The 57,671-nt window shown below is 45.1% G+C and carries 45 protein-coding genes and 1 other RNA gene (1 of these 46 running past the window's edge); 30 read left to right on the top strand and 16 right to left on the bottom strand.

The features are described 5' to 3' along the window. Together RT034_RS08825 and RT034_RS08830 are read left to right on the top strand one after the other, a co-directional pair. The coding region (locus tag RT034_RS08825) for a DUF2971 domain-containing protein (protein WP_313016026.1) at positions 1-1,069 on the top strand (1,069 nt) is incomplete at its 5' end. A 25-nt stretch (positions 1,070-1,094) separates the two neighbouring features. Further along, a complete protein-coding gene (locus RT034_RS08830; RefSeq protein ID WP_313016027.1) occupies positions 1,095-1,502 on the top strand; it encodes a carboxymuconolactone decarboxylase family protein in 408 nt (135 codons plus the stop codon). Between the two features lie 198 nt (positions 1,503-1,700). On the opposite strand, the gene RT034_RS08835 is transcribed toward RT034_RS08830, so the two are convergent. Continuing rightward, entirely contained in the window at positions 1,701-2,114 is a 414-nt protein-coding gene (locus RT034_RS08835) for a PPC domain-containing protein (protein WP_313016028.1), read from the bottom strand. Between the two features lie 232 nt (positions 2,115-2,346). Between RT034_RS08835 and queE the strand changes: the two genes are divergently transcribed. From queE to purB, 3 genes are all read left to right on the top strand, one after another. Further along, positions 2,347-3,060 carry a 7-carboxy-7-deazaguanine synthase QueE gene (gene queE, locus RT034_RS08840; RefSeq protein WP_313016029.1) on the top strand — a complete coding sequence of 238 codons (714 nt, stop codon included), beginning with the start codon at positions 2,347-2,349 and terminating at the stop codon, positions 3,058-3,060. A 59-nt stretch (positions 3,061-3,119) separates the two neighbouring features. Next, on the top strand, positions 3,120-4,163 hold the full coding sequence (locus RT034_RS08845) for a multidrug resistance efflux transporter family protein (RefSeq protein ID WP_313016030.1): 1,044 nt from the start codon (positions 3,120-3,122) through the stop codon (positions 4,161-4,163). An 80-nt stretch (positions 4,164-4,243) separates the two neighbouring features. Beyond that, complete coding sequence (purB, locus tag RT034_RS08850; RefSeq protein WP_313016031.1) at positions 4,244-5,626, top strand: adenylosuccinate lyase; 1,383 nt, start codon at positions 4,244-4,246, stop codon at positions 5,624-5,626. A gap of 99 nt (positions 5,627-5,725) precedes the next feature. On the opposite strand, the gene nfsA is transcribed toward purB, so the two are convergent. From nfsA to pepN, 6 genes are all read right to left on the bottom strand, one after another. Beyond that, positions 5,726-6,502, bottom strand: a complete 777-nt coding sequence (gene nfsA, locus RT034_RS08855) for an oxygen-insensitive NADPH nitroreductase (protein WP_313016032.1) — start codon at positions 6,500-6,502, stop codon at positions 5,726-5,728. A 55-nt stretch (positions 6,503-6,557) separates the two neighbouring features. After that, positions 6,558-7,421 (bottom strand): HpcH/HpaI aldolase/citrate lyase family protein, encoded by an 864-nt coding sequence (locus RT034_RS08860; RefSeq protein ID WP_313016033.1) that lies wholly within the window; start codon positions 7,419-7,421, stop codon positions 6,558-6,560. 123 nt (positions 7,422-7,544) lie between these two features. Then, entirely contained in the window at positions 7,545-8,900 is a 1,356-nt protein-coding gene (locus RT034_RS08865; RefSeq protein ID WP_313016034.1) for a solute carrier family 23 protein, read from the bottom strand. A 39-nt stretch (positions 8,901-8,939) separates the two neighbouring features. Further along, positions 8,940-9,710 (bottom strand): nitroreductase family protein, encoded by a 771-nt coding sequence (locus RT034_RS08870; RefSeq protein WP_313016035.1) that lies wholly within the window; start codon positions 9,708-9,710, stop codon positions 8,940-8,942. 21 nt (positions 9,711-9,731) lie between these two features. Further along, positions 9,732-11,006: a YbfB/YjiJ family MFS transporter gene (locus tag RT034_RS08875; protein ID WP_313016036.1), complete on the bottom strand. Its 1,275-nt coding sequence runs from the start codon at positions 11,004-11,006 to the stop codon at positions 9,732-9,734. Positions 11,007-11,060: 54 nt separating this feature from the next. Beyond that, entirely contained in the window at positions 11,061-13,760 is a 2,700-nt protein-coding gene (gene pepN / locus RT034_RS08880) for an aminopeptidase N (RefSeq protein ID WP_409566352.1), read from the bottom strand. A gap of 240 nt (positions 13,761-14,000) precedes the next feature. Here pepN and RT034_RS08885 point away from each other — a divergent pair, with 240 nt between their 5' ends. Beyond that, positions 14,001-14,411, top strand: coding sequence for an MgtC/SapB family protein (locus RT034_RS08885; protein WP_313016037.1), 411 nt, complete (start codon positions 14,001-14,003; stop codon positions 14,409-14,411). A gap of 93 nt (positions 14,412-14,504) precedes the next feature. On the opposite strand, the gene uvrB is transcribed toward RT034_RS08885, so the two are convergent. Then, complete coding sequence (gene uvrB / locus RT034_RS08890) at positions 14,505-16,622, bottom strand: excinuclease ABC subunit UvrB (protein ID WP_313016038.1); 2,118 nt, start codon at positions 16,620-16,622, stop codon at positions 14,505-14,507. A 442-nt stretch (positions 16,623-17,064) separates the two neighbouring features. Here uvrB and metK point away from each other — a divergent pair, with 442 nt between their 5' ends. Both metK and RT034_RS08900 read left to right on the top strand, forming a co-directional pair. Beyond that, positions 17,065-18,231, top strand: a complete 1,167-nt coding sequence (gene metK, locus RT034_RS08895; RefSeq protein ID WP_313016039.1) for a methionine adenosyltransferase — start codon at positions 17,065-17,067, stop codon at positions 18,229-18,231. Positions 18,232-18,319: 88 nt separating this feature from the next. Next, complete coding sequence (locus tag RT034_RS08900; RefSeq protein ID WP_065263831.1) at positions 18,320-18,631, top strand: DUF3144 domain-containing protein; 312 nt, start codon at positions 18,320-18,322, stop codon at positions 18,629-18,631. A 108-nt stretch (positions 18,632-18,739) separates the two neighbouring features. Here RT034_RS08900 and RT034_RS08905 read toward each other — a convergent pair whose 3' ends face one another. Continuing rightward, positions 18,740-19,099: a hypothetical protein gene (locus RT034_RS08905; RefSeq protein WP_313016040.1), complete on the bottom strand. Its 360-nt coding sequence runs from the start codon at positions 19,097-19,099 to the stop codon at positions 18,740-18,742. Between the two features lie 373 nt (positions 19,100-19,472). Here RT034_RS08905 and prpB point away from each other — a divergent pair, with 373 nt between their 5' ends. From prpB to RT034_RS08925, 4 genes are all read left to right on the top strand, one after another. After that, positions 19,473-20,366, top strand: a complete 894-nt coding sequence (gene prpB, locus RT034_RS08910; protein ID WP_036598327.1) for a methylisocitrate lyase — start codon at positions 19,473-19,475, stop codon at positions 20,364-20,366. 90 nt (positions 20,367-20,456) lie between these two features. Next, a complete protein-coding gene (gene prpC / locus RT034_RS08915) occupies positions 20,457-21,629 on the top strand; it encodes a bifunctional 2-methylcitrate synthase/citrate synthase (RefSeq protein WP_313016041.1) in 1,173 nt (390 codons plus the stop codon). 98 nt (positions 21,630-21,727) lie between these two features. Further along, positions 21,728-24,334 (top strand): Fe/S-dependent 2-methylisocitrate dehydratase AcnD, encoded by a 2,607-nt coding sequence (gene acnD / locus RT034_RS08920; RefSeq protein WP_313016042.1) that lies wholly within the window; start codon positions 21,728-21,730, stop codon positions 24,332-24,334. Between the two features lie 76 nt (positions 24,335-24,410). After that, positions 24,411-25,190, top strand: coding sequence for a hypothetical protein (locus RT034_RS08925; protein WP_313016043.1), 780 nt, complete (start codon positions 24,411-24,413; stop codon positions 25,188-25,190). Between the two features lie 333 nt (positions 25,191-25,523). Here the strand turns inward: RT034_RS08925 and serS are convergent, their stop codons facing one another. After that, the gene (gene serS / locus RT034_RS08930; RefSeq protein WP_313016044.1) at positions 25,524-26,789 is read right to left on the bottom strand and encodes a serine--tRNA ligase; all 1,266 of its coding nucleotides are present in this window, start codon (positions 26,787-26,789) and stop codon (positions 25,524-25,526) included. 293 nt (positions 26,790-27,082) lie between these two features. On the opposite strand from serS, the gene RT034_RS08935 reads away from it, so the two are divergent. The 6 genes from RT034_RS08935 (at position 27,083) to RT034_RS08960 (ending at position 33,120) form a co-directional block, all read left to right on the top strand. Then, positions 27,083-27,769: a YcxB family protein gene (locus RT034_RS08935; RefSeq protein ID WP_313016045.1), complete on the top strand. Its 687-nt coding sequence runs from the start codon at positions 27,083-27,085 to the stop codon at positions 27,767-27,769. A gap of 410 nt (positions 27,770-28,179) precedes the next feature. After that, complete coding sequence (locus RT034_RS08940) at positions 28,180-28,614, top strand: Dps family protein (RefSeq protein ID WP_060994298.1); 435 nt, start codon at positions 28,180-28,182, stop codon at positions 28,612-28,614. 332 nt (positions 28,615-28,946) lie between these two features. Then, positions 28,947-30,080, top strand: a complete 1,134-nt coding sequence (gene nrdB, locus RT034_RS08945) for a class Ia ribonucleoside-diphosphate reductase subunit beta (RefSeq protein ID WP_313016046.1) — start codon at positions 28,947-28,949, stop codon at positions 30,078-30,080. A 40-nt stretch (positions 30,081-30,120) separates the two neighbouring features. After that, complete coding sequence (locus tag RT034_RS08950; protein WP_313016047.1) at positions 30,121-30,381, top strand: 2Fe-2S iron-sulfur cluster-binding protein; 261 nt, start codon at positions 30,121-30,123, stop codon at positions 30,379-30,381. A 270-nt stretch (positions 30,382-30,651) separates the two neighbouring features. Further along, positions 30,652-32,556 carry an RNA polymerase sigma factor RpoD gene (rpoD, locus tag RT034_RS08955; RefSeq protein ID WP_219331407.1) on the top strand — a complete coding sequence of 635 codons (1,905 nt, stop codon included), beginning with the start codon at positions 30,652-30,654 and terminating at the stop codon, positions 32,554-32,556. 219 nt (positions 32,557-32,775) lie between these two features. Further along, positions 32,776-33,120, top strand: a complete 345-nt coding sequence (locus RT034_RS08960) for a YbeD family protein (RefSeq protein WP_313016048.1) — start codon at positions 32,776-32,778, stop codon at positions 33,118-33,120. A gap of 121 nt (positions 33,121-33,241) precedes the next feature. Here the strand turns inward: RT034_RS08960 and RT034_RS08965 are convergent, their stop codons facing one another. Further along, positions 33,242-35,638, bottom strand: a complete 2,397-nt coding sequence (locus RT034_RS08965) for a hypothetical protein (protein ID WP_313016049.1) — start codon at positions 35,636-35,638, stop codon at positions 33,242-33,244. A 214-nt stretch (positions 35,639-35,852) separates the two neighbouring features. On the opposite strand from RT034_RS08965, the gene RT034_RS08970 reads away from it, so the two are divergent. From RT034_RS08970 to RT034_RS08995, 6 genes are all read left to right on the top strand, one after another. Further along, entirely contained in the window at positions 35,853-36,758 is a 906-nt protein-coding gene (locus tag RT034_RS08970) for an ATP-binding protein (protein WP_313016050.1), read from the top strand. 1 nt (position 36,759) lies between these two features. Next, on the top strand, positions 36,760-38,109 hold the full coding sequence (locus RT034_RS08975; RefSeq protein ID WP_313016051.1) for a DUF2868 domain-containing protein: 1,350 nt from the start codon (positions 36,760-36,762) through the stop codon (positions 38,107-38,109). A 2-nt stretch (positions 38,110-38,111) separates the two neighbouring features. Then, positions 38,112-38,669 carry a hypothetical protein gene (locus RT034_RS08980; protein WP_313016052.1) on the top strand — a complete coding sequence of 186 codons (558 nt, stop codon included), beginning with the start codon at positions 38,112-38,114 and terminating at the stop codon, positions 38,667-38,669. 31 nt (positions 38,670-38,700) lie between these two features. Next, entirely contained in the window at positions 38,701-40,245 is a 1,545-nt protein-coding gene (locus RT034_RS08985; RefSeq protein WP_313016053.1) for a DUF3482 domain-containing protein, read from the top strand. Between the two features lie 172 nt (positions 40,246-40,417). Continuing rightward, positions 40,418-41,116: a VIT1/CCC1 transporter family protein gene (locus tag RT034_RS08990; protein WP_313016054.1), complete on the top strand. Its 699-nt coding sequence runs from the start codon at positions 40,418-40,420 to the stop codon at positions 41,114-41,116. 215 nt (positions 41,117-41,331) lie between these two features. Beyond that, positions 41,332-42,825, top strand: coding sequence for an alanine/glycine:cation symporter family protein (locus tag RT034_RS08995; RefSeq protein WP_313016055.1), 1,494 nt, complete (start codon positions 41,332-41,334; stop codon positions 42,823-42,825). A gap of 90 nt (positions 42,826-42,915) precedes the next feature. On the opposite strand, the gene RT034_RS09000 is transcribed toward RT034_RS08995, so the two are convergent. After that, the gene (locus RT034_RS09000) at positions 42,916-44,055 is read right to left on the bottom strand and encodes an MFS transporter (protein ID WP_313016078.1); all 1,140 of its coding nucleotides are present in this window, start codon (positions 44,053-44,055) and stop codon (positions 42,916-42,918) included. A 482-nt stretch (positions 44,056-44,537) separates the two neighbouring features. Here RT034_RS09000 and RT034_RS09005 point away from each other — a divergent pair, with 482 nt between their 5' ends. Next, positions 44,538-45,554, top strand: a complete 1,017-nt coding sequence (locus RT034_RS09005) for an alpha/beta hydrolase (protein ID WP_313016056.1) — start codon at positions 44,538-44,540, stop codon at positions 45,552-45,554. A gap of 115 nt (positions 45,555-45,669) precedes the next feature. On the opposite strand, the gene RT034_RS10840 is transcribed toward RT034_RS09005, so the two are convergent. Both RT034_RS10840 and ffs read right to left on the bottom strand, forming a co-directional pair. After that, complete coding sequence (locus RT034_RS10840) at positions 45,670-48,009, bottom strand: DEAD/DEAH box helicase (RefSeq protein ID WP_409566355.1); 2,340 nt, start codon at positions 48,007-48,009, stop codon at positions 45,670-45,672. A gap of 527 nt (positions 48,010-48,536) precedes the next feature. Beyond that, positions 48,537-48,633, bottom strand: an RNA gene (gene ffs / locus RT034_RS09015) — signal recognition particle sRNA small type. Positions 48,634-48,945: 312 nt separating this feature from the next. Here ffs and RT034_RS09020 point away from each other — a divergent pair. Further along, entirely contained in the window at positions 48,946-49,755 is an 810-nt protein-coding gene (locus RT034_RS09020) for an SIMPL domain-containing protein (RefSeq protein ID WP_313016057.1), read from the top strand. 73 nt (positions 49,756-49,828) lie between these two features. Here RT034_RS09020 and pal read toward each other — a convergent pair whose 3' ends face one another. Beyond that, positions 49,829-50,347: a peptidoglycan-associated lipoprotein Pal gene (gene pal, locus RT034_RS09025; RefSeq protein ID WP_282849737.1), complete on the bottom strand. Its 519-nt coding sequence runs from the start codon at positions 50,345-50,347 to the stop codon at positions 49,829-49,831. Between the two features lie 258 nt (positions 50,348-50,605). Then, positions 50,606-51,289, bottom strand: coding sequence for a DUF6231 family protein (locus tag RT034_RS09030; protein ID WP_409566357.1), 684 nt, complete (start codon positions 51,287-51,289; stop codon positions 50,606-50,608). Positions 51,290-51,394: 105 nt separating this feature from the next. Here RT034_RS09030 and ilvD point away from each other — a divergent pair, with 105 nt between their 5' ends. From ilvD to RT034_RS09050, 4 genes are all read left to right on the top strand, one after another. Further along, entirely contained in the window at positions 51,395-53,296 is a 1,902-nt protein-coding gene (gene ilvD / locus RT034_RS09035; protein WP_313016059.1) for a dihydroxy-acid dehydratase, read from the top strand. 274 nt (positions 53,297-53,570) lie between these two features. Further along, positions 53,571-56,243 (top strand): alanine--tRNA ligase, encoded by a 2,673-nt coding sequence (gene alaS, locus RT034_RS09040; RefSeq protein ID WP_313016060.1) that lies wholly within the window; start codon positions 53,571-53,573, stop codon positions 56,241-56,243. A 272-nt stretch (positions 56,244-56,515) separates the two neighbouring features. Next, positions 56,516-57,307, top strand: a complete 792-nt coding sequence (gene yghU / locus RT034_RS09045; RefSeq protein ID WP_313016061.1) for a glutathione-dependent disulfide-bond oxidoreductase — start codon at positions 56,516-56,518, stop codon at positions 57,305-57,307. A gap of 228 nt (positions 57,308-57,535) precedes the next feature. Continuing rightward, a protein-coding gene (locus RT034_RS09050; RefSeq protein ID WP_007115684.1) for an aspartate kinase crosses the window boundary here: on the top strand, positions 57,536-57,671 show its 5' portion. Its footprint extends 1,148 nt past the window's final position; only the first 136 of its 1,284 coding nucleotides appear in the window; the start codon lies at positions 57,536-57,538; its stop codon lies off the right edge, out of view.

The raw sequence follows: 57,671 nt of genomic DNA on the forward strand, positions 1-57,671 counted from the left end.
TCGCTCTAGCCTTTGCTTATCATTGGCTGAAGCTTTGAATGTTCAACAGAACCTACTAATTGAGTCATTCGACCCTGAAGGATTGAACTATGAATTAGAAAGACAATTAAAAGAGATGGGTTATCAATACTATCTTGAAAAAAAAGCCAAATATAGAGAAAAAATTGAAAAAATTAAAAACGTTATCCAGGAGTATTTTTTCCCATCAATTCAAGAATATGAACACGAGACTTCCGATGATCTTTCAATAAATAAATTTGAATTTCGGTTTTTTGACGTACTTTTACCTAATCTAAAGCCTAGAACAAAATTTTATCGCTATGGTAGTTTACAATTATGTTTTTATCTAGCCAAAGATAAAACAATGACTTTAAGTGGACTATCGGGCATGAACGACACTTCAGAAATAAATTATGTTGAATCTTACCTAGGACTAACTCCTACGCCCAATCAGTTACATAGTATTAGCTATTTAGATAACTTAAACAGTAAATTTATCATGTCAGCATCACCTCTTGAAGATGATTTAAATCAATGGCGGTTATATGGAAATGATTCAACTGGGGTTTCTTTAGAGCTTGAAATGAAAAATTGTAATATAGATAACTTCTATGTTAAAGCTATCTCCTACGGTAAAAGATGGTCTAACAAAAGCTCAAATGGTGAAGTTATACACGAAAATAGACATTTTGAATTAGATATTTTAAGAGCTTTTCAAAATGCTATTTACAAATTATATAATTTCAACTTTGTATTTAAGTCTTTTGATATTTGGAAGCATTTTTTTAAATCATATGAATACGAAGTTGAACAGGAAATTAGAGTCTTATATATAAAAACTGATGAAGATAATAATGCGAAATTAGATTGGGTATTAACACACTCACATAATATCTTGAATCCAGTATTATTTTTTCAATACCAAAATCTACCATTTAAAATTAACAAGGTATTATTTGGCTCTAAAGCTCCAGAAGTTAATGTTAATATTCAGCAATTTGAATATTTAACTCAATCAAAAGGTATTAATATTACTTTCAGCAAATCACAAATTAAAAATTATAGATAAACTCACAACGTTAAAGGACAGAAAAATGGCACAGCAAGATTACGATAATGGTATGGCAGTCCGCAAACAAGTGATGGGCGATGCGCACGTTGAGCGCGCCATGTCACAAGTCACCGAATTTACCGCTCCGCTACAAGACTGGATCAATGAACATGCGTGGGGCTCGACGTGGCAACGTGACGGCAGTGATGGAAAAGGAATAGACCGTAAAACCCGCTCACTAATCACCCTCGCCTTTTTAATCGCGCAAAAATCCCCAACAGAACTAAAAGGGCATATTCGCGGGGCGATTAATAACGGCGCAAGCGTGGCAGAAATTCAAGAAGTGCTACTACATAGCCTACCTTACTGCGGCGCACCAGCGGCACAAGAAGCGTTTCGGGCAGCACTAGAAATACTCACCGAGCTTAACTTAATCACCCCTGCGTCGTGACTGACTGTTACCAGTTTTTAGCAAAAAAGCCCGTATAAAACCCGTATAAAAAAAGCCCCCATTTTAGCTCTGAGCGACATTTAAGCTCTGAGCAATGGAGGCTGATTGGAAATTACCTTAATCATAGGCGCAGACAGGTCTAGTCACCTATCGCACAGGCGCCCTTATTAGGCTTGCTTAATAAGGGTATTAATTAGGCTATTGGCGAATTGTCAGCTGCAGCGTATAGTTGGGTGTTTTACCTTTGCGCGCATCGTTACGAGTTTGCATCACTCTGACTTGGTAAGTGCCTGTATAAGGCAAGATATAATCACCATGACTATCTAAGTCACTTGAATATTCCCCCAAATTCGCCGAATCAGCTAAGCGATTATTAAACAAATAACTGTCAACATTGCCTGTGGTGACCGCTTTTAATCTTTGACCTTTTTTGGCATAAAAACTGTATTGGTCATAGCCATAGCCTTTGATTTTACCATGGTAAGTGGCACCTGACGCGCCTGCTTTAAATTTTACTGCCACAGCTCTAGCAGGTTTATCCGCCGCTGCCATGCTTGCAGTACTGGTGATAGTCAAACCTGCTATCAATGCAGCGGTCATCAATTGTTTCATAATGGTTTCCTATTATTTGTCGTGTCATTTATATGTTTATATGTTGCGCCCCTTACTTTTTCATAAGACGCAAATTAACAGCAATTTTACAAGGTGAACAAAGGGCTAGCACCCAGTTTTTAATTATGATATAACATTTTATTTTCCCCAAACGGTCAGCTTTGTATAAAATATGCATTTGTATAAAATATGCAATAGTGCGATATTTTTACGGTTGATTTAGGTAATAATTGTGAACCATTCTTTAAGACGTATCGACATTCCCACCACTGACCCCGAAGCAGGACTTAAAGTCACTGAGATTTTTTATTCGCTGCAAGGTGAAGCCTTGACCGCAGGATTGCCGACGATTTTTATTCGCTTGACGGGCTGCCCGCTGCGATGTGTGTATTGTGATACCGAATATGCCTTTGTCGGCGGCGAGCGCATGAGTTTGGCAGGGATTTTGGCAGTGTGTCAGAGTTTTCCGTGCCAGCGTATTTGTTTGACAGGTGGCGAACCTTTAGCCCAGCCCAATGCAATCGCTTTGATGAACTTGCTACTTTCGCATGGCTACGAGATTTCGCTTGAAACTTCGGGCGCGCTGTCCGTGGCAGAGGTGCCAACGGCAGTCTCTAAGGTCATGGATATCAAAACCCCAAGCTCTCAAGAAGCCGATAAAAATCTGTGGCAAAACCTCCCCTACTTAACTGCCCATGACCAAATCAAATTTGTCATTATGAATCGCGACGACTATGACTGGTCAAAACAAATCCTCGCAGACTACCAACTGGATAAAAAAGTCGCAACGGTGTGGTTTTCTCCGATGTTTAATGTGGAAGAACGTCAAGCCAATGTACCTACCCTTGCCACTGACTTGGCAGAATGGATACTTGCCGATGCGCTGCCGGTGCGTTTTCAACTACAACTGCATAAAATCATTTGGGCAGATGCCAAAGGCAAATAGCCGCTGCCAAATAGCCACTGTCAAATCGTTAGAACACAACTTAGGGAAATATCAAGCCAATGGGAAAAATGATTGTTTGGGGGCTGATTGCGTCGGCTTTTTTTAGCACGTCGTTTGTACTGTATCAATTGATGAGTGTACAAGGTGGACATTGGTTTTGGTCAGCAAGTTTTCGCTGTTTTTTTATGTGGCTGTTGTTATCGATTTTTATTTTGCTGCAAAACAAACTCAATCCGTCCAAGCTACTAGCGCTATGTAAACTATTTGCCAGTCATTGGCAGTTTTGGTGTGTAACGGGCGGCATTGGACTTGGCACATATGGACTGCTGGCCTTTGCGGCAGATTATGCACAAGGGTGGGTGATTGCCGCGACCTATTTATTCACTGTGGTGGCAAGCTTAGTGGTGTTGAGTTTTTTTGGGCAATCATTTCAAAAAAAAGTTATTGTCTATTCGGTGATTGTATTTATCGGTGTGGTACTTGCCAATGTGGGTGAAGGATTAAGGCATAGCACGAGCCAAGGCACTGATTGGCATGCTTTGTTGCTATTTGGTGCGCTACCTGCCTTTATTGCCAGTTTTTGTTTCCCCTTAGGTAATCAATTAATTTGGCAAGCGGGACAACCCAAAGGGGCCTCCACCCATCATACCCATGCAATAAGCAAGGCAGCGAGCAATGAAACGCGCAAAGTAACGAGCGAATTGGCAACGAGCAAATTGCTACAAAAAGTGCCGCAAGTAACTTCCCCACTGCTATCAAATCCCCTGCATAAAGTCTGGCTAATGTCGCTAGGGTCATTGCCGATGTGGTTGGTATTAGGCGTCATAGTACAACCGCCCGCGCCCAGTGTCTCACAAATGACCATTAGTTTTTTGGTTGCGTTGATGGCAGGTGTGCTCGGTACCACCACTTTTTTACATGCCCGTAGTCTTGCCAAACAGCCACAACAACTGGCCGCCGTCGATGCCACACAAGGCAGTGAAATTATTTTTGCGTTGTTAGGCGGTATGTTGCTGCTGCACACGCCCATGCCATCAGGCTTAAGTTTTGTGGGGATTGCGTTGGTGATTATTGGGCTTGTGCTGTTTGCCAAGCAACGCTAGCGGTAGTCCACGTTGTCATAGTTTGCTATAATGCAGGCACTTTTACATTAACCCTTTATTTAACCAATTAGGATTATTTGATGAATACTTTGACCGCTCTTTCACCTATTGATGGTCGCTATGCCAGTAAAGTGGATAGTTTACGTCCTTACCTGTCAGAATTTGGCTTGATTCATGCCCGTGTGACGGTGGAAGTGCGCTGGTTGCAGACCCTTGCCAATCATGCCGATATTCATGAAATTCAGCCTTTTTCGGCAGCGACCAATGAGCGCTTGGATGCGATTGTAGCCAATTTTAGCGAAGCAGACGCGATGCGTATCAAAGACATCGAACGCACCACCAACCATGATGTCAAAGCCGTTGAATACTTTTTAAAAGAAAAAATTGCCGATATCGATGCGCTAAAAGATGCAGGTGAATTTATCCATTTTGCCTGTACCTCTGAAGACATCAATAACTTATCACATGCGTTGATGTTAAAATCAGGTCGCGACGTACTGGCGCAATCGATGCAAAAAATCATTGATGAGATTGCCGCACTCGCGGAAACCCATGCCGACCAACCCATGCTGTCACGCACGCATGGGCAAACCGCGAGCCCAACGACTTTGGGTAAAGAAATGGCAAACGTGGCATACCGCCTGCATCGCCAACTCAAGCAATTTAATAACGTAGAGTTGCTAGGTAAAATCAATGGTGCAGTGGGCAACTACAACGCGCACCTATCAGCCTACCCACAAATTGACTGGGCAAAAAATGCCGAGCACTTTGTCACCAGTCTTGGGTTGACCTTTAATCCGTATACCACCCAAATTGAGCCACATGACTATATCGCCGAATTGTTTGACGCGCTGCGCCGTTACAATACCATTTTGATTGATTTTAACCGCGATATATGGACGTATATCTCTTTGGGTTATTTCAAACAAAAACTCAAAGATGGCGAAGTGGGCTCATCCACCATGCCACACAAAGTCAACCCAATTGACTTTGAAAACTCGGAAGGTAATCTAGGTATTGCCAATGCCGTGTTGGCGCATTTGGGTGAAAAACTGCCGATTTCTCGTATGCAGCGCGACTTGACTGACTCAACGGTCCTTCGCAATATGGGGGTAGGTTTTGCCCAAAGTTTGATTGCCTTTGACGCTTGCTTAAAAGGTATTGGCAAATTAGAGCTTAACGCCAATCGTCTCAATGAAGACCTAGAGCTTGCACAAGAAGTATTGGCAGAGCCGATCCAAACCGTGATGCGTCGCTACAATGTTGAAAAACCTTATGAGAAACTAAAAGCCTTGACCCGCGGTCAAGCCATGACTCGTGAGATGATGGTCAACTTTGTCAATGGTGATGAGCTGACAGCCGTACCAGAAACTGAGCGTCAACGTTTGGCTGATTTGACCCCTGCCACTTACACAGGTAATGCAGCACAGCAAGCCAAAAACTTGAAAAATTTATTAAAATAAGACTTTTTCATTTATCAAAAAGGACGCTTAGGCGTCCTTTTTTACACGATTTTTTTACATAAACTTTTTTTTAGATGAATTTATTGATTGAGCTTTGGGTTATTTTTTGGCATAGCCTTGTTGGTTAAGATAAGGCAGCACGTCGGGACGAACGGGTTTATCCAAATAATTTTCAATGGTTTGCACCCAATCTGCCCCTGCTTGACCACGCGCCGCATAATAATTTGCAACGGTTTGGTTATACTGGTCTAATGCGGATTTGTCGGCTGGCTCATATTGGTTGGTTGACACCACCAATGCCTTTGGCAAACGTGGACGCATGGCAGGGTTTTGGTCAGGATAACCCAATGCCATGCCAAATAGCGGCACCACGCCTTGTGGCAGTTTGAGTATGTCGCCCATCCGTTTGATATCATTGCGGATACTGCCCAAATACACACCACCCAATCCTATACTCTCAGCCGCTAGTAGCAGATTTTGCGCCATAATGGCTGCATCAACCGACCCAACAATGGTGACTTCAGTCCAATCAATTTGCGCATTGGGTACAAGCGTTTGGTGGCGGTGGTTGTCCATACAAAAAATTAGTAGCTCGGCACACTGCTCCACATAGGGATGACCGTATTTTTCCCCGTCTTTGGCTTGCTGGGCATCGGCACAAATACGGCGGATGTCATAGCGCTGCGTTGCATCTGTCACCCGAATGATGCTTGCCGACTGCAAAAATCCCGATGATGAGCCTGCCATCCCCGCTTCGATGAGCTGCTCAAACGTTGCTGCATCTATCGGCTGATTGGTGAATTTGCGAATCGAGCGATGATTGAGTATCGTCTCTAGGGTGGGTTTACTGTTACTATGCTCACTATGTGTTGTCATGATTTTCCTTGTTATGGTTTGTGTTGTTATAAGTTGGGTTATGGTTTGATTAGCCTTAGGGTTGGTATGTTTGAATCAGTTTTTGCGCTTGCACAATCACCGGGGTATCAACCATCTGTCCATCCATGGCAAATGCCCCGAGCCCTGTCTGTGAATAATGGTCAACCACTTTTTTGGCAAAGGCAAGCTGTGATTGGCTGGGTCTAGCCAGTGCATTGACAATGGCAACTTGGTTTGGATGAATACATAGCATCCCTGAAAAACCCAAATCGCGCCACCCGTTGACCCGCTGGGTCAGACCGTCATCGTCATTAAAAGGCGGGTATACGCATTCAATCGGTGGGGTGAGCGCATTGATGGCACTATGCAAGCTTAGCTGATAACGGATTTGGTTGGCAACCATCTGACCTGCCTCGCTGTCTGCGCGCACGCCCAATTTTTCACAGATATCCAAAAAGCCAAAACTGAGCGCTGTCAAGCCTGCTGCAGCGGCGATGTCGGGTATATTTGCCATGCCTTTGGGTGTCTCAATCAAGGCAATCATGGGTTTGGCGAGCGCATGACGGACGCGGTCTATCTCTATGGCGTGCTCGACTTTGGGTAGCACTACCCCAATCACGTTGTTCATTGCGGACGCTGGCAAAGATTTGAGCAAATCAATATCACCCGCTTGGTGGTTGCTACTTGCGGCATTGATACGCACCCAAACAGGCTGGGCATCAGCGCCGCTTAGATAATTGACCACATTGTCACGTGATTGCATTTTGACACTATCACTGACCGCATCTTCCAAGTCAATTATCACCGTATCTGCGCCACGGGCAAAGGCTTTTTCCACCCGCTCAATATTGATGGCGGGTACAAACAAATAACTGGTTGCGCTCAATCCCTTGGGTTTTGCTACATTGTTTTCGCTCATGCGACATCCTTTTTCGTCCATTTTTGGTGACATATTGCCCTTTTTGGCAAACAACTTATCAAACAGTTTATCAAACAGTTTATCCAGCAACAACGCCCTACCCAAAGTAAGGCGTTTTTTAGTTTATTTTAAAACCGTCAATTTGGCTTTTTCACTGCGGCTAAACAGTAAATTTAACACAATGGCGACTACTGTCGCAGTACCGATACCGCCCAAATTAAATTGTCCAATATGCAAGCTAAAATCTCCAGCCCCCATAATGATGGTCACCGCAGCAATGATTAAATTAGCATTTTTGCTAAAATCAATGTGATTATCCAGCCAAATTTTGACCCCTGCTACCGTGATAAGCCCAAACACCACGATAGAGGCACCGCCCAGTAACGGCGCTGGGATGGTATGGATAATCGCGCCAAATTTTGGTGACAGCCCCAGTAGCACAGCAATCAAGCCTGCCATCACAAAAACCGTGGTCGAGTATACTTTGGTCACTGCCATCACGCCGATATTTTCTGCATAGGTTGTCACCCCTGTACCGCCCATGCTCGATGACATCGCCGTACATAAACCATCGGCGAAAAACGCCCGTCCCATATAAGGCGATACCGCTTGTCCTGTCATGGCTTCCACCGCTTTGATATGTCCTAAATTTTCGGCGATTAAAATAAATGCAACCGGGGCAATCAAAATCATTGCATTGATATCAAACGTCGGATGATAAAAATTGGGTAATCCAACCCAAGCTGCTTGAGCAACTGGGGTAAAATCAATCGGCTTGCCATACCCAAGCACATTGGTGAGCACAAAATATGCTATATAAGCCAATACCAATCCAATCAGTAGCAACAAACGACGTAGCATACCGCGGCTAAACACAGCGACCGCACTGATACACAGCACCGTCATCAACGCAACCCAACTATCAAACTGGTTCCCCGACACGCCTTTGATAGTCACTGGCGCCAAATTTAGCCCGATAATCATCACAATCGCACCGGTTACCACAGGCGGCATGAGTTTCTCAATCCAGCCAACCCCTGTTTTCATCACCAGTAATCCGACCATGGCATAAAAAACCCCACAGACAAAAATACCACCCAGCGCCACGGATAAATTACCGTTAAAGCCTGAGCCTGTATAAGCCGTCGCGGTAATCACGGGCGCGATAAACGCAAAACTTGACCCTAAATAACTGGGTACTCGCCCACCCGTTAAAAAGAAAAACAGCACTGTACTGAGCCCCGCCATCAAAATCGCAAGGTTGGCATCAAATCCCATCAATAACGGCGCAAGCACCGTTGCCCCAAACATGGCAAACGCATGTTGCAGCCCAAGTAGCAGACTTTTATCGGCAGGTAAATACTCGTGGATACGCACAGGATGATGATCTAAATGCCCATCGTAAGGCTGCCATTTTGGGAACCAGCCGCTATCATTGCCGGTATTTTGATGGGTTGGTTGTCTTTGCGAATTTGCCATAATTTTGCTCTCATCTGTCAACTGCGCGAATTTTACACGTTATTTTTGTTTTGTCAAAAAACCCTGCGCTTTGAGCCAATCTTCTGCAGCAGCGACATACGGTTGACTGTAGTAATCGGCAAATTTTTGACGGTATGGCTTACGCTCACGCGCTTCATTAAACGCCAAAATGGTTTGTTCATAATCGGCGAGCATTTGTGGTAGCGCGTCAACTTGATACTGATTGTCAAAGTACACCGCAGATTTTGGTAAACGCGGTTTTAGGCGCATTTCCACACTAGGTTTGCCGATACATAAGCCAAAAATTGGATAGGTATATTTTGGTAGCTTAAGCAGTTCGATTAAGTCATTGGCAATCATACGTAAACCGCCAATCGGACAGGTGGCATAACCCAAACTCTCTGCCGCCACCGTGGCATTTTGCGCCGCCAATGCGGTATCGGTAGCCAGCGTAATCAATGTATCACTATCCTTAAACCCCTCAAAGCTGCCGTCATACGCTTCACTGCTCAAATAGGAGCGATAACCATCCATCACAAATACCAAAAATACACTACATTGGGCAATCTGTGGGTTGCGCGGTTGCAAATCGACGATTTTTTGACGTAACGCTTTATCACTGATGTTGATAATGCTGTAGTGCTGTCCGTTTTGCCAACTGGGCGCTTGCTGGGCGCATTTGATGATGTCGTTTAATTGCGAATCTGGCACGGTGGCACTACTGTCAAATTCTCGATACACCCGATGATTTTGTAAAAGTTCAATGGTTTGATTACTCACAGTTTGATTACTCGTAGCTTGGTTATTCATGGTTGCCCCGTTAAAAGTGATTTAAACATGACTTGATGATTGTTGATGTTGATACGGTTGATACGGTCGCCAAAGTAGCGCCACCCCAATAAGCAAAACAATAGCTGAGACGGGTAACAACGCAAGCCAAATATTTTTGCCTGTTGCAACTAGCGCAGTTAAGGGTCCGATAAGCTGCCCAAATGCAAAACTTGCGGTCATCAGCGCACTTAAATTGTATTTAGGGTAGTGCGTGACTTGGCTTGCTGCCACTTGCAGCCCTGCCATCGTCACCACCATAAAGGTGCCGCCCACCATCAGCGCTGACAACATCAAACCTGTCAATGACTGCCAAAGCGCAGGCAATAACGTACCAACCGCCATGATAATTTGCGACACTCGCCAAACGCTGAGCAAAGAAAAGTTGTTATAACGGCGCTGTAATCCCTGAGACAATACTACCGACAAAGCCGCCGCCAACCCAAAAAATGGCCAAATCAGCAAATAACTTTGCCCCGATAACCATTGCTTGGCGATTTGTGGCAAAAAAGTCGCAGGTAGAATATAGCCAAAGCCGAATAAACCATAGGCGGTTAACACATTCGCTAATTTTAGCTTGGCAGGTGTTATGCTAGCGGTAGGATTGGTATGGCTGGCTTTGGTATGAGCAGCTTTGCTAGTGTGGGCTTTGGCAGCGGCTATTGAGGCAGCAGCTGTTGAGGCAAACTGTGAGTTGATTTTCGCCAGCAAAAAGGTGACAAGCAGGGTGGCGAGCAGCGCAATCACGCCTAGATACTGCCATAATCGACTCGATAATGACTGAGCCGCGATAGTCGCCGTCGCTGATTGAAAAATAAAATAGCTACAAATCAATCCTGTGAGGGTGATGCCTATACCGACACCCGTATAAATCAAGCCACTGCTGGCTACCTGTCTTGATTTTAACCAATTGATTGCAAACGCACTGATAGATACCAGCACCCAAGCGCTTGCCACACCCGCCAAAAAGCGTAACACCAGTAACCAGCCAAAGCTGCTTAGCGAAGCCAGCCCAGTGGTAATCGTCACCAAGGTGAGACCCAACATGATAAAAAGCGGATGTCGCTTACTTTTAAGCAGTGACAATGCACCGACCAAATAGCCAATATAGTTGCTACTTGATAACCACGCCGTTTGCGCAAGATGCACCGTGCCTTCTTGTATCATCAAAGGCAAAATCGGTGTAAAGGCAAATCGCCCGATTCCCATTGCCACCGCAAGCGCAGTAATCGCTAGGATAAAGCAAAATATAATCTGCTGTCGGTCAGATTGTGACATTTTGCATTACCCCTTGATTTTATTGACACGGCTTTCAGCGTTTAAGCTTGCATTTTAAAGATTATTGAGCATACTTTGCAAGGTTTCCTTCACATTTTTGGACGACATATTAGCTTGGCTTAATATCAAAGCCTGATTAACCATTGACTTTTTGTCTGCTACCAAGGCATTCCAATTTGATAAACCTTGAATCAAACGCGACGCCAACAGTGGGTTACGTTTATCCAAATCTTGCATCATGCTCAAATACTGCTCAACGCCCTGCTGTGTCCAAATTTTGGTAGGCTGCGCGAGCAATCCGCCGAGCACCGCACGCACCCGATTTGGGGTATTGATGTCAAAGTCTTGGTGTGAGGTTAACGCAAAAATATCGGCAACGCTCGCCTGGCTGTCATTGGCTTGGACACCAAACCATAAATCCATCACCAATGCATCATGATGAAAGCGTTGGTAAAAATCGGCAAGCCATTCAGCTTTTTGCGGTAAACCATGCGCCACCGCCGCATTTAACGCGCCTAAACGCTCAGTCATACAAGACGCTTGTTGGTACTGGGTAATCGCCCAGTGTTTGGCATCACTCAGGCCTGCCAATAACGCCATATCCAGTACCACATTTCGCCACGCCCGCACGCCCATGGCTTCGGCTGTATCTTCATATGCGGTAATCGGCAGTTTGGCATACGCACTTTGCCAAATGTCTTTAAGCTGTGTTGCTACTGCTTTTTTGACCGCTTGATGACGGGCACGAACTTGGCTTGGGTCATAGTCGGTCTGAATCGCACTGCCCAGCTCTCGCTCGCTTGGCATATCTAATAACCGCGCCGCTAGCATAGGGTCGGTTTCTGATAGCGCTGGCAGACTGGCTTTTAATGCGGTGATATAGGCATCGGTATCGGCATTTTGCAATAAAATACGATTGACCAACAACTGTGCCGCTTGCCAACGGTTAAAGCCATTGGTCTCATACTGCATCAAAAACGCCAAATCATCATTGCTATACTCAAAATTGAGCTGAACAGGCGCGGAAAAATCACGAAGCAATGACACCACAGGGTCAAAATCCGCCTTAGCAAATAACCCATCAAATTCAAAGCTCTGGCTATCATCTTTTAACAATACCAAGTCTTCTTTCGCCAACTTACCCGTGGCACGGTTAAAAATCGCCATCTTAACAGGAATCGGCAAGGCTTTTGGTGCAGGATAGCCTGCCACTGGGCGCGTGTTTTGGCTTAGCGTCAAGATAAGCTTGTCAGCTGTTTTTTCAAAATACCCTGATAACGTCGGCGTGCCTGGCTGGGTATACCAATCGATAAATGTTTCAATACTTGGGTCTGCAACGCTCAGTGCAGATAACAAGTCTTCTACCGTGACCGCTTGCCCGTCATAACGGCGAAAATATTCGTCCGTGCCTTGGCGGAATTTTTCTTTGCCAAGCGTATTGGCAATCATGCGCACGATTTCTGCGCCTTTTTCATACACTGTGGCGGTGTAGAAATTGTTAATCTCAACAAAATGGTCAGGGCGTGGCGGGTGCGCCAATGGGCTAGCATCTTCAGGAAACTGCGCCGCTCGCAATGTTGCCACATCATCAATCCGCTGTACTGCAGGGGAATGCAGACTTTCGGAAAAAGACTGGTCACGAAATACGGTAAAGCCTTCTTTTAAGCACAGCTGAAACCAGTCACGGCAGGTGATACGGTTGCCCGTCCAGTTATGGAAGTATTCATGGGCAATCACCGCTTTGACATTAAAGTTACGGCGATCGGTGGTGGTCTCTGGGCTAGATAGTACGCAAGCGGTGTTAAAGATATTTAATCCCTTGTTTTCCATCGCGCCCATATTAAACTGGCTAACCGCCACAATCATATAGCGGTCAAGGTCATACGCCCGTCCGTAGTTGTCTTCATCCCATTTCATTGAGTCTTTTAATGCTTGCATGCCGACATGGCACTGCTCGATGTTCTCATGCTTGGCGTATAATTCAAGCAGCACCTCACGCCCTTCACTGGTGACATACTGATCAGTCAATACGTCCAAATCTGCCATCACGCAAGCGAATAGATAACTCGGTTTTTTGGTAGGGTCTTGCCACACCGCAAAATGACGGTCGCCCGCAAGCTCGCCTTGGTCAATTAAATTACCATTGGCAAGCAGCGTTGGGTAAGTTTTATCGGCTTCAATGCGTGTGGTAAAGGTAGCAAGCACATCGGGACGGTCTGGATAAAAGGTAATTTTACGAAACCCTTCTGGCTCACACTGGGTACAGAACATTTTGTCCGCCCCTTCCCCTGCTTGGTATAAGCCTTCAAGACTGGTATTGGTTTGCGGCACGATAGTGACGACGGTGGTAATCTGACAAGTGTCTGGCGCGTTAACAATCGTTAGGCTTTCTTGGTCCAGTTGGTAGTCGCTTTCGCTTAAAGTTTTGCCGTTTAAGGTAATTGATTCAAGTTGTAATTCTCGTCCAAAGAGTACCAAATCGCCTGCCGTGTTTCTTGTCATGTCAAGATTGGCGGTGACGGTTGCATGCTTTTTGTCAGTGCCGTCAAACAACTCAATGTTAAGGTCAATGTGATTGACGCTAAAGACTGGCGGCGTGTAGTCTTTTAGATAGATTTTTTGCGGTTGGTTACTATTTAATTGGTGACTATTTAAACTGGGGTCTGGTGTGGGTATATTAGTGGGTACATCGGGCATTTCAGTGTTTAATAGCTGTGGGTTTTCGGTTTGGTTGGTTTCGGTGACGTTGGTCATATATTTCTTTAGCTCGCAATGTGTTGTTAAAAATTATTCTCATTCAATGTAGCTATTATGCCATAATTAATGACGTTTTTTGGTCACAAACCATAATGACTTTGTTATTACATTTGCATGCTATTTTTTTTATTTGTATCGGATAAAATTTCAACTCTTTTTGACTCGTTTGTGGGTGACATGATGGATAATTTCGTAGGTAATTTATTTGATTTAGATTGGAAATTGATGGTAGTTCACATGTTTCAAATGGTGATAGCATTTGTATTGGTATTACCTGTCGGCTACAATCGTGAGAACAGTCGACAAAACATTGGGCTGCGCACTTTTCCACTTGTAAGCTTAGCAAGCTGTAGTTTTGCGCTGCTTGGGTTTGAAGTGCAAGGCGATGACCCGAGTGCGATGGGGCGCATCGTAAGCGGCGTGATAACGGGGATTGGCTTTATCGGCGGCGGGGCAATTCTCAAAAAAGATGGCATGATTGAAGGGACGTCGACAGCGGCTGCGATTTGGTCAGCGGGCTGTGTTGGCGTGGCAGTAGCGATGGGGCGGCTAGAGATTGCGGTATTGATTAGTGTGTTTATGGTAGGGATTTTTTATTTTGTTAGTCCGTTAAAACAAAAACTTAGCAAGGATAATGATGATGTTTAATGTAAAAGGTTGGATGATAGCTTAAACTTGCCCCAAGAAAAGCTGTTACTTTTCTTGGGGTAAAACCGCTAATTTAATACCCATCGTCCACAATTATTGCAACACAAACTCTCTTAGGCTTACCACTTTATCGCGCACTTTTGCCGCTTCCTCAAACTTCAAATCACGTGACAAGGCTTTCATTTCTTTTTCTAATCGTGCAATCTCTTTGGCAAGCAAATCAGGCGAACGCAAAATCGAAATATCCACATCGGGGAACGCATGGGTGACTGCAATCGCTTGGTTATCATTCGGGGCTTCTGCCTCGCCGGTGTCGATTTTATCGGTAATCTGACGACGAGCGGATGTCGGCGTGATACCATGTTCCTGGTTATATGCCATCTGTTTGGCACGGCGACGCTCGGTTTCTTCAATCGCCTTTTGCATACTTGGGGTAATGCTGTCAGCGTACAAAATCGCCTTACCATTCACATGGCGCGCGGCACGACCGATGGTCTGAATGAGCGAACGCTCCGAGCGTAAAAAGCCTTCTTTATCCGCATCAAAAATCGCCACCAAGCTCACCTCAGGCATATCCAAACCTTCACGCAACAGATTAATACCAACCAGCACATCATGCACGCCTGTGCGCAGTTCATGGATGATTTTCATGCGCTCCACCGTGTCGATATCCGAGTGCAAATAAGCAACTTTGATATTGTACTCTTTTAGATAACTGGTCAAATCTTCTGCCATGCGTTTGGTGAGCGTGGTAATCAGCACTCGCTCATCTTTGGCTTTACGAATGTTGATTTCTGATAGCACATCATCAACTTGGGTTAAGACAGGGCGAATCTCCAGCTGAGGATCAACTAGACCTGTCGGACGTACCACTTGCTCAACGACCTGCTCGCTATGCTCAAGCTCGTATTGGGCAGGGGTCGCCGAAACAAAAATGGTCGCAGGAGTAATACGCTCCCATTCTTCAAACATCAGCGGGCGGTTATCCATCGCAGATGGCAAGCGAAAGCCATAATTGACCAAGGTTTCTTTACGACTTCTATCGCCTTTGTACATCGCGCCGACTTGTGGCACGGTTACATGGCTTTCATCAATAAATAACAAGGCATCGGGCGGAATATAATCAAACAACGTCGGCGGTGCTTCACCCGCAGGACGTCCCGATAAATGGCGCGAATAGTTCTCAATGCCGTTACAGTAGCCAAGCTGTTGAATCATTTCCAAATCATAAGTGGTGCGTTCTTTGATACGCTGGGCTTCAATCAGTTTGTCATGCGCTCGAAAATACTCAAGGCGTTGTTCAAGCTCGGCTTTGATAGTGCCACTGGCTCTTTCTAGCTTGTCTCGTGGGGTAACGTAGTGAGATTTTGGATAGATGGTAATGCGTGGCACACTGCGCACGTTCTTACCTGTCAACGGGTCAAACCAAGTGATTTTTTCCACTTCATCATCAAACATACTGATACGCACCGCAAGCTGTTCAGACTCAGCCGGGTAAATATCCAGCACTTCGCCACGCAAGCGGTAAGTACCTCGCCCAAAGTCAAGCTCGTTACGCGTATATTGCAGCTCCACCAAGCGTTTGAGCATGGCAGTGCGGTCGATTTTGTCACCCACTACGATGTGAAGGAGCATTTTTAGGTAGCTTTCTGGGTCACCGAGACCATAGATACAAGATACCGATGCAATGATAATGGCGTCACGACGTTCGAGTAGCGCACGCGTGGCGGACAGTCGCATTTGGTCGATATGGTCGTTAATGGCGCTGTCTTTTTCGATAAAGGTATCGCTAGCAGGCACATATGCTTCAGGCTGATAATAGTCGTAATAACTGACAAAATACTCCACAGCATTGTGGGGAAAGAATGCCTTAAACTCGCCATATAGCTGAGCGGCAAGGGTCTTGTTGTGTGCCATGATAATGGTGGGACGCTGGCATTGGGCAATCACTTTTGCCATGGTGTAGGTTTTACCTGAGCCTGTCACCCCTAAGAGCAGCTGACCGTGCATGCCTTTGTCGACACCGTCAACCAATTTGGCAATCGCTTGCGGTTGGTCGCCTGAGGGTTCAAATTCGGTCACCATTTCAAAGGGTTTACTTGAGATTTGGGTGCCACTGGCATTGACACCGGTGATTTGGGCATCATCTTGGATTTGGCGGGCAAGTTGGCTAAGTTCACGTTCGGAGCGGGAAGATTGAGGTGGTCGCATTTTATTGTCTTTATAGTAGTCACAGATGGGTAAATAATGGGGTTGATGGGTGAGAAGTTAAAGCAGAATAACGCGAAATATTGTATCAGTGACTAGTTGTATAGAAAAAGACCACCCATTAACAAACCAGCCATCATTAAATTTGTTAAAATTACCCCATTAGCCTATTCCAGTTAGGCATTTAAAAGCATTAGGTTAATTTGGCAAAATCCCTTATAATATCCCCTGACTTTTTCCACTGTAGCGGCAATGACTTGTATGAGTCATTTTGCTATTAGTCATATTAATCATTTTTTCGTTAATCATTTTGCAAACTTGCTCGTGCTGTATCGCAGTCCGTGACTTTCTATTTTTGCTTTGTTCTCGTTTTAAAAATGTAAAATAGAGATAGGTTTGCAAAGCGATTAATTTTCTATCACCCTTGATGTAATGAGAAAATTAAATGCGTGAATATCAACTATTTACCTCTGAATCCGTCAGTGAAGGTCACCCAGACAAACTCGCTGACCAAATCTCTGATGCTATCCTTGACGCCATCCTTGAGCAAGACATCCATGCGCGTGTGGCGTGCGAAACCTTGACCAAAACAGGCGGCGTGGTGCTGGCGGGTGAAATCTCTACCACCGCCAATGTTGATTTTGAAAAAATCGTGCGTGATACCGTCCTGCGCGTTGGCTACAACAGCTCAGAATTGGGCTTTGATGGCGCCACCTGCGCGGTTATCAATATGCTTGGCAAACAATCTCCCGAAATCGCCCAAGGCGTTGACCGCTCGCGCCCTGAAGAGCAAGGTGCCGGTGACCAAGGTTTGATGTTTGGTTATGCCACCCATGAGACGGATGTGTTGATGCCTGCCCCCATTCAGTTTTCCCATCGTTTGATGGAAAAGCAAGCTCAATTGCGTAAAGACGGCACATTAGCGTGGCTGCGTCCCGATGCCAAAGCGCAAGTCACCGTACGCTATGATGGCGACAAACCTGCGTTTATTGATGCGCTAGTACTATCCACCCAACACGATCCCAGTATCTCGCAAAAAGACTTGCATGAAGCGGTGGTGGAAGAAATCATCAAGCCTGTCATTCCAGCTGCGATGCTGCACAAGGACACGAAGTATCATATCAACCCAACGGGGTTATTTGTGATTGGTGGTCCTGTGGGGGATGCAGGTTTGACGGGTCGTAAAATCATCGTAGACACGTATGGCGGTATGGCGCGTCACGGCGGCGGTGCGTTCTCAGGCAAAGACCCATCAAAAGTTGACCGCAGTGCAGCCTACGCAGGGCGTTATGTTGCCAAAAATATCGTAGCGGCAGGACTGGCGGAGCGCTGTGAAATTCAAGTAAGTTATGCCATTGGGGTGGCAGAGCCAACCTCTATTTCTGTCAACACTTTTGGCACGGGCAAAATCAGCGATGACAAGATTGTCGACTTTATTCGTCAGCATTTTGATTTACGTCCGTATGGCATCACGCGTATGCTTAACCTACTTCAGCCCATGTATGAGCAAACGGCGAGCTATGGTCACTTTGGTCGCCAAGGTACTGAAACCGCTTTTACTTGGGAGCGTACTGACCGCGCAGCACTACTTAGAGCAGACGCGGGTTTATAATTTTATTGACGAAATACAAGATTTGTAGGGTGCGTTTTACGCACCTTTTTAACGTTTTATTGATGGTAGAAAATTGTAGAGAAAAGTTATGAGCGAAAACACCAACCAAATCACCGAAGAAATGAATGCGTTTTATGAGCGCGCTGATGAGTTTATCCAGCTTGCCAATACCCTTCGCACCGATGATATACACGCAGGTAAAATCAATGCCTCCATGCTGTATGCGGTCGCGCGTTTTAGCGCATGGACAGCCGCCACTGGCTTTGTCAAAGGCGCTGATTATGCCAAAGAAAAGCAAGATATTATCGAACATTTCACCAAGAATTTTGAGCGTATGCTGTCGGATAATATTGATGATTATGCCGAAAACTTCCAAAAATATATGCAAATTGGCAATTGATTGCAGTCCAACAACATGAGCATTTCATTAAAAAAGCGTATTGAATTGTCATACGCTTTTTTTATTGCAGCGCTTATCATCTACACCCGCAATTATTTGAACAATTAATTATTTAAACAATCGATAAAACAACCAACCTATTATCAGGATGACCAAGATAATCACACTCACGCGTTTCACCCATCTTGGCAATAACGGTAGGGTGATATTTTCCTGTTTAAGATGATTATCTAATCCTTGTGTCAATGTGCTAAAGCCTTGCTCTTTAGTCTCTGCTGATGGCGCAGTATGGGCTGTAGACGGCGTTTGGGTTTTTGCTGCTAACGCTTGATTTTCATACGCATCAATTTGTTGTTTTGCCTCATCTAAGCTAATCCCCTGCTCTTGTGCGTGGGTTTTGATGGCGATGACGTAGTTTTTTTTATCGACCAGTTGTTTGATATGACTCGGTAACGTTGATTGTGCCATAAGTAATTCCTCAAATCTTAACCTGTATATGATGCCTAGTTTGTTAAACTTATTTTAGAAGAATGTAGCAACGGACACCTGTTTATTGTAAATAAATGTAAATAAACGATCGACATTTTGAGCAAAATATTCACGTTTTAAAAGTTATAGCGACTAATTATGTAAAAATAGAAGTTTACTATTCATTTTTCACATACTGTTATTTTTACTTAACTTATTTTTTAAAAATAACGTACTGACAGCTAGTTTTTTTGTGCGTATACTTGTGGGTATACTAAGGCAAAGCAGCAAATAACCTGCCCTAAACCTAAAGCAGGGCTGATTAACCCTAACTTTGCTATTTTCCCCTTCAATCATGTAAAAAGGAAGCAACATGGCACCTATCTCTGCAGGTCGCAAATTCCGTGACGCCATTGAGTCTGAAAAAGCCGAAGGTCGTCCCCTTCAAATCGTTGGCACTATCAATGCCTACACTGCCATGATGGCAAGTCAGGTCGGTCATAAAGCAATTTATCTCTCAGGTGGCGGTGTTGCCAATGCCTCATTTGGTTTGCCTGACCTTGGTATGACGAGCCTTAACGATGTATTAACCGATGCCACCCGTATCACCAATGCGGTTGACACGCCATTATTGGTTGACATCGACACAGGTTGGGGCGGCGCATTTAACATCGCCCAAACCATTAAACAAATGGAAAAAGCAGGCGTTGCCGCGGTCCATATCGAAGACCAAGTGGCGCAAAAACGCTGTGGTCATCGCCCCAACAAAGAAATCGTCTCAACCAGCGAGATGGTTGACCGCCTAAAAGCTGCGCTGGATGCCAAAGTTGACCCAGATTTTGTGGTGATGGCACGAACCGATGCACTATCAGTGGAAGGTTTGGATGCTGCGGTTGAACGTGCGGTGGCGTTTCAAGAAGCAGGCGCAGACATGATTTTTGCTGAAGCATTGACCGATATCGCCATGTACCGCAAATTTACCGACGTGTTAGACATTCCCGTGCTTGCCAATATGACTGAGTTTGGGCAAACCGACCTTTACAGCACCAAAGAACTGTTTGACGTGGGTGTTGATATGGTACTGTATCCGTTATCTGCGTTTCGTGCGATGAACAAAGCCGCCCTCAATGTCTACCAAGCCTTAAAAGATGAAGGCGTACAAACCTCCGTGGTCGACACCATGCAAACCCGTATGGAACTATATGATTTCTTAAACTACCATTCATACGAGCAAAAATTGGACGCCTTATTTAAATCAAAAAAATAATTGGCGAACTATGCTCAACACTTAATGCCAAACACTTAAGGCTAAACACTGAATGCCAAACACTTAATAAAGCTAAAAAGGAGTTTTACCATGTCAAAAGACACCCCAGTGACAGATGCGACTGACAACAAGCCAAAACCTAAAAAAAGCGTTGCCCTATCAGGGGTACCCGCCGGTAACACTGCTCTATGTACCGTAGGTCGTACAGGCAATGACTTAAGCTATCGTGGTTATGACATTTTGGATTTGGCAAAAGACAGCGAGTTTGAAGAAGTGGCGCACCTACTGATTCATGGTCATTTGCCAAACCGTCATGAGCTAGCGGCGTACAAGAAAAAACTCAAAACCCTGCGTAACTTACCCGTCAATGTATTGGCTGTGCTTGAAGCCTTGCCTGCCCACGCCCACCCGATGGATGTGATGCGTACCGGCGTATCGGCACTGGGCTGCACCTTGCCCGAGCGTGAAAGCCAACCTACCTCAGAAGCCCGTGATATCGCCGACAAGCTTATCGCCTCATTAGGCTCAATGCTACTGTACTGGTACCACTACAGCCACAATGGCAAAGTAATCAACCTTGAGAGCGACCAAGACAGCATTGGCGGTCACTTCCTTGAGCTACTACAGGGTGAAGCCCCCAGTGAATCGCATATCAAAGCCATGCACATCTCACTCATCTTATACGCTGAGCATGAGTTCAATGCATCAACCTTCACCAGCCGTGTGATCACGGGGACTGGCTCGGATATGTACTCAGCCATTAGCGGCGCAATCGGTGCGTTAAAAGGTCCAAAACATGGCGGCGCCAATGAAGTGGCGTATGACATCCAAAAACGCTATCGCAATGCCGATGATGCAGAAAAAGACATCCTTGAGCGTCTTGAGAAAAAAGAAGTTATCATTGGCTTTGGTCACCCTGTGTATACCGTGAGCGACCCACGCAACGTGGTCATCAAAGAAGTGGCTCGCAACTTATCCAAGGAAACGGGTGACATGACCTTATTTGATGTGGCAGAACGCCTAGAAACCGTGATGTGGGACAACAAAAAAATGTTCCCAAATCTCGACTGGTTCTCAGCGGTCAGCTACCACAAAATGGGCGTGCCGACGGCGATGTTTACCCCACTGTTTGTGATTGCGCGTACCGCAGGTTGGTCAGCGCATGTGCTTGAACAACGTGCTGATGGCAAAATCATCCGTCCATCTGCCAACTACACAGGCCCTGATGACCAAAAATTTGTACCGCTGGATGAGCGTCAATAATTAGCGTTTTAATCGTATAAAAAGCCTTTCAGGTCAGCCTACCCATTGATTTGAAGGGCTTTTTTTCTAATGGATTATTAATTTTAAGGTTAAGCCAAATGACAAGCCAATACCGCAAACCCTTACCCAATTCTGATTTGGAATACTTTGACACCCGCCAAGCGGTAAACGACATTACCCCAGACGCGTATGACAAACTCCCCTACACCTCGCGTATTTTAGCCGAACAATTAGTGCGTAAAGTCAGCGACCCAAACGAACTGACCGCTGCGCTCAAACAGCTCATCAACCGTGAGCGTACGTTAGACTTTCCTTGGTACCCTGCGCGTGTGGTGTGTCATGACATCTTGGGTCAAACTGCCCTTGTGGACTTGGCAGGCTTGCGTGATGCTATCGCCGAGCAAGGCGGCGACCCAAGCAAGGTCAACCCTGTGGTACAAACTCAGCTGATTGTTGACCACTCGCTCGCTGTGGAATGTGGTGGTTATGACCCAGATGCGTTTGAAAAAAACCGCGCCATCGAAGACCGCCGCAACGAAGACCGTTTTCACTTTATCAACTGGACAAAGACTGCCTTTGAAAACGTCGATGTGATTCCCGCAGGCAACGGCATCATGCACCAAATCAACCTGGAGAAAATGTCACCTGTTATTCAAGTACAAAACGGCATCGCTTACCCAGATACTTGCGTGGGCACAGACAGCCACACCCCACACGTGGATGCGCTGGGGGTGATTTCGGTGGGTGTCGGCGGACTGGAAGCAGAAACCGTGATGCTCGGTCACCCATCGATGATGCGCCTGCCTGATATCGTGGGCGTACACCTCAAAGGCAAACGCCAAGCAGGCATCACCGCCACCGATATCGTGTTGGCATTGACGGAATTTTTGCGTAAAGAGCGCGTGGTCGGTGCCTATGTGGAATTCTTCGGTGAAGGCGCAGACAGCCTATCCATCGGTGACCGTGCCACCATCGCCAACATGACCCCAGAATATGGCGCAACTGCCGGGTTATTTTATATTGATGGGCAAACCATCGACTATTTACGCCTCACAGGTCGTGAAGACAAACAAGTCGAACTGGTAGAAAACTATGCCAAAACTGCAGGGCTTTGGTCATCTGACCTCGTCAATGCCGACTATGAGCGTGTGCTTGAGTTTGATTTGTCACTCGTCACCCGTAACATGGCAGGTCCTTCAAATCCCCATGCGCGCGTATCGACTTCTGAGCTTTCTGCCAAAGGCATCGCCCATGCCGAAGGGGAAGCCGTGCCTGAGTCAGAGAATGGCTTAATGCCTGATGGTGCGGTGATTATCGCGGCTATTACCTCGTGTACCAACACCTCAAACCCTCGTAACGTGGTGGCAGCGGCATTACTTGCCAAAAAAGCCAACGAACTTGGCTTGACCCGTAAACCTTGGGTCAAATCATCATTCGCCCCGGGCTCAAAAGTGGCTGAACTGTATTTGCAAGACGCTAACCTATTGCCAGAACTGGAAAAACTGGGCTTTGGTATCGTGGCATTTGCCTGTACCACTTGTAACGGCATGTCGGGCGCGTTAGATCCAGCGATTCAGCAAGAAATCATCGACCGTGACCTGTATGCCACTGCGGTATTGTCAGGCAACCGCAACTTTGATGGACGTATCCACCCGTATGCCAAACAAGCCTTCTTAGCAAGCCCGCCATTAGTCGTCGCGTATGCGATTGCAGGGACGATTCGTTTTGACATCGAAAAAGACGTGCTTGGCGTGGTTAATGGTAAAGAGATTCGCCTGATTGACATTTGGCCATCGGATGAAGAGATTGACGCGATTGTGGCAAAACACGTCAAACCTGAACAATTCCGTCAAATCTATATCCCGATGTTCAACCTTGACCGCAGCGAAAAAGCCGACAGCCCACTGTACAACTGGCGACCTATGTCAACCTATATCCGCCGTCCACCCTACTGGGAAGGCGCGCTAGCGGGTGAACGCACCCTCAAAGGCATGCGTCCGCTTGCCATCTTGCCTGACAATATCACCACCGACCACTTGTCACCGTCCAATGCGATTTTGGCAAGCTCGGCAGCAGGAGAATACTTGGCAAAAATGGGCTTACCCGAAGAAGATTTTAACAGCTATGCCACTCACCGCGGCGACCATTTAACTGCGCAACGTGCGACCTTTGCCAATCCAAAACTGTTTAATGAAATGGTGAAAAATGACGATGGCAGTACCAAGCAAGGCTCACTGGCTCGCGTTGAGCCTGAAGGTCAAGTGATGCGGATGTGGGAAGCGATTGAGACTTATATGAATCGCAAGCAACCGCTAATTATCATCGCAGGCGCGGATTATGGTCAAGGCTCTAGCCGTGACTGGGCTGCCAAAGGTGTGCGTCTGGCTGGGGTGGAAGCGATTGTGGCGGAAGGTTTTGAGCGGATTCACCGTACCAACCTTATCGGTATGGGTGTGCTGCCGCTTGAATTCAAAGCTGGGACGACGCGTATCACGCTAGGGCTAGATGGGACTGAGACGTATGATGTGATTGGTGACATCTCGCCACGTTGTGATTTGACGCTGGTGATTAATAAAGAAGGCTCTCAGCCGCTTGAAGTGCCTGTGACCTGCCGTCTTGACACCCAAGCGGAAGTGGATACTTACAACGCTGGGGGCGTGTTACAAAAATTCGCTCAAGACTTCTTAAAAGGTGAAGTGGCGTAATTTCTACCAAATAATTGTTTAATATTCAAAAGCCGAGTATGATAAATGCTCGGTTTTCTAGATATAAATTTATGATATGAAATTCTCAGAACTAATAGAAAAAATGAACTTATACACCTTATCTGCAGTCAGATGTTCTGATTTAGCTATATCCGCAGGTAAGTTAATGCTTTGGAATTGTGAAGAATGGGATAAAGAGCCTTGTTTAGCATCTGCACGCAATATGCCAGATATTAAAATGTGCTTACCGTTAGTGCAAGGTGTTTCAACAGAACTTAGCAAAACTCTTTATTTAATTTTAGGAAATCCTGAATCTTGTACTTTTTCGGAAAATGGTGGCGTTTACTTTGGACATGTAGATACTTTCATTTCACCTAATGAAATTATTGCTACACAGGTTATGCTTTATAACTATTGTTTACTTGAAGCTTACGAATTCGATTTAATGAAACAAAAGATGTATGAAAATCAAGAATTATTTTTTGATGAAAAATACAGTTTAAAAGATTTTAATGAGAGAGGTTTTGAAAAGCTTATTAATGGGGTAGTTGAGAGAGAACTAGTAAGATATGAACGACAATCAGTTGAAAAAAGATTAAATTTATGGAAAAAATTTGGTTTAAATGAGATTGGCGAAAAATGGATTGAAATTTATAAAGTTTTATCAGAACGTAGAAATGAGTTAACTCACGAGCATTCACCAACCAAACCAACTTTAGAAGAATCTATTATTTACTTTCATCACTGCAGGGTACTAGCTAAAGAGATTGCTACAAAATTTGGAGATAAATCAATTTCCGAATGTAAAGTTCCTTGGCATGACTTTAAAGAAGTAGAGATGCCTCAAGAAATTTAAAGTTATATTTAATAAAATGAAAATAAAATTTAATCAATTTTTTTACTCAGATTATTGAACATTTGTTAAAATTATAGTACTTTGATAAAAAAGCTCTCACTTTTTGCGAATACCGAAATAGCCAAATTTTTAAATAGTGGTTGAAACTGATAACAATTTAATTCTCATAGATTTTAGTTTAACAAAATCCTTCCTTGCATTCGCTGTTTCGATGCAGACCATAATTTCAAAACCGCTTGGCTCAAACTGGTCAAGCGTTTTACTTTTCTCAGCAATTTTGAAAGCAAAAAAATAGCCAGTTTCTACAAACTGGCTATTTTCATTGTTGGCAAACTAACCAATCACATCAACGCCCATATACGGACGCAACACTTCAGGCACCGTAATCGTACCATCCGCATTTTGATAATTTTCCATAATCGCAAGCAACGTGCGACCCACCGCAAGACCTGAGCCATTTAACGTATGCACCAGCTCGGTTTTTTTGCCATCTTTGACACGCGCTTGCATACGGCGTGCTTGGAAGTCACCACAATTTGAGCAGCTAGAGATTTCACGGTAGGTAGTCTGAGACGGTAGCCACACCTCGATATCATAGGTTTTCACCGCGCCAAAGCCCATATCACCGCCACACAGTACAATCACCCGATACGGCAATCCAAGCTGCTGTAAGATATATTCCGCTTGCCCTGTCATGTTTTCTAAGGCTTGCATTGAAGTCTCAGGATGGACGATTTGCACCATTTCCACTTTTTCAAACTGGTGCTGACGAATCAAGCCGCGGGTATCACGCCCTGCACTACCCGCTTCACTACGAAAACAGGGGGTATGGGCAGTCATTTTGATGGGCAGAGCTTCGGGGTCTAGGATTTTGTCACGCACGCTGTTGGTAAGCGGCACCTCTGACGTAGGAATTAAGTAATACTCTTTTTCACCGCGCAGCTTAAATAGGTCTTCTTCAAACTTTGGTAGCTGCCCTGTACCAAGTAGGCTGTCGGCATTGACCATATACGGCACATACATTTCCGTATAGCCGTATTTGTCGGTATGGGTAGTAAGCATAAAGGCAATCAAGGCGCGGTTGAGTTTGGCGAGTTGACCTTTTAGCACGCTAAACCGTGAGCCAGTCAGTTTGGCCGCCATTTCAAAGTCAAGTAGCCCCAAATCTTCGCCCAAGTCGCTATGGTCTTTGACCTCAAAATCAAATTGGCGCGGCTCACCCCATCGACGCATTTCGACATTGTCGTTTTCATCCTTACCTGCCGGCACGCTGTCATCCGGTAAATTTGGGATGGTTAAAGCTGCCGCTTGAATTTTATCTTGCAAGGCTTTGAGCGCGTCTTCTGCTTGTTTCATGTCGCTACTGATGGTTGCCATTTCTGCCATCAATGCGTCAGTATTTTCGCCATTACGTTTCATCAAGCCGACTTGTTTGGCGCCCGCATTTTTTTTGGCTTGTAATTCTTCGGTTTTGACTTGAATGGATTTGCGCTGTTCTTCGACTTGCTGCCAAAATGCTTTATCAAGCTCATAGCCGCGTTTGGCAAGTTTTTCGGCGACCGTGTCTAGTTCTGTACGCAGTAATTTTGGGTCGATCATGGCGATAAGTTCCTTAAATTGTTCAAACTTGAGTTAAAGCAGCAAAATGGCTGTTGATATCAGCGTGTATGATACCAAGATTGCAGCGATTTTTCACGGTAGCGACTAGAAATACACGGCAAATTGACAATTTATCGATATGCGCTTATCGGCGTTCGCCACTGGCTGCATTGGCGGTAAAACAAAAATTTATCAAAAAGTGCGTTGTTAGGTTTATTTTTGGGTCAAGGTTGGGTAAGATAAGCCTTCTTTTATCGTTTTGTAACTATCGTTTGATAGCGAGTGAATTGTTTATGGCTCTGTACCCTTACACCCTACAACCTGTGGATTTGAATCTGACCGAGGACGAGTTTCGTCAAGCACAGCTGCAGCTGTTTGATGCCAACAACCAAACTTTGACCAAAATCACCCCAAAAACTTGGGCAATTTTGGCAGTCATTGTGGTGCTAGCGATTTTAGGTCTGATTTTTGTGCACGGTTATTCCACCATTGTTTTTTGGTTGATGCTCGTGGGTGTGGTGATTTATTTGCTGGCGCGTACTTACGGTCTAAAATGGTACGTGAAAAACGAATTTGAAAAACAAATGGCAAGCCAAAGCATGCCCCCAGAGATGCAACAAATCAAGCTTGGCGTACAGCAGCACGGGGTAGTGATGTCCATGCCTGCACCCAACATGCCCGCCATGCCACGCGGCTACAATCAGCCCTTGATACGTAGCAGCGGTATGCAGCAAGCGGTCATCAAATGGGACAATGTCACCAACTGGCAAGAAACGCCTGATTATATCTTTATGATGTTTGATGTTAAAAATCCAAAAACGGGTGAAAGCCAACAAGGCAGCCAAATCGTCCCCAAACGACTTGCCAACCAAAAATTCCCAATAGATACCCTACGTCATCATTTACAACAAAACATCGGACAACCAGGTTTTGATTTAACCGACAAACCGACTGATAAATATTTTCCAGAAAACAATTAAGACAACATTTAAGAAAAAACTAATTGTCGATGATTACAAAAACTGCAGCCAAAAAACTGCAGTTTTTTTATGCCACCAAGCAAAATTATTTACCAAATTTGCACACAGCTGCACCAAATGTTTGATATTATTTTTAGGGTAATACCGTATATTTTAATTGATAAAATTAAACGTACTGATAAAAACGATTAATTTTAATAACAGATTGTTTAGGCTTACAATTAAATCCTAAACAAATAAAAATCATCATTTTAGGAGATAACAACATGGCAAAACAAGCCACTACAAAGCAATCAGCAACCAAACAAGACTCAGAACAATTAGACAATACCAGTAAATCAGGTGAAAAAGTGACTGCCCCCAAATCTACCTCAAGTAAAACACGTGATATCAGCTTAGCCGCTGCCGACATGAGCGCCATTGTTGAGCAATTAAATACCTTATTAGCCAATTATCATGTGTTCTATACCAATGTGCGTGGCTATCACTGGAACGTGCGTGGCTCAGATTTCTTTACCCTTCATGTGAAGTTTGAAGAGTTATATACTGCGCTGCAAATTCAGATTGATGAAATTGCTGAACGCATTTTGACCTTACAAGGTACACCACTACATGCTTATAGCGATTTCTTAAAAATCTCAAGCATCAAAGAAGACAAAAACGTCTCTGACGGTGTGGCATGTGTGAAAGGTATTTTAACGGGTCTAACTATGACCATCGCTAAAGAACGCGAAATCATTGATTTAGCGGATGAAGATGATGATCAAGGTACTGCCGACCAATTGACTGCCTATGTGCAAGAACAAGAAAAATTGGTGTGGATGTACAACGCTTATCTTGGCTAATCGTCCCATCTGACCAAAAAGACGGCTTTGACAGTCGTCTTTTTTATTGCGTGGTAAAATAAAAACACAATATATAGATTTTCAAATGTCAATAAATTTAATTAGTTATTTTTTGATGTAAGAATGTTTATATATTTCAATATGTTATAAATTTTATCCTTAGAAATCAAGTCCTTGGGTGGATTGCAATTTCTATATGTTGTTATCTATAATAGCCAAGCACACTAGCCAGTTGCTCATTTTCAACTGATTTATTTGTTAGCTGATAGCATTTGTTAACTGATACTGCTATGCCACTTGTCTTGAACTTTGATTGAAGAAGATTCACCGCTATGTCATATTCCATCTTTTGCCAAACCAAAAATGACCCATTGCTTGAGCCGATGTTTTTTGGTCAGCCTGTCAATGTGGCACGTTACGACCAACAAAAATTCCCTGTTTTTGAGCAGTTGATTGAAAAGCAATTGTCGTTTTTTTGGCGTCCAGAAGAAATTGACGTCTCCAAAGACCGTTTGGATTTTAGCAACTTGTCAGTGCATGAACAGCATATCTTCTTAAGCAACTTAAAATACCAAACCTTGCTTGATTCGATTCAAGGTCGTAGCCCCAATGCCGTGCTACTGCCGCTGGTGTCGATTCCTGAATTAGAAACTTGGATTGAAACATGGTCATTTTCTGAGACCATCCATTCTCGCAGCTATACCCATATTATTCGTAACGTGGTCAATGACCCAAGCAAAGTATTCGACGATATCGTTGACAATCCTTTTATCCTAGAGCGCGCGACAGGGATTGCCAAGTTCTATGACGAGCTGTATCAACTATCTCAGCTATATAACCTATACGGTGAAGGTCGTCATGTCATCGATGGCAAGCCCGTTGAGGTTAATTTACGCCTGCTTAAAACCAAATTGTATCTATGTTTGGTGGCTATCAATGTGCTAGAAGCGATTCGTTTTTATGTGTCGTTTGCTTGTTCATTTGCCTTTGCTGAGCGCAAACTAATGGAAGGTAATGCCAAGATCATCAAAATGATTGCCCGTGACGAAGCGCTTCATCTAAACGGCACCCAGCATATGATTAATTTGATGCAATCGGGTAAAGATGACCCTGACATGGTAGAAATCGCCCAAGATTGCCAACAGCAAGCCATTGAAATTTTCAAAGACGCGGCTGAACAAGAAAAAACATGGGCAAAATATTTGTTTAAAGATGGCTCAATGATTGGCTTGAATGAAAATATCTTGGTGCAATACGTCGAGTACATTACCAATCTACGTATGGATGCGATTGGCTTACCCCCTATTTTTGCAGCAATTAAAAACAACCCAATTCCATGGATCAATGCTTGGCTGTCCTCAGACAACGTGCAAGTCGCGCCCCAAGAGTCAGAAATCACCTCTTACTTAGTCGGTCAAATTGACGCAGAGCTGAGTGATGATGCGTTTGATGATTTTGAATTGTAATTCGTCATACGCTTATTTTATTTAGGCAATATCATCGATTATGGCATGGATTTTTACCAACAACACGCAGTTTTATCTGCATGACGCCGAGACGTTGCTACAAGGCATGCTTCGCTCAAAAATCCCTGCCAATCACCAATGCCTTGAAGGTTATTGCGGTACTTGTAAGCTCAAATACCGCCGTCGCCACCATGACACCCGTATCGACTATATTCGCCCCCCGCTTGTGATGTTAGACGATGACGAAATCCTACCCTGCTGTTGTCAAGTCAGAGGGGCAATTGAGCTTGATATCGATTGATTGGGAAAATAACCCACCAAAAACTGCACGAAATGCCGCATAAAGCGAAAACTTACCCGCTTTGCCTTTAATTTTCTCCCCGCGAACCTCATATAATCCGTTATAATAATAGGTTGACTACCGCTTTTTAATCATACTAAATCTTTATTTAGTCCTCGACTGTCATTTGCAGGGTGTATCCCTTGATAAAAATGAAGAAATACAGTCATTAGCTTATTTGTCGTGCTATTACATTATTTATTTTTTTAACCAATATCAAAGCGAGCCCTCATGAGCGAACATTCAACTTCTCAATTAGCCACGCTGATTCAATTAGGTAAAGAGCAAGGTTATCTCACCTATGCTGAAATCAATGACCAACTTCCCGAATCGGTAACTGAAAGTGACCAAATTGATGATATTATTCAAATGCTCACAGACGTTGGCATCAAGATTTTTGAGACCGCGCCTGATGAAGACGACATTATGCTTAGCGATGATGCGGATGATGACGAAATTGCTGTCGATGAAGCCGCTGCGGTACTTGCCTCAGTAGAATCTGAGCCAGGTCGTACCACCGACCCTGTGCGTATGTACATGCGTGAGATGGGTACGGTTGACCTACTCACCCGTGAAGGTGAGATTGCGATTGCTAAGCGTATCGAAGATGGTATTCGAGATGTACAACATGCCATGACCTTTTGGCCAGGTACCGTGGCTATGCTCATTAATGAATACCACCAAACCTTTGAAGGTGAAAAGAAAGTCTCGGATATTATTACCGGTTTTCTTGACCCTGAAGCCGCTGATGTCATTCCCCTTGCCGATGACGAAGAAGTAGAAATCGCGTTACCGATTATCAAACCCAAAGTCAAAGACGAAAAAGCCGAGGATGAACTCGATGATGAAGCCGAAAACGCCGATGAAATCGAAGAAGCCGATGGCGAAGTCAGCGAAGATGCGGATACCGAAGAAGCCAGCGGTCTTGACCCTGAAGAAGTGCGTCTGCGCTTTGAAGAATTAGAGCAATTGTTCACCAAGGTCAAAGATTTATTAGCCACCCATGACCGTGATAGCGACGTGGTGAAAGCGGCGATGAATGAGCTTGCCAACTGCTTTATGCTGTTTAAGCTCAATAGCCGCGTCTCTGACAATATCATGGATATGATGCGTGAAGTATATGAAGACGTGCGTAAAAACGAACGTCACATTATGAAACTGGTGATTCGCCGCGGTAAAATGCCAAAAGATGAGTTTCGCAAAACCTTTCCGCATAATGAAACCAACCTTGACTGGCTCCCTAACCGTATCGCAGGCAAACCTGCCTTTGCAGATACGTTAGAGCGGGTACTTGATGAAGTATTACAGTATCAAGGGCGTATCCAGCAGCATGAGCAAAATCTTGGTATGAACATCGACCAAATGAAAGTGGTCGCACGTAACATGTCTGTGGGTGAAGCCAAAGCCCGCCGCGCCAAAAAAGAAATGGTCGAGGCGAACTTACGTCTGGTCATCTCGATTGCTAAAAAATATACCAACCGCGGTTTGCAGTTCCTTGATTTGATTCAAGAAGGTAACATTGGCTTGATGAAAGCGGTAGATAAATTTGAGTATCGCCGTGGTTATAAATTCTCCACCTATGCCACTTGGTGGATTCGCCAAGCCATCACCCGCTCGATTGCTGACCAAGCGCGTACCATCCGTATCCCTGTGCACATGATTGAAACCATCAATAAAATCAACCGTGTATCGCGCCAGTTATTACAAGAAATGGGACGTGAGCCTACCCCTGAGGAGTTGGGCGAACGCTTAGAGATGGACGAAGTCAAAGTCCGTAAAGTACTCAAAATCGCCAAAGAGCCCATCTCAATGGAAACCCCAATCGGCGATGATGAAGACAGTCACTTGGGTGATTTTATTGAGGATTCGAGCATCTCAAGCCCAGTGGATGAAGCAACTGCACAAGGGTTAAAAGAAGCTACCCGTGAAGTGTTAGCCAACCTCACCGAACGTGAAGCCAAAGTGCTTAAAATGCGTTTTGGTATTGATATGTCTACCGACCATACCTTAGAAGAAGTAGGTAAACAATTTGATGTCACCCGTGAGCGTATTCGTCAGATTGAAGCCAAAGCGCTGCGTAAACTGCGCCACCCTTCTCGCTCTGAACATTTACGTTCATTCCTAGAGAATGATTAATGTTATCTCCATCCAAAAAAGCCGAGACAATGTTCTCGGTTTTTTTATGGGCGGGTTTATGAATGTGATTTTTCTATCAATGTGGTTTTTTATAGATGGCGTAATGAATAGGTTGTTGATGGATGGCGCTTTTTTCAACGCCAAACCCCAACGTCTTGAAATTATCGGTTTTACCCTCATTTAGACTCTAAAGAAATTTATACAACCTTAGGTGATGCTATGAACGATAAAACAATTACGCTTAATAACTTGGAAGCCGCTGCATGTAGTACGCGAGCGGCGAAACCTACGGATATCCAGCACCCAGAATTGTGGAATTTTCCTATGGATTATCCGCTTAGCATCATCGGTCATGAGGGTCACAAAGAGACGCTAGTTGATGAAGTAAAATTAATTTTGGGTACTTTATTTCCTGAATTTGATTTAGCAAGTTTGACTATCAATCCATCGCGCACCGGTCGTTTCCACTCCGTACGTGCTAATGTATATTTGACAGACGCCGAGCAAGTTAATAGCTTGTATAAAATGCTCGATGAAGCGGCAAGTATTCGTACCGTATTATAAACCTGTTATGGTTAAAAATGGCACGATTGATTGACGTACAAAAAAGCGGGATACATCAGTTATCCCGCTTTTTTTATCTGTTTTATATGGGTCATCAGCAGTTGATGCTTCGTTTGTCCGCTTATTGTCTCAAAAGTAACAACTGATAGGCAGCTTTGTAGGCATCATAATTAAAATCATAGCTTGCCTCAAAGTGAGGTTTGAGTTTTTCGATTAATTCATCATCTTCATCAGATAGGCTGATATGCTTGGCTTGGGTCTGCATGTCTTCGATAGCGATTTCGCCCAGTAATTGATTAAACTTATCACGTGCCTGCTTTTGCTTGGCGATATCGGCAGCCGTCATGCGGACGGGTGCAGTATCAGCGCTGTTAGATTGTTGGCTCGCTGCGTGCTCTTGAGCGGTGGCTTTGTCGATTTTTTCACAGATTTTAGCAAGGCGGGTGCGTGATGTTTTATCAAGTTTATCTGTGTCTAACAGTAGCGAACAAGCTTGTTGTTCTTGGCTTTCCTCAACAACATCTACTGCCGCTGCAGCTTCTTCCACCGCTGCAGCTGCATTTTCTACATCGCTGGCTACATCGCTGGGTTTGTCGCTGATAGTTTGATACAACTGGCTAAAAATCTGGGCGTCAGATTTGCCTTGCGCTTTAAGTTTGGCAATTTGTTGCAAGTATTGTTGATTGCGATAGGTTTTATCAACAATCCCTGCGATATGTTCAGCAAGTTCCTCATCGACATACGCATCAACGTCTGTAATGGTATCTTGCTGACGGCTATCGGTATTTATGACTGCATAATTATCGGCCTGTATTTTTGCAAGTTTGGTTGCAGCGTTGTTTAGCGCCGCCATATCTATTTCATTGAGGCTGGCTTCATCTTTTTGCAACACAAACTGGTAGGTATAAAGGGTGACAAAGGTCTCGACAAACCCTTTGTTTTGTTTGAGTAGGCTATAGGACAAGGCTTCTAAATTCTTATCACTGTCAAAGGTTTTGGATTGTTTTGTCGTCGCCCATAGATTGTTATCTTTTGATGCTTGTTGCCAAGTGATTGCCTTGTTGAAGATATCAGGATTGACGCGGGCTTTGCCATAATCATAAAAGTTAACCACTGTGCGCATTTGGGTCTTGGGCTGATTGGTTGTCGGCGTGGTTTTTTCAAATGATGGCAAATCACTCATTGCCACCATATTAAGTAGTTGATTTTGGCGGTTGAGTCCATAGCTGATACGAATGTCGTCATCCATTGAGATAAAGCTGCTATTTGCCTCTTTGCTTATCTCAGCTTGCAGCGCTTTAAAGGCTTGCGGATTGGCGTCGATGATTTTTGCCAGTGCAGCGGCACTGACCAATTTGTCTGATTGGTATTTGTCAAAGGCTGCTAAGGCTTTTGCAGTTTGACCCAATTCGTCACTGGTCGACTCATCAGTGGTTGAATCGTCAATGGCTGTTTGAGTCTCTAAACTGTACATTGTCTCTGCAGCATCAGTACTGGCTGGGTCAGCAGCGCTGTCATCTGATTGTGCCCGCATTTTATCAATGGCTTCATACAGGCGCATGGCAGATTCATACGCTTTTTCCTCAACGCTTGCCAACTCATTGCTGTCAAAGGCTTTTTTCATCAGATACCGTGGGCTAACGGCAAGGCTGCCAAGCTGCTTTAGCTCATCATCTTTGGCAAAATCGGCTGGATTGATGAATGATTTTAGGTAGGGTTTATTGACGTGGAAGAACAGCAAATACTCCGCTATCATTTGATTGTAGCCAATGCGGTAGCCAATGCGCTGGCTCACACCTTTGGCTTTATCTTCATTAGTCAAAGCCAATGACTGATAGTCGCTTTCTTTGGCAAGGGTGGCATTTAGCAGTGACATCTGTTCAAATACCTTGAATAAGGCTCTTTTATCTATCTTTTTATCTTTTAGCAGTTTGCTATAGTCATACTCAATGTACCGTCCATCATATTGCGGGTCGGTGGCAAACTCAGAGAGTCCCGACAAGTCAGCATATACTTTGGAGCGCGCAAAATCAGCCGCCAGTGGCACTTTAATAAACGCCCCTGCATTGTTCTGCACATAGCGAAATTCAGGTACGATTGACATTTGCCCTCGGCGAAGATCTACCACACCTGTGGAGGCAAACTCAAAGCGCTTGGTTAAAATATCCATCACTTGCCCCACTTCGCTTTGTTCACGGGTTTGGTGATTGACCCCCTCTGTGACCAAGGCTTGTTGGCGAGCATCAAGGTGCTGCGCTGCGCTAAGCTGCTGAATAAGTTTTAAACGATTAGGGCTTGCAGCTAACGCTTGTGCGCTACGTAAGGGCGGGCGCACCACATTGACTCGATAGTCATAAGCATAGCTTTGGCGACTAAGCAAATTTTGGTTGGCTTGCAACACGCGTTGAGACAGCGGTTGACTCGCGCTAGGCTGCGTGGCACAGCCATGAATCCCCAGCATGACGATAGCAAAAGTGAGAGGTTTGATACTAAGGGCGATGGCTTGTTGCGCATTCATTGAGCTTCCTTAACAAATTTTATTATAAAGCCTATCTTTATAACTGAATTGATTTTTTTTGTAAACAAAAAGCCAGTGTTATACTGCAATGTTTACAAAGATAATGGGTAATCTAACGGAGTTTTGCTATCATACGAACTAAATACCGCAAAAACGCTTAAAAAATACTCATTTAAAAACCACTCACTTAAAAACCACTCAGAAGAACCCTTGTATGTCGCAACTCACTCTACCCGCTAATCTTAATTTACCCGCTAATTTAGAACACTTACTCACCCAATTTTTACAGGCGCAGCTGCCCAAGCCCATACAACTTGACCCCAGCGTGCTTGCCTACCGCTGGCAATCCAATAGCCGCACAGGCAGCGGTGAACTGGTGCCTTTAACCGTAGATTTGCGATTGACGTTGGATGATTTGCTTGGCATTGATGGGCAAAAGAATAAACTGATTCAAAACACGCGCCAATATTTAGCAGGCTTACCTGCCAATCATGTACTCATGACAGGTACACGTGGGGCAGGAAAATCCTCGCTCATTCGGGCATTGCTCAATCAATATAAAGCGGATGGTCTTCGTATTATCGAAGTGTCACGAGATGATTTGGTGATGTTAGAGCCGATTCGCCAAGCGGTACGAGACCTTCATACAACCCAGCCCAATCATGGCTGTCATTATGTGGTGTACTGTGATGACTTAGCGTTCAATGGGCAAGATGAGAATTATCGCACGCTCAAAAGTGTGCTCGATGGCGCGCTAGATAGCGAGCAAGACAAACTACTGGTCTATGCGACCAGTAACCGCCGTCATCTACTACCACAACTGATGAAAGACAATGTGAGCATTTATAATGGGCAAACCGATGAAGTCAATCCGTACGAGACGATTGATGAAACCGTGTCGTTGTCTGACCGCTTTGGGCTGTGGCTGTCGTTTCATCCGATGACCCAACCTGTGTATTTGGATATTTGTGCGCATTATTTGGCGCAAGCAAGTTTGCCCTTTGATGAGGAAGCAAAAGCCGCTGCCTTGCGCTTTGCCAGTGAACGGGGTGGACGCTCTGGGCGCGTGGCGTATCAGTTTAGTCGGTATTTTATTGGGATGAAAGGGTTGGAAAATTAACATGTACGCAAACCAAGACCAACTGACCGAACTGGTGCGCAGGCTGGAAGAAAAACAGCATATTTTTGCCGCCGACCCGCTCCTTATCACGGAAAAACTGCAACATGAACCGGGCGAACCGCTGACCAAATTGCGCCGCCGTGCCACACGCATTGATAATGACGGTAAACTTGCGCAGCTACTCACCACCATTGACACCCGCGTAAATGGCGTAATTTGGGGATTGACCGTCCTATGGTTTATTTTGGGCTTTGTCGCGTTATTTGGCTTGATGCAAGCGCAGGTAGTGAACTTTTTTTATGTGCTAGCCAGTTTATTAGGGTTTAATACCATTATTTTACTGGTTTGGCTCGGTTGGATGCTGTTCTCACCGCGCAACAAACCCAGTTTTTTTGGGTCATTTTTCACCCCGGCAACCCTAGTGCGTGGCAAAGATGTTGTCACCCAGACAGCGGTTGAACTGTATCAAGACCAGCTCAATCACGCTGGCACCAAATGGTACGTCAGTCGTATCAGCCACCAGTTTTGGTTAGCCAGCCTATCGGGAATGTTGGTGTCATTAGTTCTATTGTTATTGGTCAAAAATTATAATTTTGTGTGGGAATCAACCCTACTACAAGACAGCAACGTGGTGGAAGTGGTCAAGCTGATGTCTTGGCTCCCCCATTGGGTAGGCTTTCCTACGCCAACGGCACAAGATATTATCACCGCGCAAATGAATCCTGAAACCACGCCACAGATGATTTCGTTTCGCTGGGCGATGTTGTTAATCGGCAGCCTACTGATGTACGGTATCGTGCCACGTTTGCTCGCGTGGCTATATTGTCTGATGATGGTACGCTCAAGCCGTATGAAGCTTGATATCAAACAGCCCTATTATCAAAAAATTATCGATTTTTGGCAGCGCAAAGTGATTGACCCCGATGACAGCCCGGCTGAGCAAAAACCTATCGCGCCCACTGCCCAGATCAGCCTAGCCAATAAACTCGCCGTGTTACTCGAATACCCGCAAGCCAACCCGCAATGGTATGCCAAAACCGTCGGCATGGCGGCGCAAAACTTTGGTCGTATCGATGATCGTGATGACTTGGAAAAACTGATTGCCTACCTTCAAAGCAACCCTGTTCAAGTGCTCGTCGGTATCTCCAATCTCGCACTCCCCGACCGTGGCACCTTGAGAAAACTCGATAATATCGCAAGCGCGGCAAAAGGCGGCATGATTGTGCAACTACTCGATGCCAATCAAGGCTACCTGCCAAGTCCGAGCGAAATTGAAACCATCAAAGCCCGTCAACTACAATGGGAAACCGCGTTGGCAGAACGCCAGATTGCCCTAGTAAGAGAAAATTAACCATGAATGCCACAATCAGCTATGCCGATATGATTAATAGCATTGCCCAAACTGCTTCACAGCTTACGCTCACAGCGCAAAGCGCTTTTGTGCAAAATCTCCTGCGTCAATTTGTGCAAAATTTACCAGCCGATTGGCTTGACAATGAACTCGACAGGGAAAAACCGCACTATCAAGCCCTATTTGACGCCGTAAATACTCAAACTTGGCAAACCGATAGTATCGAACAGGCGCTAAATGCGCTCGATGACCTCATGTTTGCTATGGGCGAGAGCTATCCACACAGCACCAGTGACGCGATTTTGCTGATGCTTGATATGCTAGGGTTTTATCTATCTTTGACAGCCATGGAAGAAAAATCCGAAGTAAGTGATGGTTGGGTGATTTTAACTGCTGAAGGCTATTTGGATTATTACGACCAACTGGCAGAAGATAGTCGCGAAAACATAGATGATGTTGCGCATAGTTTTGATGATTGGCTGGCACATCCACTGACCCAAACTGCCTTCAATCATGTCAACCATGCCTTAGAACTTGCCAAAAGAACTTGCCAAAAATAGCTCGCGCTGAATACATAAAGGTTAACAAATAATGGATAACAAAAACATAACCACCCAAGAAAAATTGACAATTGATTTAACCAAAGATTATTTGCCAGCGACGGCTACTGACAGCGCGACCCATCCAAGCACCGATATCGCTACGCAGCCAATCAATCATGCATTAGCCCAAGCTGAACAAACCCCCTATCACAGCCGCAAAATCAGCATTGGTGAAAATGAAGCGTTAAAATTGGCGGTCGTAGGACATACCAATACCGGTAAAACTTCGCTACTACGTACCCTGTTGCGTGATATGTACTTTGGCGAAGTCAAAAATGCGCCTGCCACTACCCGCCATGTGGAAAAAGCCATGATCAATGACAGCCAAACGGGGCAAGGCTTGGTGGCACTGTATGACACGCCAGGTCTAGAAGATGCGTCAGGGCTACTTGATTGGTTAGAAGACAACACAGCTGCCCGCCGTGACGGTGTGGAGCGGTTACAGCAATTTTTGGCAAGCGCACCTGCGCAAGACGAATTTAGCCAAGAAGCCAAGGTCATTCGTCAGCTGATTGCCAGTGATATGGCGGTCTATGTGATTGATGCGCGTGAGCCTGTGCTCGGCAAATATAAAGATGAGTTGACGGTGCTGTCATGGTCAGCCATTCCCGTGATGCCCGTATTTAACTTTACTAAGGGTCAAGATAGCAATATCAATGAATGGCAGCAAATGCTCGCGCGCCGCAACTTGCATGTATCTACGCGGTTTGACTCAGTGGCGTTTGAATTTGATGATGAAATCAAACTGTGGCAAAACTTAGAAACCATGCTGATACAACCTGAAATTATCAAACAGCTAATCGAGCGTCGTAAAGCCGATTGGGATAATTTGTACGATGATGCCAATATTATCATTGCGCATTTTTTATTAAACGTTGCCGCCTTTGTTGAAACCATTCATGAGGAAGATGATCCGCTGCCTACCTTACAAAAAATGCAAGAAAAAGTACGCCAAGCTGAACGCAGTATGCAAGATGAACTGCTAAACCTGTATAAATTTTATGACAATACCGTCACCACCACACCGCTTGAGCTGACTGAATATCGCCGCGATCCGTTTGATAAAGAGGTACTAGCCAGTTATGGGATTCGTACTACAGGCGGTGCAGCGGCAGGCGCGCTGATTGGACTGGGTATCGATGTCGCCACCCTTGGCACGTCACTGGGGCTGGGTACGGCGCTTGGTGGTTTGGCAGGTGGCTTACTGTCAAACACCAGCGCGATTGCCGACAAAATCAGTGGCGTCAAACGGCTGCACATAGACCCTGCTACCCTGACCTTACTGGCGACTCGAGCGATGGATTTGCTGACTGCGCTACGCCATCGTGGTCATGCGGCGACTGATAGCATCATGGCGAACCAATCGCTCGCGCCTTGGTCAGTTGATAGATTGCCAAGTTTGCTCAAAAAAGCGCGGGGTAAGCCCGAATGGTCATCGCTCAACACAGGCAGACAAGCCACTGTGTCTGCCAAACAGTCGCATGAGCTGCGCGATGAGGCAGCTTGGCAATTATCACGTCAACTAAGACGCTGACTTATCAAACTACAACCATGATAAAAAACTTGGCTGAAAATTATCTAGCCTTGCTAAGCATATGATTTGTTAAGCCTATTATTTGTTAAGTCCATTATAAGAATTTATTAAGCCAGTTTTGTTATTTTTACCTTTTGATCTATGTCAATTTTTTGTTTTTGAGGGCAATACCATGTATTCAGCACATCATGAACCGCATTTTAGTAATCGCAACAATTGGCTTCGCGCAACCGTGCTTGGCGCCAACGATGGTTTGATTTCCACTGCCAGTCTATTGATGGGGGTTGCGGCAGCGCGAGTGGACAGTCACACCTTACTGTTGACAGGGGTGGCATCGCTGATTGCTGGTGCAATTAGTATGGCAGCGGGCGAATACGTCTCCGTCTCTTCGCAAGCCGACACCGAAAAAGCCGACTTGGCAAAAGAAGCCTATGAACTTGAGCACAATTCAGACCGCGAGCTAAAAGAACTGACGCATATTTATGTTCAGCGCGGCTTAACGCCTACCATGGCACATGATGTTGCGGTAGCGCTCACTGCTCACAATGCCCTAGAAGCGCACGCACGCGATGAAATTGGACTTACCGATACCGCGTCTGCCAATCCCCTACAGGCAGCCGTGGCATCGGCTTTATCCTTCATCACAGGAGCGCTGCTACCGGTGCTGTGTATTTGGCTGTTACCAAAGCAATATTTGGTCGGCGGTTTGGGCACAGTGACCTTGATAGGATTAGCATTTTTGGGCTGGTTATCGGCGTATTTGGGGGGTGCCAAAATTTTCCCTGCCATTGTACGGGTAGTCATTTGGGGCGTTGTCGCATTGGTTACTACCAACCTTATCGGTGAAATGTTTGGGGTAAAAACAGGTTAGTCAATCACTTTTTATCGCATTATTTATCGCCAATTTTTATCATTACCATTTGCAAAACCAATTTTTTCTTATAAGATAAGGAAACTGTAATAATTCAGCAAGTTTATAGAAACTATTATTGGGTGATAGATTATCGTTTCTATAAATTAAACAGTTGGCAAATAGTCAAAAATCCTATGGGATTTTAGCTTTCTACGGTAGTGGGAGATAACGTTATGCAAGATTTTGTCAATGCGATTAATGATTGGGTATGGAGTCCCGCATTAATCTATCTATGTTTATTGGTTGGTTTATATTTTTCAATTCGTGGTCGTTTTTTACAAGTGCGCCATTTTGGTCGCATGATTCGATTGCTGATGGACGGAAAAAGCACCGATCAAGGTGTGTCCTCATTCCAAGCACTCGCTATGTCACTCGCAGGTCGTGTGGGTACAGGCAATATTGCCGGTGTGGCAACGGCGATTACTTTTGGTGGTCCTGGTGCATTATTTTGGATGTGGATGGTAGCGTTCTTGGGTGCCAGTACCGCATTCGTTGAGTCAACGCTTGCGCAGATTTATAAAGAGCGTGATGATAAAGGCTTTTTTATCGGTGGTCCAGCCTATTATTTTGAAAAAGCACTAGGACAAAAATGGTACGCGGTGTTATTTGCGATATCGGCAATCGCGGCTTGTGGTTTATTGTTACCCGGTGTACAGGCCAATTCGATTGCTGAAGCGATGAATAATTCACTGGGTATCGCACCTAGCATTTCAGCCGCGGTAATTGCGGCACTACTTGGCTTTATTATCTTTGGTGGCGTCAAGCGTATTGCCTCCTCCGCTGAGGTGATTGTACCTTTTATGGCACTTGCCTACATCATCGTGGCGATTGTTATCATCATCATGCATATTGGTCAATTACCTGATGTGCTAGCGTTAATTTTCCGCTCTGCGTTTGGTATGGATTCTACGTTTGGTGCTGTGTTGGGTCTTGCCATCCAATGGGGTGTGAAACGTGGCGTTTACTCCAATGAAGCAGGTCAAGGTACAGGTCCTCACCCATCGGCAGCCGCTGATGTATCCCACCCAGCCAAACAAGGCTTAGTACAAGCGTTTTCAGTGTATGTCGATACGCTATTTGTTTGTTCGGCGACAGGTTTCATGCTAATCATTACCGGTATGTACAACGTACAAGACCCGGCCAATAAAGAAGCCTTCTTGTATCAAGGGGTTAAAGGCGTTGCCGCAGGTCCAGGTTATGTGCAAACTGCGATGGAAAACATCATGCCAGGTTTTGGCGCAGTGTTTGTGGCGGTTGCGCTATTCTTCTTTGCCTTCACTACCATCATGGCTTACTACTATATTGCGGAAACCAATATCCGTTATCTCACTCGTACCGTAAAGCTAAATTGGGCAATCCCTGTACTCAAAGTAGTGATTTTATTTGTGGTAATTTATAGCTGCTTAAAAACCGCCGACTTGGCATGGGCACTGGGTGACTTGGGCGTTGGTTTGATGGCATGGCTAAACATCATTGGTATCTTATTCTTGCAAAAACCTGCGTTTGCCGCACTGCGTGATTATGAAGCACAGATCAAACAAGGCAAAGATCCAATCTATGATGCGCGCGCTAATGGCGTACAAAATGCGCCTATTTGGGATGAAATTTCAGCCAAATACCGTAAAGAATTTGGTGAACATCCTGACCGTGATCGCTTTGTACCCTAATTTTAACCCCTAAATGCTTAAATGCTTTCACTTAACAGCCGTTAAAAAAAATAAGCCCCATTGATTGGGGTTTATTTTTGTGATGAATGATTATCTTTTGACTGGGATTTTAATTAAACCAAAAAATGCAATCAGTAAGGCGATGACTTGTACAGCCAGCAGCGTATAGACTGTATATAGCCATTTGCCTTGTGCATATGCCAGACCACACGCCCACGCCCCGATACTACCACCGATATAATACGCCATATAATATAGACCTGATGCCAGCGACCGCCCTTCTTTGACATTCACCGCGATATAAGTAATGGTCGCCGATTGGGTAATAAATACCCCAGTTGACATCACTGCAAGCGCCACAATCACCAAAGAAATAGGCGCAGACAGTGTCATCAGCACGCCCATCATCGAAATCAACACGGCCACGCGCACCATACGGGCAGCGCCGTATTTGGCAATCAAACTACTTGCAATCGGTGTGACCACGACCCCAATCAAATACACCGCAAAAATGTTAGCAAGCCCTGCACTCGATAGATTGTAGGGTGCGTCTGCCAAGTGCAAATTGACATAGGTAAAACAGCCCACTAATGAAAACAACACGCACGCGCCAAGCAGTCCTGCGGTCACCACATAACGGTTGCGCACATGTTTACTCAGCATGTGCAGCGCCGATGTAAAATTTGGGTTGGCATGAAAATGACGTGAGCGCGGTAATAACCAAGCCACCAAGGCAGCGCCTAGCACCGTCAACATGCCCATGAACACAAAGCCTTTTTCCCAGCCGATAAGCTCTTCTAAATGCCCCAAGATAAAGCGCCCTAAAAATCCCCCAAATACTGTACCTGAGACATAGTAGGACATCATTTTTGCCATCTCTTTGCCCGCGTACTCTTCCCCGACATAGGCAATCGTCACCACTGTAATGCCAGGTACCGCCAACCCTTGCATAAATCGCCAAATAATGATGCTGGAGAGTGAGTCAGAAAGCCCAATCATCATAGTAGGTATGGCCATAAAGGCAATGGATGCCACAATGATATTTTTACGACCCACGGCATCGGACAACATCCCCATAAACGGTGACATGATGGCAATGGCAATCACTGTCGCCGCAACTGTCATGCCCACTTGCGTTTCGGTCGCTGAGAACGCTTGCATCATAATCGGCAAAATCGCTTGAATCGAATAGACCTGCAAAAATGCAAACGCGCCAATCATGCCAATCATGATTTTGACTATCAATGAGGGTGGCGTTGTCGGTAATTTGGCATTCGGTTGTTGAGAAGGCGGTTGGCTATGGGGTGGTTTGCGGCTAGTTAGGTTACTGGATATTAGCGTGTGACTATCATTATCAGTGGAATGATTGGAAGAATCTAAATGCCCAGTGACATGTTGTGCTTGAGAAGTCATAGGTGACCTTTTTACAAAGTAGTGCCCGTCAAAGAAATGCCTATACTAGCACTAAAGCGCGGTATTTATTGTTAAAAGAAGTTTAACCCTAAGCCGTACTTTGCAAGCCCTTCACGTTAATTAAAGGTATTTAAAGGCCTTTAATGACAAATTTGGCGCCCTAGAGCGTAATATTTTTAACACATGGCTGTTTGTCAAAACATCAGTATTTTTCAAAACATGACTATCCAGCCATGACAAAACTGCAGTAATATTTAGCACATTGTGGAAGTTAACCTTAAAATCAATAGGATTGAATTATGCCGGAGAATTTAAAACAGCCAATGCCCGCTGCCATGCAAGCGTATTTGACACAATTGCATCAAGTGATTGTTCCGTATCTGTTAGCGCAAGGCGTTCAGCCCAATGCCATCAACGCACGTGAAGCGTTAGCCAATTTGACAACCGCATTTGTCACTGACGCACCCAACATGGCAAAAATCATCGATACGGTGCTGGTGACGCCAAGCAATTTTCGGGGTTACAACGTACCACTTAGGCTATTTATCCCGAGTAACTGCCCGCTGCCAAATGAACAAGCAACGGCTGACGTGCCGGTAATGGTGTATTTTCATGGCGGTGGTGGCATGGCAGGTAGCGTCACCGTGTATGATAAACTCTATAAAAAATTGGCTGAAGCGACAGGCTGTGTGGTGGTGGCGCCCGAATATCGCCTTGCACCAGAAAACCGCTACCCTGCCGCGATTGATGACGCCCACGCGATTTTAACCTATTTAACAGCGACCCTACAGCAAGTCGGTTATGCCTGTAACAGCAAGCTTATCATAGCAGGTGATAGCGCTGGCGGGGCGATTACTGCCACCTTGGTGCAAGATTGGCTTGCCAACCGTGTGAACACAGATTTAACTATCACCCATCAAATTTTGATTTATGCCAGTCTAGACTACACCATGTCACAGCCCTCGATTGAGGAAAATGGCACGGGTTATTTACTGGAATCTAGCAAAATTCGCTGGTATTTTGACAATTATTTTTCAGCATATGATGACCGTGAGCTGAGCTCACCGTTTTGGACCGATATGGCTACCCTACTACATCATTCGCCGTATCAAGCCCCAAAGACACTGCACCTAACGGCTGGTTATTGTCCACTGCGCGATGAAGATATCGGCTATCATGACGTATTACAAGCCGCAGGCGCGCCATCCCAACTCATCCATTTTGCGGATATGCCGCACGCGTTTTTAAACATGGAAAATCTGTGCCCTGAGCAATGCAAACAACTGTATCAAAGCGTTGGCGAATTTTGCCAATAACCCAACGCCCCAACCTCTAAACAACGGGATAAAATTTGCCCAGTCTGATGACAAGCCAAAATAAGCTACCCAATAAAAAAGCACCTAGTTAGGTGCTTTTTTTACTGCTTATAACTTATAGCGGTTTGCCTGTGCTATTGCGGCGGCTACGTTTTGGGGCATCCCAACCATCTTGTTTGCCAGCCGGTTTAGCGGATGGCTTGCTTGATGAGGCATAACGGTCAGACGATGACTTAAATCCTTCTGATCTTGACGATTTACCTGCAAATGGTTTATCTGATTTTTTGAAACCCTCAGATTTAAACCCGTTTGAGCGTGAATCGCCAGTACGTTGACCCTCTTTTGCTGGATACGGTCTGTCGCTACGTTTTTTAAGCGGTTGACCAAAGGTTTCTTCTACGATTGGACGTGGCTTGCGAGCGCGGTCATCGCCACGAAACTCGCTAGAGCGTTCGGTTTTTCTGGCAAAAGGTTTGTCACCAAAACGGTCATTTTTTTCAAAGCGGTTAGGACGCTCGCCATGACGCTCACTGCTGTTACGGTCAGTGTTGTAACGTGGTTTATCACCTTGATAGCCTTTAAAGCCATCTTTGTTAAAGCTACGGTTATCATCGCGGCGACGATCTGCATACTCACCTTGGCGAGGCTCACGATTGCCTTGGCGTGAATCACGGTCAAAATTTGGTTTGTCCGATGATTTAGCTGCGCGGTGAAAATCGCCCTGACTATTACCATGACGGTTATCTGAATCGCGGTGACGACGCGGCGCACTCGCATCATCACGCCCAAAACGACTATCGCTATTGCCTTGGTGACCTTTGTCAAAACGCTCGCGTTTTTCAAAACGTGCCGAACTATCGTTGCTCGCTGATTTGCCATAGCGTTCTTGGTTGTCAAAACGTGGCTTGTCCGCAAAACGACGCTCGCTCGAAGGTCTCTCGCTTGAACCACCAAAACGTTGTGAGCGACTGCCACGGTCATCACGACCGCCACGGCTATCACTGCCGCTGCGACCACGACCGCGACCATCACGACCATTAGGCTTACCACGACCTTCAAATTTTTCCACAAAACGCGGTTCTAAGCCTTCAACTTGCGCTTCATTGATATCACGTTTTAGGTAACGGGCAATATTGCCAAATTGACGACGGTCATCGCGGCTACATAGGTTGATGGCAATACCAGTACGACCGGCACGACCTGAGCGACCGATACGATGCACATAATCTTCTACTTGACGCGGTAAATCATAGTTAAATACATGGGTAATGTTGGGTAAATCAAGACCGCGTGCAGCCACGTCTGTTGCTACCACGATGTCAAATTTGCCACTGCGAAGATCTGAGACGATACGATTACGCTTGCTTTGTGGCAAGTCACCATGCAGATAACAGGCTTTGTGTTCCCATTGTTGTAGGCGCTCAGCGACTTCTTCACTGCTGCGTTTGGTCGCGGTAAAAATAATCGCTTGACCACGCTCTGGGTCACAGATCAGGTGCTCTAATAATTTATTTTTGTGGTCAAAGTTGTCACAGAAGTACACTTTTTCATCGATGTGTGCGGTTTCAACTTTGATGTTGATTCGCTCTGGATCTTTGGTAAAGCTTTCAGCGATTTTACCGACTGGACCATCCCATGTCGCAGATGACATGATGGTTTGGCGATGTGCGGGTGTGGCTTCCAAAATCGCATTGATATCATCGGCAAAACCCATGTCTAGCATACGGTCTGCTTCATCAAGTACCAACATGGTCAAATCAGAGAGATTCACACGCTGGGCATTGATATGATCTAGCAAACGACCAGGCGTCGCCACGATGATTTGTACGCCTTTTTTTAGCGCACGGATTTGACCACTGTATGCCGCACCACCAACAAGTGGCACACTGTACAAATCTTTCATGGCTGAGCCATATTTGCGGATACTGTCTTGTACTTGGTTGGCAAGCTCACGCGTCGGTGTCAAAATCAACGCTTGTACGACTTTTGGCTGTTGGCGACCACGTTTGCCACTTGCGGTTTTTTCTGCCGCTTTTTCTTTGGCTTGTAGTTCACTTAATTGATGCAAAATTGGTAATACAAACGCGGCCGTTTTACCACTACCTGTTTGTGCGGATAATAGCAAATCACGACCCGCTAATGCAGCAGGAATCGCGCGCGCTTGGATAGGGGTTGGTGTGGTATAACCGGTTGCGACAATACTTTTTAGTAATGAACCTGAAAGACCCAGTGCAGTAAAACCATTTTCGCTAGGGTTAGCATCGTCAGACGTTGGGGCATTCGTTGCTACAGTATCAGCCGCTACAACATCCGTTGTCGCAGTTGCTTCTGTATCATCAACTGGGGTGTTGCCAGTAGGCTTATTGCTGTTGGCTTGGCTATTGCTATGAGTATGGCTAAAAAAATTATCGATTGAGTTATCAGCAAAATCTGTGGTTGAATTAAAATCAGTCATGTAAGTCCTTAAAAAATAAGTTAATCAAAGTATCAGTGGTAACCTTGATTGAAAACACGCAACAAGCAAAAGCCCTCAAGCTGACTGCACTTTCAAAATGGATAAGCAAAATGAATAGGCAAAATTATCAGCTATCATTAATCACAAATATCGTGTTAATCGCTTTAAAGCATTGTAATCGTGTCTGTAAGACTTATTTTCACTATAAAAATAGCGACAAAACCTACTGTCAGACTTATCAAAACTTTTGAAACAGTAAAACCATCAAAAAGTTCGTATCGCGGCATTCACAAGAATGCTTAAAAAAATACAATGCTAAATATTAGGTTATCATCGGAAGATTATCAGCGCTTACAATGTCGCGCTTGATATATAGGCAGATGGATAAGCTAGATTAATTAGAAAATTGACGTTGCTCTTAGCGTTTAGGTAGCGTATATGAGTCATTATTGGTCAGTTTTCTTTCGCAATTAAAAAACTTACCAAGTGAAATAGGCATCAAAAACACCTACTTAAAAAAGTGATAACCCCACTAGCACATCTTCGGCACACTGGCTGGCTGCTACCGTTGCTACCTTCCGGTCCTGGCGGGGTTCACAGCAGCTAGTTGCGAAGCTACCAATGGGGTTACCGAAGCGGTATTCTAGAGAATTTGGCGACCAAATGCAAACTATTTTTATCCTATACGCCAAATTTTTGTATTTATTTCACTTTTACACACGCTAATCCATCAGCAAGCAACATTTGGGTAAATTTTTGTCCACCTTCTTACCCTTTTTCTACAATTCTTGCGCTGCAAATGTTACAAAATATTTTATAATGCCCATTCAACAACATATTGAATGAACTAAATAGCAGTTTAATCAGCAAAAGATTCATGCCAACCCATATAAAGAAGCACTAGAAAAAAGTAGAAAAAAAACAATAGGAAACACTATGACACATTTAAGCACCGCGACTACCAACCATCCCAATCATAAAATGCATGCCAATCATACAATGACCAAAGGTATTGCAGCCAGCTTGCTTGCTATGGCGACGCTATTACCTTTTACCAGTGTTTCAGCCGCTATCTACCCTGTGAATCCATCCCCTGCGAACTCATCAATGACCAATACTTTAAACTACGGCTTGCTTAATTTTGCTGCCTCAGCGAGTAAAAAAGTCAGCAATGACCAAATCAATGCTACCCTTAGCAAAACTGTGCAAAACAAATCAAGCAGTGAGGTGGCTAATCAAATCGCTACCACGTTGAACCAAGCGGTTGCCATTGCCAAAAAATACCCACAAGTGCAAGTTAGTACGGGCAATCAAGCCACTTATCCGCAATATGATAAAAACCAAAAAATCATTGGTTGGACGGGAACTGCAAGCTTGAATTTAAAAAGCACCGACACAGTCGCCGCTAGCAAATTGATTGCCGAATTGCAAAGTTTTATGACGGTTGATGGATTAGACTTTAGTGTGTCTGATGCCGCGCGAAAAGCCACAGAGCAAGAATTGATGATGGAAGCTTCGAAAAACTTCCAGCGCCAAGCGCAAACGCTGCTGCCTGTCTGGGGTGCAAAAGGCTATCAGTTAGTCTCGTTGGAGTTTAGTCAAGGGGGCGATTATCGTGCACCGCGCGCGTATGGCAGTGTAATGATGCTAGAAGCCAGCAGTGCCAAAGTCGCTGACCAAAACTTCCAAGCGGGCGATAGCACCATTACGGTTACTGCCAATGGTACCGTCCAACTGGTAAAATAAGCTGCTGTTAACCACAAAAAAACCTGTTGAATTAACAGGTTTTTTTGTTTGTCTTTTACTCACTAAGCAATACTTAGTAAGAAATTTCTGCACGGCGGTTTTTTGCCCATGCTGATTCGTCATGACCGGGATCAGCAGGTTGGTCTTCACCATAGCTGATGGCTTCCATACGTGAAGCTGATACCCCTGACGTTGCTAAGTAGGCCTGTGCGGCTTGGGCACGGCGCTCACCCAATGCCAGATTATATTCACGGCTACCACGCTCATCGGTGTGACCAGCAATGGCAACACGGGCGCTTGGGTTGGCTTGTAAGAATTGCGCTTGTTGATTTAACACGGCTTGACCTTGAGCGTCAATTTCACTGCTATCGAAGCCGAAATACACGGCATTAGGATTCGCACCCGCGGCGGTGATGACTGACGTCGAGTTTGTTACCACAGCGCCGCCGTTATAGTAGCCTACGCCACCGGGAACGCCCATCGGCGCAACCACTACTTCAGACGTGCCAGTACGTTTGGCAGAACACCCTGTTAAGGCGATGGTTGCCATCATCGCAGCAGTGCTTACTACTTTTAGCATCGTTAATTTCATAGTCTTTCCTCAAAAATTATTATTTAACGCGTTTACCTATTTTGTTACTTTTCGATAGAGTAAATCAATCTCGCGCTTTTTGTAAACAGTGTTACTGTAAATTTTAGCCAACTTTTCCTCGAAATTCTCAAAGCAGTTTAATTTTTGGATTAAACAAATAGCTTAAAAAATTCACTTGTTAAACTCACCTTTCATAAGATTAGTGGTAATAAAACAAACTGTCTAAAACAGTAATATTTAAATTTTTGTCTAAAACCGCTACCAGCGAAATTTATTCCATAGTTCAGGGTTTGCCCAAAACTTGCTATTAAACCAATCTGGCAAATGTTTATAGTCAAACAGATTAAATTGCCATACTTGGTAGTTGGTTGTATGGTGATCTTGGTCATTTTCCACAATCGGCTGCTCATGTAATCGGCTAAAGCCAAAGCTTGCTACATCCACACCGGTTGCCGGCTCGGATAAGTTTTGCACCAGCAAACAATGCTTGGCAAACAAGTCGCGACAGCGCTGGATGATTTGGGTATCGATAGCGCTATCGTTTGATAATATTATCACTGCCAAGTCATAACGCTTGGCAAACCGATGTGCGATAAACTCTTGATAATCAAACGCTTCCCAACTCACGGCTTGATCAATAGCTTCATCAATGGCTTGAATTTGGGTAAAAACCGACTGCGTGTCATTACCAATAATCAGCCCGGTGAACGGTTGATTTATTGATGAGTTATTTTTATCTTTGCTCAAATCATGTTTGCTTAGACTATCTTTACTTAAAAATGCCAGACTTTGTCGGACGACATCCGTAATGCTTAAGGTGGGATTGGTCAAAATAAAATCCTTTTGATGAGTTTTTATTAGATACTGTTGATAGATACGGTTGAATGATAGCCGTGATATAGTAGGGATAAGGGTCGCTAATATGCCATTCTTTAAAACCAATTATAACTATCTATCATGAGCCATGACTAGCCCTTTTGGTCGAGACAGAGTACACTAAGTGCTAAATTTATCACTTGTATTGACTGTTAGAAATAAGGAACAACCATGCCACAATATCGCTCAAAAACCTCCACATCTGGCCGCAATATGGCGGGTGCACGCGCACTTTGGCGTGCAACAGGTATGACAGATGAGGACTTTAACAAACCGATTATCGCGATTGCTAACTCGTTTACCCAGTTTGTACCCGGGCACGTACACCTAAAAGACTTGGGTCAGTTGGTTGCCCGCGAGATTGAAGCGGCAGGTGGTGTTGCCAAAGAATTTAACACCATTGCGGTGGATGATGGCATCGCCATGGGTCACTTGGGTATGCTCTATAGCTTGCCAAGCCGTGATTTAATCGCCGATAGCGTGGAGTATATGGTCAATGCTCACTGCGCCGATGCGCTGGTTTGTATCTCCAATTGCGACAAAATCACCCCTGGTATGCTGATGGCAGCGATGCGCCTCAATATCCCAACGATTTTTGTGTCGGGCGGTCCCATGGAAGCGGGCAAAGTATTGGCATCCACGTTGGGGGATGGGCATACCACCCATGAAACCGTGATGAATGAATTGGGTGAAAAAATTCGCAAACTTGACCTAGTCGACGCCATGATTGATGCGGCAGATGACTTGATTAGTGACGAAGATGTGGCACAAACCGAGCGCTCTGCTTGCCCAACTTGCGGCTCATGCTCAGGTATGTTCACTGCCAACTCGATGAACTGTTTGACCGAAGCCTTAGGCTTATCCCTGCCTGGTAATGGCTCGTTACTTGCCACTCACGCCAAACGTAAAGATTTATTCTTAGAAGCAGGTCGCCGTATCGTGGCACTTGCCAAACGTTATTATGAGCAAGATGACGCCAGCGTATTGCCACGCTCAATTGCGACCAAAGCGGCATTTGAAAACGCCATGAGCCTTGATATCGCCATGGGCGGCTCAACCAACACGATTCTACATTTGCTTGCCGCTGCCCATGAAGCCCAAGTAGATTTTAAAATGGCGGATATTGACCGTCTAAGCCGCCGTGTGCCTTGTCTATCAAAAGTTGCCCCTGCAACGCAAAAATACCATATGGAAGACGTGCACCGTGCTGGGGGTGTGATGGCAATTTTAGCCGAGCTTGATCGCGCAAACCTGCTGCAAACCGATGTCCCCACCGTTCATAGTACTTCACTGAAAGCAGCGCTTAACCAATGGGATATCATGAATCCTGATAATACCGAGGCGCGTGAGCGTTACATTGCAGCCCCAGGTGGGGTACGCACCACGCAAGCCTTTAGCCAAAACAATGCGTGGTCCAATCTTGATGTCAACCGCGAATCTGGCTGTATCCGTAGCAAAGAATTTGCCTACTCACAAGACGGTGGTTTGGCGGTATTGTTTGGTAATATCGCTGAACGTGGCTGTGTGGTCAAAACAGCGGGCGTGGATGACAGCATCCTAAAATTTACCGGTCGTGCCCGTGTGTTTGAAAGTCAAGACGATGCCGTGGCTGCCATTTTGGCAGACCAAATTGTCGCAGGTGACATCGTGGTGATTCGCTATGAAGGTCCAAAAGGCGGCCCGGGTATGCAAGAGATGTTGTATCCGACCTCTTACCTAAAATCAAAAGGTCTGGGTAAAGCCTGTGCGCTACTTACCGATGGTCGTTTTTCAGGGGGTACGTCGGGTTTATCCATCGGTCACGTCAGCCCAGAAGCCGCTGAAGGCGGTACCATCGGTCTGGTGAATGAAGGCGATACCATCGAGATTGATATCCCTAATCGCTCGATTCATTTGGCGGTTGATTTTGCCGAACTGGAAAAACGCCGAGAAGCGATGGTGAGCCGTGGCAACCAAGCTTGGAAACCTGTCAATCGTGAGCGCCAAGTGTCAGCCGCCTTGCGGGCGTATGCAGCAATGACTACTAGCGCTGATACAGGCGCGGTGCGTGATGTCAGTCAAGTCGAGCGGTAATTTTTTACTCCAAACTACATTGCTACTAAAAAAATTGGCAAAAAAGAGTTATCAAAAAAGATCGATGGTACTTATCGGTCTTTTTTTTAGCGCCATGAAAAACGTTGCAAGTCCCATACTTTACGCCCACCGTTTTAGATGCCATTTGTGTTTTATAAAAGGTGCGATTTATAAAAGCATTATCCACATCGAATGAATTCTGCTAAAATACAATGTTTACATTTTTTTGATAATATATGCCAAATTTAATTTTGAAAACTCTTAAGGAGCCGCTGTGAGCCGTCCGTTTTCTTCAGCCGATATACGTCAAGCTTTTATCAATTATTTTGCCGAAAATGGTCATACCCCAGTGGCATCATCGAGCCTAGTCCCACACAATGACCCTACCCTGCTATTCACCAATGCCGGTATGAACCAATTTAAAGATGTGTTCTTAGGGATAGACAAACGCGATTATAAACGTGCAGTATCGTCGCAAAAATGTGTGCGCGCAGGCGGTAAACACAATGACCTTGACAACGTCGGCTATACCGCGCGTCACCATACATTTTTTGAGATGCTTGGTAATTTTTCATTTGGCGATTATTTTAAACAACAAGCCATCCCATTTTGTTGGGAGTTTTTGACATCTGATGAGTGGCTTGGATTACCCAAAGATAAACTTTACGTGACGGTGTATCACACCGATGATGAAGCCTTTGATATTTGGCATAACGTGGTGGGCTTGCCTGCCGAACGCATCATCCGCATTGGTGATAATAAAGGCGGTCAATACCAATCGGATAACTTTTGGGCAATGGGTGACACAGGTCCTTGTGGTCCTTGTACCGAAGTATTTTATGACCATGGCGAGCATATTTGGGGCGGTCTGCCAGGTACACCTGAAGAAGACGGCGACCGTTTTGTCGAGATTTGGAACAACGTCTTTATGCAGTTTAACCGCCAAAAAGACGGCACACTTGAAAAACTGCCTGCGCCAAGTGTCGATACGGGCATGGGGCTTGAGCGTATCAGTGCCATCATGCAAGGCGTGCATAGCAACTATGAAATCGATATGTTTACCCATCTCATGCAGCATGCGGCGCAAGTGATTGGCTTGCCAAACGATATCGACTTACAGTCTGAGCCATCACTCAAAGTGCTTGCCGACCATATCCGCTCGGTTTCCTTCTTAATTGCAGATGGCGTACTGCCAAGCAATGAAGGTCGCGGTTATGTGCTGCGTCGTATCATCCGCCGCGCGGTTCGTCATGGCAACAAATTAGGTGCTAATGACAACTTCTTTTATAAGCTCGTCGCGCCACTTGCCCAAATCATGGGCGATGCCTACCCACAGCTTCGTGAACAGCAAGCCAACATTGAGCAAGCCATCTTAAAAGAAGAAGAACAATTTGCCAAAACCTTATCACAAGGTCTCAAACTGCTATCACAAGAATTAGATAGCTTAAAATCTGGCGATACTTTATCGGGTGCAACGGTGTTTAAACTGTATGACACGTATGGTTTCCCTGCCGATTTGACGGCGGATATCGTGCGCGAACGCGACATCAGCATTGATGAAGCCGGTTTTGAGCAAGGCATGGCGCAGCAACGCGCCCGCGCCCGTGAAGCAGGTAAATTTGGCGTTGATTATAACCAATTGATTCAAGTTGACAGTGCCACTGAATTTTTGGGGTATGACAAAGCAGAACACAGCAGCACTATCACCCACTTATACCTTGAGGGCAAATCTGCTGAACAATTGCAGGAAGGTGATGAAGGGGTCATCGTATTATCGGCAACGCCTTTTTATGCTGAAGGCGGTGGTCAAGCGGGTGAATTGGGTGACATCCAAACCGAAACTGGCGTATTTGAAGTTCAGGACACCAAAAAATCTGGTCAAGCCATCATCCATCATGGCGTGGTTAAAATGGGCAGTATTCGCCAGGGTCAGTCAAGCGAAGCGCGCGTGGCAAGCCAAGTACGCGCCATGAGTGCCAAAAACCACTCCGCCACTCACCTACTGCACGCCGCCCTTCGTGAGCATCTTGGCACAGGTGTCACCCAAAAAGGGTCATTGGTCAATAGTGAGGTGTTGCGTTTTGACTTCTCGTATGACAAAGCCTTGACTGAGCAAGACATCATCACCATTGAAAACATCGTTAACCAACAAATCCTTGCCAACCAACCTGCCACTGTAGAAATGCTCAGCATGACGCAAGCGCAAGACAAAGGCGCGATGGCACTGTTTGGTGAAAAATATGGTGACACGGTTCGCGTATTGTCGATGGGTACGATAGATAAAGACGGCAAGCCTTTTTCAATCGAGCTATGCGGTGGTCTGCATGTACAACGCACGGGTGATATCGGCTTATTCAAAATCGTCAGTGAGCAAGGTATCGCGGCAGGCATTCGCCGTATCGAAGCAGTGACAGGCATGGGCGCAGTCAAATATGTGCAGCAAGGTGAAAAACAGCTCAATCAACTTGCCAGCCAGCTCAAAGCGAAGCGCGATGAAATCGCCGACCGTGTCAATCAAATGACCGACAAAACACGCGACCTTGAAAAACAGCTTGAGCGTTTGCAGCAAAAATTGGCCAGCAGCCAAGCCAAAGACTTAATCAACAACGTGCAAGATATCAATGGACAAAAAGTGCTGATTGCAAGCTTACCAGGCATGGATGGTAAAGCATTACGCACGATTGCCGATGACATGAAATCAAAATTGCATGATGGTATCGTGGTGCTCGCTGGCGTGGCTGACGATAAAATTGCCTTGACTGCCAGTGTCGGCAAAGACTTAACCAGTAAAATCAAAGCGGGCGATATCATCAAACACTTAAGCGAGCAACTTGGCGGTAAAGGGGGCGGTAAACCTGACTTTGCCCAAGGCGGCGCAAGTGATGTCGCAGGATTGCCAACCGTATTAGATGCGCTACCAAATTGGTTGGCTGAGCGACTTGCCTAATTAAAACTATCCCTAAAAAAACGCCGAATGACTTATTCGGCTTTTTTTATGGGGTTATTTTTTTATGCGGCTATATTTATGCGGCTATATAAAGCATTAGTTTAATCACGCTTAATCAAAGCGCCATTTACTTTAGCCAAACATTCGGTATCATAAAGCCTAAAGCACATTGTGTATAATCGTTTCTATAATCGTATCTAGCATTTAACAACCAACGAAGCTTTACAACACACTTATAGCTTTAAAATACTCATAATCAATAAGGAAACATCATGGACAATCATTACCAGCCCCCCAAAATTTGGACAAATGATAGCCAAAACGGTGGCAAATTTGCCAGTACCAACCGCCCTACCGCAGGAGCGACCCATGAGCAACATTTACCGATTGGTAACAACCCTTTGCAGCTTTACAGCTTAAACACGCCAAACGGTATCAAAATCAATATGTTACTTGAAGAATTGGCAGAGCTCGGTATTGAAGGCGCACAGTATGACACCTACAAAATCAACATCATGAATGGCGACCAATTTGGCTCAGATTTTGTTGCCATCAATCCCAATTCTAAAATCCCTGCACTGGTGGATAACAGCGTTAATCCACCGATTAAACTGTTTGAATCAGGGGCTATTTTGCTATACCTTGCCGAAAAATTTGAGCAGTTTATCCCAGCAGACGCCGCCAAACGTGCCGAATGTTTGTCATGGTTGTTTTGGCAAATGGGCGCTGCGCCGTATGTCGGTGGCGGCTTTGGGCATTTTTATGCATATGCCCCAGAGAAGTTTGAATATGCTATCAATCGCTTTACCATGGAAACCAAACGCCAATTGGATTTACTTGACCAACATTTAGCGACTCGCATGTTTATGGTAGGTAACGACTACAGTATCGCGGATATCGCGATTTGGGCATGGTATGGTCAGTTGGCACTGGGCAAATTGTATAACGCTGGCGAGTTTTTACAAGTGCAAGACTACACCTATCTACAACGCTGGGCAAAAAACCTGCATGACCGTCCTGCCGTGCAACGCGCTGTAACCTTACCGCTACAACCAATTGCATAAACTGATAACGTTTTGTTCACCGTAGCCATCCAATTTTCAGCCAGTCATTTGGGGATTTTTGGCAATTTTGCCTTGCCCCAAAATTGGGAAATATGGTATAAAGTACCGTTTAATTTACGTTTCGTGACATTGTAAACAATCTGCTAAGCAATCCATCAAGGACTTGGTATGGCAAGTCTTGCATAGCGATGGCAAACAACGTGCACGATATTATAGGGTGTATTGACAATGGCTTTAATCGTACAAAAATACGGTGGTACGTCGATGGGTAGTGTCGAACGTATCAAAAATGTGGCACAGCGCGTCAAACGTTGGCATGACAATGGTCATCAGGTGGTGGTTGTCGTCTCTGCCATGAGTGGCG

The organism is Moraxella sp. CTOTU48841, from assembly GCF_032061225.1.
In the GTDB taxonomy this organism is placed as follows: Bacteria; Pseudomonadota; Gammaproteobacteria; order Pseudomonadales; family Moraxellaceae; genus Faucicola; species Faucicola cinerea.

Excerpts from the sequence above, each read along its gene's own strand:
- RT034_RS08830 (WP_313016027.1), top strand. The coding sequence starts at position 1,095 with ATGGCACAGCAAGATTACGATAATGGTATGGCAGTCCGCAAACAAGTG.
- RT034_RS08835 (WP_313016028.1), bottom strand. The coding sequence starts at position 2,114 with ATGAAACAATTGATGACCGCTGCATTGATAGCAGGTTTGACTATCACC.
- RT034_RS08845 (WP_313016030.1), top strand. The coding sequence starts at position 3,120 with ATGGGAAAAATGATTGTTTGGGGGCTGATTGCGTCGGCTTTTTTTAGC.
- purB (WP_313016031.1), top strand. The coding sequence starts at position 4,244 with ATGAATACTTTGACCGCTCTTTCACCTATTGATGGTCGCTATGCCAGT.
- nfsA (WP_313016032.1), bottom strand. The coding sequence starts at position 6,502 with ATGACAACACATAGTGAGCATAGTAACAGTAAACCCACCCTAGAGACG.
- RT034_RS08860 (WP_313016033.1), bottom strand. The coding sequence starts at position 7,421 with ATGAGCGAAAACAATGTAGCAAAACCCAAGGGATTGAGCGCAACCAGT.
- RT034_RS08865 (WP_313016034.1), bottom strand. The coding sequence starts at position 8,900 with ATGGCAAATTCGCAAAGACAACCAACCCATCAAAATACCGGCAATGAT.
- RT034_RS08870 (WP_313016035.1), bottom strand. The coding sequence starts at position 9,710 with ATGAATAACCAAGCTACGAGTAATCAAACTGTGAGTAATCAAACCATT.
- RT034_RS08875 (WP_313016036.1), bottom strand. The coding sequence starts at position 11,006 with ATGTCACAATCTGACCGACAGCAGATTATATTTTGCTTTATCCTAGCG.
- pepN (WP_409566352.1), bottom strand. The coding sequence starts at position 13,760 with ATGACCAACGTCACCGAAACCAACCAAACCGAAAACCCACAGCTATTA.
- RT034_RS08885 (WP_313016037.1), top strand. The coding sequence starts at position 14,001 with ATGTTTCAAATGGTGATAGCATTTGTATTGGTATTACCTGTCGGCTAC.
- uvrB (WP_313016038.1), bottom strand. The coding sequence starts at position 16,622 with ATGCGACCACCTCAATCTTCCCGCTCCGAACGTGAACTTAGCCAACTT.
- metK (WP_313016039.1), top strand. The coding sequence starts at position 17,065 with ATGCGTGAATATCAACTATTTACCTCTGAATCCGTCAGTGAAGGTCAC.
- RT034_RS08900 (WP_065263831.1), top strand. The coding sequence starts at position 18,320 with ATGAGCGAAAACACCAACCAAATCACCGAAGAAATGAATGCGTTTTAT.
- RT034_RS08905 (WP_313016040.1), bottom strand. The coding sequence starts at position 19,099 with ATGGCACAATCAACGTTACCGAGTCATATCAAACAACTGGTCGATAAA.
- prpB (WP_036598327.1), top strand. The coding sequence starts at position 19,473 with ATGGCACCTATCTCTGCAGGTCGCAAATTCCGTGACGCCATTGAGTCT.
- prpC (WP_313016041.1), top strand. The coding sequence starts at position 20,457 with ATGTCAAAAGACACCCCAGTGACAGATGCGACTGACAACAAGCCAAAA.
- acnD (WP_313016042.1), top strand. The coding sequence starts at position 21,728 with ATGACAAGCCAATACCGCAAACCCTTACCCAATTCTGATTTGGAATAC.
- RT034_RS08925 (WP_313016043.1), top strand. The coding sequence starts at position 24,411 with ATGAAATTCTCAGAACTAATAGAAAAAATGAACTTATACACCTTATCT.
- serS (WP_313016044.1), bottom strand. The coding sequence starts at position 26,789 with ATGATCGACCCAAAATTACTGCGTACAGAACTAGACACGGTCGCCGAA.
- RT034_RS08935 (WP_313016045.1), top strand. The coding sequence starts at position 27,083 with ATGGCTCTGTACCCTTACACCCTACAACCTGTGGATTTGAATCTGACC.
- RT034_RS08940 (WP_060994298.1), top strand. The coding sequence starts at position 28,180 with ATGAGCGCCATTGTTGAGCAATTAAATACCTTATTAGCCAATTATCAT.
- nrdB (WP_313016046.1), top strand. The coding sequence starts at position 28,947 with ATGTCATATTCCATCTTTTGCCAAACCAAAAATGACCCATTGCTTGAG.
- RT034_RS08950 (WP_313016047.1), top strand. The coding sequence starts at position 30,121 with ATGGCATGGATTTTTACCAACAACACGCAGTTTTATCTGCATGACGCC.
- rpoD (WP_219331407.1), top strand. The coding sequence starts at position 30,652 with ATGAGCGAACATTCAACTTCTCAATTAGCCACGCTGATTCAATTAGGT.
- RT034_RS08960 (WP_313016048.1), top strand. The coding sequence starts at position 32,776 with ATGAACGATAAAACAATTACGCTTAATAACTTGGAAGCCGCTGCATGT.
- RT034_RS08965 (WP_313016049.1), bottom strand. The coding sequence starts at position 35,638 with ATGAATGCGCAACAAGCCATCGCCCTTAGTATCAAACCTCTCACTTTT.
- RT034_RS08970 (WP_313016050.1), top strand. The coding sequence starts at position 35,853 with ATGTCGCAACTCACTCTACCCGCTAATCTTAATTTACCCGCTAATTTA.
- RT034_RS08975 (WP_313016051.1), top strand. The coding sequence starts at position 36,760 with ATGTACGCAAACCAAGACCAACTGACCGAACTGGTGCGCAGGCTGGAA.
- RT034_RS08980 (WP_313016052.1), top strand. The coding sequence starts at position 38,112 with ATGAATGCCACAATCAGCTATGCCGATATGATTAATAGCATTGCCCAA.
- RT034_RS08985 (WP_313016053.1), top strand. The coding sequence starts at position 38,701 with ATGGATAACAAAAACATAACCACCCAAGAAAAATTGACAATTGATTTA.
- RT034_RS08990 (WP_313016054.1), top strand. The coding sequence starts at position 40,418 with ATGTATTCAGCACATCATGAACCGCATTTTAGTAATCGCAACAATTGG.
- RT034_RS08995 (WP_313016055.1), top strand. The coding sequence starts at position 41,332 with ATGCAAGATTTTGTCAATGCGATTAATGATTGGGTATGGAGTCCCGCA.
- RT034_RS09000 (WP_313016078.1), bottom strand. The coding sequence starts at position 44,055 with ATGATTGGCATGATTGGCGCGTTTGCATTTTTGCAGGTCTATTCGATT.
- RT034_RS09005 (WP_313016056.1), top strand. The coding sequence starts at position 44,538 with ATGCCGGAGAATTTAAAACAGCCAATGCCCGCTGCCATGCAAGCGTAT.
- RT034_RS10840 (WP_409566355.1), bottom strand. The coding sequence starts at position 48,009 with ATGACTGATTTTAATTCAACCACAGATTTTGCTGATAACTCAATCGAT.
- RT034_RS09020 (WP_313016057.1), top strand. The coding sequence starts at position 48,946 with ATGACACATTTAAGCACCGCGACTACCAACCATCCCAATCATAAAATG.
- pal (WP_282849737.1), bottom strand. The coding sequence starts at position 50,347 with ATGAAATTAACGATGCTAAAAGTAGTAAGCACTGCTGCGATGATGGCA.
- ilvD (WP_313016059.1), top strand. The coding sequence starts at position 51,395 with ATGCCACAATATCGCTCAAAAACCTCCACATCTGGCCGCAATATGGCG.
- yghU (WP_313016061.1), top strand. The coding sequence starts at position 56,516 with ATGGACAATCATTACCAGCCCCCCAAAATTTGGACAAATGATAGCCAA.